The organism is Pseudomonas sivasensis (genome assembly GCF_021391435.1).
GTDB classification, from domain to species: domain Bacteria; phylum Pseudomonadota; class Gammaproteobacteria; order Pseudomonadales; family Pseudomonadaceae; genus Aquipseudomonas; species Aquipseudomonas sivasensis.
Genome location: NZ_CP090029.1, coordinates 2,733,082 through 2,790,449, shown reverse-complemented (window position 1 = coordinate 2,790,449; position 57,368 = coordinate 2,733,082). Strand labels below are relative to the sequence as shown.

The 57,368-nt window shown below is 60.6% G+C and carries 50 protein-coding genes and 2 riboswitches (2 of these 52 only partly in view); of the genes, 26 read left to right on the top strand and 24 right to left on the bottom strand.

Annotation, left to right across the window (positions count from 1 at the left end):
* Positions 1-112, top strand: the final stretch of a protein-coding gene (locus LRO94_RS12445; RefSeq protein ID WP_179179149.1) for a LysR family transcriptional regulator. Its footprint begins 809 nt before the window's first position; only the last 112 of its 921 coding nucleotides appear in the window; its start codon lies off the left edge, out of view; it ends in the stop codon at positions 110-112.
* Here LRO94_RS12445 and LRO94_RS12440 read toward each other — a convergent pair.
* Positions 84-338 (bottom strand): hypothetical protein, encoded by a 255-nt coding sequence (locus LRO94_RS12440; protein ID WP_003190904.1) that lies wholly within the window; start codon positions 336-338, stop codon positions 84-86. The two genes, LRO94_RS12445 and LRO94_RS12440, sit on opposite strands and share 29 nt — an antisense overlap.
* A gap of 163 nt (positions 339-501) precedes the next feature.
* Between LRO94_RS12440 and LRO94_RS12435 the strand changes: the two genes are divergently transcribed.
* Positions 502-822 (top strand): DUF883 family protein, encoded by a 321-nt coding sequence (locus tag LRO94_RS12435; RefSeq protein ID WP_032887039.1) that lies wholly within the window; start codon positions 502-504, stop codon positions 820-822.
* 151 nt (positions 823-973) lie between these two features.
* On the opposite strand, the gene LRO94_RS12430 is transcribed toward LRO94_RS12435, so the two are convergent.
* Positions 974-2,011, bottom strand: a complete 1,038-nt coding sequence (locus LRO94_RS12430; protein WP_179179150.1) for an Ldh family oxidoreductase — start codon at positions 2,009-2,011, stop codon at positions 974-976.
* Positions 2,012-2,191: 180 nt separating this feature from the next.
* Between LRO94_RS12430 and LRO94_RS12425 the strand changes: the two genes are divergently transcribed.
* Entirely contained in the window at positions 2,192-7,357 is a 5,166-nt protein-coding gene (locus LRO94_RS12425; RefSeq protein WP_179179151.1) for a dermonecrotic toxin domain-containing protein, read from the top strand.
* 21 nt (positions 7,358-7,378) lie between these two features.
* Here LRO94_RS12425 and LRO94_RS12420 read toward each other — a convergent pair whose 3' ends face one another.
* A complete protein-coding gene (locus tag LRO94_RS12420; protein WP_016979404.1) occupies positions 7,379-7,648 on the bottom strand; it encodes a PepSY domain-containing protein in 270 nt (89 codons plus the stop codon).
* Between the two features lie 141 nt (positions 7,649-7,789).
* Here LRO94_RS12420 and LRO94_RS12415 point away from each other — a divergent pair, with 141 nt between their 5' ends.
* The 7 genes from LRO94_RS12415 to LRO94_RS12385 all read left to right on the top strand — a co-directional run bounded on the left by LRO94_RS12415 (position 7,790) and on the right by LRO94_RS12385 (position 13,802).
* Positions 7,790-8,785: a FecR family protein gene (locus LRO94_RS12415; protein WP_095185903.1), complete on the top strand. Its 996-nt coding sequence runs from the start codon at positions 7,790-7,792 to the stop codon at positions 8,783-8,785.
* A 327-nt stretch (positions 8,786-9,112) separates the two neighbouring features.
* Positions 9,113-9,562: a hypothetical protein gene (locus tag LRO94_RS12410; protein WP_032887045.1), complete on the top strand. Its 450-nt coding sequence runs from the start codon at positions 9,113-9,115 to the stop codon at positions 9,560-9,562.
* Entirely contained in the window at positions 9,562-10,110 is a 549-nt protein-coding gene (locus tag LRO94_RS12405) for a hypothetical protein (protein WP_032887046.1), read from the top strand. Before LRO94_RS12410 ends, LRO94_RS12405 begins: the two co-directional genes overlap by 1 nt.
* A 67-nt stretch (positions 10,111-10,177) precedes the next feature.
* Complete coding sequence (locus LRO94_RS12400) at positions 10,178-10,921, top strand: hypothetical protein (RefSeq protein ID WP_099602902.1); 744 nt, start codon at positions 10,178-10,180, stop codon at positions 10,919-10,921.
* 61 nt (positions 10,922-10,982) lie between these two features.
* Positions 10,983-11,663 (top strand): C39 family peptidase, encoded by a 681-nt coding sequence (locus tag LRO94_RS12395; protein WP_122764295.1) that lies wholly within the window; start codon positions 10,983-10,985, stop codon positions 11,661-11,663.
* Between the two features lie 38 nt (positions 11,664-11,701).
* Positions 11,702-12,445: a hypothetical protein gene (locus LRO94_RS12390; RefSeq protein WP_095185906.1), complete on the top strand. Its 744-nt coding sequence runs from the start codon at positions 11,702-11,704 to the stop codon at positions 12,443-12,445.
* A 49-nt stretch (positions 12,446-12,494) separates the two neighbouring features.
* The gene (locus tag LRO94_RS12385) at positions 12,495-13,802 is read left to right on the top strand and encodes an autotransporter outer membrane beta-barrel domain-containing protein (protein ID WP_032887051.1); all 1,308 of its coding nucleotides are present in this window, start codon (positions 12,495-12,497) and stop codon (positions 13,800-13,802) included.
* A gap of 109 nt (positions 13,803-13,911) precedes the next feature.
* Here the strand turns inward: LRO94_RS12385 and LRO94_RS12380 are convergent, their stop codons facing one another.
* The gene (locus LRO94_RS12380) at positions 13,912-15,237 is read right to left on the bottom strand and encodes a sigma-54 dependent transcriptional regulator (RefSeq protein ID WP_095185907.1); all 1,326 of its coding nucleotides are present in this window, start codon (positions 15,235-15,237) and stop codon (positions 13,912-13,914) included.
* A 357-nt stretch (positions 15,238-15,594) separates the two neighbouring features.
* Between LRO94_RS12380 and LRO94_RS12375 the strand changes: the two genes are divergently transcribed.
* Positions 15,595-15,855 carry a hypothetical protein gene (locus tag LRO94_RS12375; protein WP_032887053.1) on the top strand — a complete coding sequence of 87 codons (261 nt, stop codon included), beginning with the start codon at positions 15,595-15,597 and terminating at the stop codon, positions 15,853-15,855.
* A 67-nt stretch (positions 15,856-15,922) separates the two neighbouring features.
* Here LRO94_RS12375 and LRO94_RS12370 read toward each other — a convergent pair whose 3' ends face one another.
* From LRO94_RS12370 to gnd, 3 genes are read right to left on the bottom strand one after another with little or no spacing between them, the layout of a single operon-like run.
* Positions 15,923-16,747, bottom strand: coding sequence for an HAD family hydrolase (locus tag LRO94_RS12370; protein ID WP_095185908.1), 825 nt, complete (start codon positions 16,745-16,747; stop codon positions 15,923-15,925).
* On the bottom strand, positions 16,744-18,267 hold the full coding sequence (gene zwf, locus LRO94_RS12365) for a glucose-6-phosphate dehydrogenase (protein ID WP_179179152.1): 1,524 nt from the start codon (positions 18,265-18,267) through the stop codon (positions 16,744-16,746). Before zwf ends, LRO94_RS12370 begins: the two co-directional genes overlap by 4 nt.
* Entirely contained in the window at positions 18,264-19,247 is a 984-nt protein-coding gene (gnd, locus tag LRO94_RS12360; protein WP_122753569.1) for a phosphogluconate dehydrogenase (NAD(+)-dependent, decarboxylating), read from the bottom strand. The genes zwf and gnd overlap by 4 nt, the downstream gene beginning before the upstream one ends.
* Before the next feature lie 272 nt (positions 19,248-19,519).
* Here gnd and LRO94_RS12355 point away from each other — a divergent pair, with 272 nt between their 5' ends.
* From LRO94_RS12355 to LRO94_RS12340, 4 genes are all read left to right on the top strand, one after another.
* Entirely contained in the window at positions 19,520-19,699 is a 180-nt protein-coding gene (locus tag LRO94_RS12355; RefSeq protein WP_256226376.1) for a DUF6026 family protein, read from the top strand.
* Between the two features lie 161 nt (positions 19,700-19,860).
* Entirely contained in the window at positions 19,861-21,618 is a 1,758-nt protein-coding gene (locus tag LRO94_RS12350; protein WP_032887059.1) for a phosphoethanolamine transferase CptA, read from the top strand.
* A gap of 114 nt (positions 21,619-21,732) precedes the next feature.
* Positions 21,733-23,961: a TonB-dependent siderophore receptor gene (locus LRO94_RS12345; RefSeq protein WP_179179153.1), complete on the top strand. Its 2,229-nt coding sequence runs from the start codon at positions 21,733-21,735 to the stop codon at positions 23,959-23,961.
* Between the two features lie 144 nt (positions 23,962-24,105).
* Positions 24,106-24,315 carry a hypothetical protein gene (locus LRO94_RS12340; RefSeq protein WP_095185911.1) on the top strand — a complete coding sequence of 70 codons (210 nt, stop codon included), beginning with the start codon at positions 24,106-24,108 and terminating at the stop codon, positions 24,313-24,315.
* 99 nt (positions 24,316-24,414) lie between these two features.
* Here the strand turns inward: LRO94_RS12340 and LRO94_RS12335 are convergent, their stop codons facing one another.
* From LRO94_RS12335 to LRO94_RS12300, 8 genes are all read right to left on the bottom strand, one after another.
* Complete coding sequence (locus tag LRO94_RS12335; protein ID WP_095185912.1) at positions 24,415-24,906, bottom strand: GNAT family N-acetyltransferase; 492 nt, start codon at positions 24,904-24,906, stop codon at positions 24,415-24,417.
* Between the two features lie 172 nt (positions 24,907-25,078).
* The gene (zapE, locus tag LRO94_RS12330; protein WP_179179154.1) at positions 25,079-26,182 is read right to left on the bottom strand and encodes a cell division protein ZapE; all 1,104 of its coding nucleotides are present in this window, start codon (positions 26,180-26,182) and stop codon (positions 25,079-25,081) included.
* Positions 26,183-26,221: 39 nt separating this feature from the next.
* Positions 26,222-28,879 carry an aminopeptidase N gene (gene pepN / locus LRO94_RS12325; protein ID WP_122681385.1) on the bottom strand — a complete coding sequence of 886 codons (2,658 nt, stop codon included), beginning with the start codon at positions 28,877-28,879 and terminating at the stop codon, positions 26,222-26,224.
* 13 nt (positions 28,880-28,892) lie between these two features.
* Positions 28,893-29,723, bottom strand: coding sequence for a DUF2797 domain-containing protein (locus LRO94_RS12320; protein ID WP_179179155.1), 831 nt, complete (start codon positions 29,721-29,723; stop codon positions 28,893-28,895).
* On the bottom strand, positions 29,720-29,980 hold the full coding sequence (locus LRO94_RS12315; protein ID WP_032887070.1) for a YeaC family protein: 261 nt from the start codon (positions 29,978-29,980) through the stop codon (positions 29,720-29,722). The genes LRO94_RS12320 and LRO94_RS12315 overlap by 4 nt, the downstream gene beginning before the upstream one ends.
* 14 nt (positions 29,981-29,994) lie before the next feature.
* The gene (locus LRO94_RS12310) at positions 29,995-30,864 is read right to left on the bottom strand and encodes a rhomboid family intramembrane serine protease (RefSeq protein WP_122753564.1); all 870 of its coding nucleotides are present in this window, start codon (positions 30,862-30,864) and stop codon (positions 29,995-29,997) included.
* Positions 30,861-31,835 carry a metallophosphoesterase gene (locus LRO94_RS12305; RefSeq protein WP_371854021.1) on the bottom strand — a complete coding sequence of 325 codons (975 nt, stop codon included), beginning with the start codon at positions 31,833-31,835 and terminating at the stop codon, positions 30,861-30,863. Before LRO94_RS12305 ends, LRO94_RS12310 begins: the two co-directional genes overlap by 4 nt.
* Positions 31,832-32,722, bottom strand: coding sequence for an NAD(+) kinase (locus tag LRO94_RS12300; RefSeq protein WP_032887076.1), 891 nt, complete (start codon positions 32,720-32,722; stop codon positions 31,832-31,834). Before LRO94_RS12300 ends, LRO94_RS12305 begins: the two co-directional genes overlap by 4 nt.
* A 156-nt stretch (positions 32,723-32,878) precedes the next feature.
* On the opposite strand from LRO94_RS12300, the gene LRO94_RS12295 reads away from it, so the two are divergent.
* Entirely contained in the window at positions 32,879-33,826 is a 948-nt protein-coding gene (locus tag LRO94_RS12295; protein WP_032887077.1) for a DUF1853 family protein, read from the top strand.
* A 127-nt stretch (positions 33,827-33,953) separates the two neighbouring features.
* On the opposite strand, the gene LRO94_RS12290 is transcribed toward LRO94_RS12295, so the two are convergent.
* From LRO94_RS12290 to cobW, 4 genes are all read right to left on the bottom strand, one after another.
* Positions 33,954-34,556 carry a vWA domain-containing protein gene (locus LRO94_RS12290; RefSeq protein WP_032887080.1) on the bottom strand — a complete coding sequence of 201 codons (603 nt, stop codon included), beginning with the start codon at positions 34,554-34,556 and terminating at the stop codon, positions 33,954-33,956.
* Between the two features lie 53 nt (positions 34,557-34,609).
* Complete coding sequence (locus LRO94_RS12285) at positions 34,610-35,608, bottom strand: ATP-binding protein (RefSeq protein ID WP_032887081.1); 999 nt, start codon at positions 35,606-35,608, stop codon at positions 34,610-34,612.
* A 96-nt stretch (positions 35,609-35,704) separates the two neighbouring features.
* On the bottom strand, positions 35,705-39,466 hold the full coding sequence (gene cobN / locus LRO94_RS12280) for a cobaltochelatase subunit CobN (protein WP_233897027.1): 3,762 nt from the start codon (positions 39,464-39,466) through the stop codon (positions 35,705-35,707).
* A gap of 3 nt (positions 39,467-39,469) precedes the next feature.
* Positions 39,470-40,531 (bottom strand): cobalamin biosynthesis protein CobW, encoded by a 1,062-nt coding sequence (gene cobW, locus LRO94_RS12275; protein ID WP_099602913.1) that lies wholly within the window; start codon positions 40,529-40,531, stop codon positions 39,470-39,472.
* 93 nt (positions 40,532-40,624) lie between these two features.
* Positions 40,625-40,825: riboswitch (cobalamin riboswitch) on the bottom strand.
* A 41-nt stretch (positions 40,826-40,866) separates the two neighbouring features.
* Positions 40,867-41,072: riboswitch (cobalamin riboswitch) on the top strand.
* Positions 41,073-41,168: 96 nt separating this feature from the next.
* On the opposite strand from cobW, the gene LRO94_RS12270 reads away from it, so the two are divergent.
* From LRO94_RS12270 to cobM, 4 genes are all read left to right on the top strand, one after another.
* Positions 41,169-41,357, top strand: a complete 189-nt coding sequence (locus LRO94_RS12270) for a CbtB domain-containing protein (RefSeq protein ID WP_012723860.1) — start codon at positions 41,169-41,171, stop codon at positions 41,355-41,357.
* Between the two features lie 11 nt (positions 41,358-41,368).
* Positions 41,369-42,073 carry a CbtA family protein gene (locus LRO94_RS12265; protein WP_179179156.1) on the top strand — a complete coding sequence of 235 codons (705 nt, stop codon included), beginning with the start codon at positions 41,369-41,371 and terminating at the stop codon, positions 42,071-42,073.
* Positions 42,070-42,462, top strand: a complete 393-nt coding sequence (locus tag LRO94_RS12260; protein ID WP_032887089.1) for a cobalamin biosynthesis protein — start codon at positions 42,070-42,072, stop codon at positions 42,460-42,462. The genes LRO94_RS12265 and LRO94_RS12260 overlap by 4 nt, the downstream gene beginning before the upstream one ends.
* 70 nt (positions 42,463-42,532) lie before the next feature.
* Entirely contained in the window at positions 42,533-43,279 is a 747-nt protein-coding gene (cobM, locus tag LRO94_RS12255; protein ID WP_032887091.1) for a precorrin-4 C(11)-methyltransferase, read from the top strand.
* Positions 43,280-43,527: 248 nt separating this feature from the next.
* Here the strand turns inward: cobM and nfuA are convergent, their stop codons facing one another.
* The 3 genes from nfuA to LRO94_RS12240 all read right to left on the bottom strand — a co-directional run bounded on the left by nfuA (position 43,528) and on the right by LRO94_RS12240 (position 47,351).
* Positions 43,528-44,112, bottom strand: a complete 585-nt coding sequence (nfuA, locus tag LRO94_RS12250; protein ID WP_032887092.1) for a Fe-S biogenesis protein NfuA — start codon at positions 44,110-44,112, stop codon at positions 43,528-43,530.
* A gap of 399 nt (positions 44,113-44,511) precedes the next feature.
* Positions 44,512-44,802, bottom strand: coding sequence for a hypothetical protein (locus LRO94_RS12245; RefSeq protein ID WP_233897026.1), 291 nt, complete (start codon positions 44,800-44,802; stop codon positions 44,512-44,514).
* Between the two features lie 257 nt (positions 44,803-45,059).
* Positions 45,060-47,351 carry a fatty acid cis/trans isomerase gene (locus tag LRO94_RS12240; protein WP_122754396.1) on the bottom strand — a complete coding sequence of 764 codons (2,292 nt, stop codon included), beginning with the start codon at positions 47,349-47,351 and terminating at the stop codon, positions 45,060-45,062.
* Positions 47,352-47,517: 166 nt separating this feature from the next.
* Between LRO94_RS12240 and metH the strand changes: the two genes are divergently transcribed.
* Together metH and LRO94_RS12230 are read left to right on the top strand one after the other, a co-directional pair.
* Positions 47,518-51,228 (top strand): methionine synthase, encoded by a 3,711-nt coding sequence (metH, locus tag LRO94_RS12235; RefSeq protein ID WP_095185926.1) that lies wholly within the window; start codon positions 47,518-47,520, stop codon positions 51,226-51,228.
* Between the two features lie 127 nt (positions 51,229-51,355).
* Positions 51,356-51,574 carry a DUF2970 domain-containing protein gene (locus LRO94_RS12230; protein WP_032885836.1) on the top strand — a complete coding sequence of 73 codons (219 nt, stop codon included), beginning with the start codon at positions 51,356-51,358 and terminating at the stop codon, positions 51,572-51,574.
* On the opposite strand, the gene LRO94_RS12225 is transcribed toward LRO94_RS12230, so the two are convergent.
* Positions 51,571-52,638 (bottom strand): ABC transporter substrate-binding protein, encoded by a 1,068-nt coding sequence (locus LRO94_RS12225; RefSeq protein ID WP_122764308.1) that lies wholly within the window; start codon positions 52,636-52,638, stop codon positions 51,571-51,573. The two genes, LRO94_RS12230 and LRO94_RS12225, sit on opposite strands and share 4 nt — an antisense overlap.
* Before the next feature lie 422 nt (positions 52,639-53,060).
* Between LRO94_RS12225 and LRO94_RS12220 the strand changes: the two genes are divergently transcribed.
* Both LRO94_RS12220 and LRO94_RS12215 read left to right on the top strand, forming a co-directional pair.
* On the top strand, positions 53,061-54,719 hold the full coding sequence (locus LRO94_RS12220) for a nitrite/sulfite reductase (protein WP_032885834.1): 1,659 nt from the start codon (positions 53,061-53,063) through the stop codon (positions 54,717-54,719).
* Positions 54,703-55,197 carry a DUF934 domain-containing protein gene (locus tag LRO94_RS12215; RefSeq protein ID WP_032885833.1) on the top strand — a complete coding sequence of 165 codons (495 nt, stop codon included), beginning with the start codon at positions 54,703-54,705 and terminating at the stop codon, positions 55,195-55,197. The genes LRO94_RS12220 and LRO94_RS12215 overlap by 17 nt, the downstream gene beginning before the upstream one ends.
* Before the next feature lie 41 nt (positions 55,198-55,238).
* Here the strand turns inward: LRO94_RS12215 and LRO94_RS12210 are convergent, their stop codons facing one another.
* On the bottom strand, positions 55,239-55,643 hold the full coding sequence (locus LRO94_RS12210) for a MerR family transcriptional regulator (RefSeq protein ID WP_032885832.1): 405 nt from the start codon (positions 55,641-55,643) through the stop codon (positions 55,239-55,241).
* Between the two features lie 71 nt (positions 55,644-55,714).
* On the opposite strand from LRO94_RS12210, the gene LRO94_RS12205 reads away from it, so the two are divergent.
* Positions 55,715-56,947, top strand: coding sequence for an NADH:flavin oxidoreductase/NADH oxidase family protein (locus tag LRO94_RS12205; protein ID WP_179179157.1), 1,233 nt, complete (start codon positions 55,715-55,717; stop codon positions 56,945-56,947).
* A 78-nt stretch (positions 56,948-57,025) separates the two neighbouring features.
* On the top strand, positions 57,026-57,368 hold the 5' end (the start) of the coding sequence (gene poxB / locus LRO94_RS12200; RefSeq protein ID WP_032885830.1) for a ubiquinone-dependent pyruvate dehydrogenase. It continues 1,382 nt past the right edge of the window; the window shows 343 of its 1,725 coding nt (coding positions 1-343); it begins with the start codon at positions 57,026-57,028; its stop codon lies beyond the right edge, outside the window.

The following is a 57,368-nucleotide window of genomic DNA, read 5'->3' as shown; positions in this document are numbered from 1 at the left end:
CTACCCCGTGGAACTCGGCTGGCGGACACAGGCCCAGTTGGACCCTATGTTGCTCAAAGTACGTGAGGCGATTGCCGCCAGCTTTACTTCGCCGCTGCCATCAGCTTGTTGACTTCGCTGCGCACCATATTGGAAAACTCTGGCGGTGACATGCCATCAAGCTCTGCGCGGACCCACTCGGCCCACTTGCCCTTGCGCTTGGCACGCTCACCGAACAACCGCGCCGCTTCGCCCTTGGCCTTGCCCAGATTGGTTTGCCACAGGTCATAGAGGCGGGACTTTTCATCTTCCAGCTCGGCACGTTCGGCGAGGGTCTTGTTGGCGAGATTGAAGCTCATGTTGAATTACCTGCTGCACAAATAGGCGACATCTTACACTGTAGGTCGAAATTTCCTGATTCGGATTTTGGCTGGAACTGCGCTCAAGCAAAAAAACTGCAACTTTTGCCATCGCGCGATACTCCATTGTTCACTGTCACATTCACTCGCAAGGAGTCACACAATGGCCCGCAAAACTGCTGCCCAAGCTGTCGAAGACCAGATCAAGGATCAAGCCTTCAGCGAACTCACCGCGCTGATCGAAGAGTCGGACAAACTGCTCAAAAGCAGCGCCGCCCTGGTAGGCGAAGAAGGCGAAACCCTGCGTGAGCAGGTCGCGATCAAACTCAAGCAAGCCCTGGACTCAGTGTCCAACGTGCGCGAGCGTAGCAAGCCGGTGGTGGATGCCACCGAAACCTACATCGGTGGCCACCCGTGGCAAACCGTGGCCATTTCCGCAGGTTTTGGCCTGGTAGTGGGTTTGTTGCTGGGTCGTCGTAACTGATCAAGCAAGCGGCGCAATAGCAACCACACCGCTGATGCTATTGCGCCGTTGCCCTGGCTCTTGATCTGTCTGTGATCTTGATCTAATGCCCCCCGGCAAACGGCTATCGCTGACAAACCAGCGCTTACACTCAAGCTGCGCCAAACCCTTCTCAGTCAGTCACCAGCGCCTGTAATCGCGCCAGATCCTCAGCCTCCAGCTCAATCCCCACCTCCAACGACTTCGCCCGCGTGCGATGACGTCGATCCCCCGGCAACCTGCGCAACCCTGCCGCATGCATCTGCCGCACCAGTTCCTGGCTGCGCTCGGCAAAGCTTTGCCCAGCGGTTTTGCTCGGGTCGATCACGATCAACAACTGCCCAGTCCACGGCGTGCGGGCGCCTGGGTGATCTGCCCAATCAAACTCAAAGGAGAAGTTGCCTCCGGTCAAAGCCGCCGCCAACAGTTCGACCATCATCGACAACGCCGACCCCTTGTGCCCGCCAAACGGCAGCAACGCGCCGCCTTCGAGCACGGCTTTAGGGTCAGTGGTGGGTTGGCCGAGGCTGTCGACGCCCATGCCCGGCGGCAATCGCTCGCCCTTGCGCGCGGCTATTTGCACGTCGCCATGGGCAATGGCGCTGGTGGCCAGGTCGAAGACAATGGGCGCGCCATCGGCACGCGGTGCGGCGAAAGCGATGGGGTTGGTGCCGAACAACGGGCGGTCGGCGCCATGGGGCACCACGCAGGTCATGCTGTTGACTACGCTCAGCGCCACCAGGCCTTCTTCGGCGAAGGGTTCGACGTCGGGCCAAAGCGCCGCAAAGTGATGGGAGTTGTGAATCGCCAGCAACGCAATACCGGCGCTGCGGGCCTTGTCCTCCAGCAACCCACGCGCTGCCGCCAGAGCCGGCTGAGCGAACCCGTTGCCGGCATCGACCCGCACGAAGCCGGACGCCACGTCGGTGACCACCGGCACCGCCTGGCCGTTGACCCAGCCGCTGGCCAGGGTGCTGAGGTAACCAGGGATGCGGAAGATGCCGTGGCTGTGAGCGCCATCGCGCTCGGCGCTGGCGCAGTTGTGCGCAAGGATCGCCGCGACGTCGGGCGAGGTGCCGTGCTTGACGAAGATCGCCTGCAGCAACGCCTTCAGCTCGTTGAAACCCATGAATGCTGTAGCACTGTCGATGATCGGGGACTGGGCAGACATCTGTAGCTCCGATTTTATAATTGGAAGAGACAACAACAATCCAGACCCGTCGATTAAACAACGCCTCCTGTGCTTGCTGTCAACGTCCGCTTGCCGCCGAAGCAGTTATCTACCGCCCCGCCCCTGGCGCAAGCGCCTACCGTGGAGCCTCGTAACTGCCAGTTTGATGGAGCGAGCACCATGGCGACGCTTTCCCCGCCGTACTTTTTCGACGAATTCCTGCTGCCTGCCGGGCGTAAACAGCCGACGCCACGGGAGCGGGCGTTGGGATTTACCGTCAAGGATCTGGAGTGGCTGCATACGCTTTACTACGCCACGGATGCAGCCCGCCAGGATGCGGCCCTGCAAACGCACCCCATGCAGGTGGAGCGACTGCTGATCAACCGTCCTGGAAAACCCGCGCTGACCCTGACTGGCGCGTTCCTGATGAGTCCGACACCGGACGACAATAAAGCCGTGCTCTATACCCCCTACGGCGGGCTGGAGCTGTTCGACAGCCGCGCCGTGCTGCTTGCTGCGGTGCACGAGCGCATGCAGTCACCAACGCAGCGAGACGACCTGCTGTGCTTTATATCAATCGCTGAACGTGACGCGCTGCCGGTAGACGCGCCGGTAACAATCACCACCGCCATCATCCAGGGCGCGGTGATGCAGGATCAGGAGGACGCCATTATGGCCAGCCAGCAGCAGAACGTAGCTGCCCTACTCAATGAGCTGCGCAAGCTGCCGAGCCTGCACGGGATGCTTGATAGCCTGCTCGGCATCATGGCCCGTTCCTTCTTTCCTAAGTTGAAACAGGCCGACACGCGGGTGGATTTTTTCAGCCGCGCCTCGCAGCAAAAAGACCGTCGTTGGCTGGCCTCACTACCGTTGCGCGATGCACTGCTGCAGTTTTATGCCAAACAAGCCTGGCCCCAGGATCAAACTCATTCGTTCGTCAATATCGGCTACGACAGCAGCGCCTTGACCGCGGACCAACGCGCCCTCGACCAGCAGCGCTGGGACAGTGTGATCGAACAAACCAGCGGCGTTCTTTCCTCGTTACTGAAAAGCCTGCTACAGACCTACTGGAACGAAGACGTCAGCGCGGGCCAGTCGCGCCTGACGTTTTGTGCCCGGGTAATGCGCGAAAAGTTTCGCGCCGATCTGTTGCTCAAACGCCAAAACGCGATTATCTCCACCCCAGAGAGCCAGCAACTGCGCGCCGCGTTCCTGCTGGACTCGGCCGCGAGCACAGCGCCCGCAGATGATTTGCGCATAGAAAAGGTGCGTATTCACGCGCCCTATCAACATTACGTCGACCTCGCCAGCACGTTGATGATCAGCAAGGCCCACACCTACCTCTACACCCAGTCCCGCGGTCTGCAAGTGCTCAAGGATCTGAACGACCTCAACGACACGCTGCTGGCGATGCTCAAGGCCGCCGGCCATCAGGATGAGCTGCTCAACTTTCTCTCGCTGGATGAACGCAGCGTGTATATCGGCATGGATCACGTTCAGGTCAGCGGACAACCGATGCAGGGCGATGTCTTCCAGGACATGCTCGAAGACATCGTCGCCAAGCAGTTCGACAACCTTGAGCATGCCCTCGGCGTGTACCACCGCAGCGCCAGCGACATCGACCTCGCCGCGCTGCTCGACCATGCGCTGGACGTGCGCACCCTGCTCGATAGCCGTCTGCTGGTGCAGGACGCCGGCGGGCGCTGGTCGGTTCACCCCGTGTCCAGCGGCAATGGGCACCCCAGCACCGTGCTGGCGGAAACCGCCAAACGTCATCTGCAGCCCCTGCAGGCCGTTGAAACCGCCATGGCTATGGGGCGCAGCAAACATCCGACCTTGGGCGTGCTGGCGGCCCATGCGTTGGACCTGGAGCTGGCGAAAAGACAGCTGGCGCTCGACGCCGACGATGTCTGCATCAATACCTATGCCACCCCGGGCCAGGAACGTGAGGAGCGCTTGCCCGTGGAGTCTTCGAGCATGGTCGCGCACTTTATCGCGCGGGTGACCGGTCAGGCCGAAGCACTTACGCCCTCGGCCCTGACCTGGTTCTACGGCCTTCGCAGTGAAGGCGTCGCCCGGCAACTGCACAACCTGAGCGTCGATAGCTTCAATGCCATCATCGAGCAGGTGATGAGCACCTTCGCCCAGCACGAGCTGCGCGAACTGCCGCACCTGCTGCTGGACAACAACCAGGCCCATCTAAGCCACGGCCTGTTGCAGGGGTTGAGCGGCGAGGCCGAGATGAGCCGGTTATACAAAAGTTTGTCGCCGCAGCAACTGGCGCTGCTCGACTGCGTGCTCAACGCCGACAGCCTGCGCAGCCGCGCCAGCCGTCACGGGCTCAACGGCTTCCTGCCGGACGCATACGCCCTGAGTCTCTGCAGTGACGCAGCCGCCCTGCCCCAGCCCCTGGCCAACTGTTTTGTACTGACCGAACGCGGAGGTCTGGACCCCGATCACTCCGGCGCGGCCCTGCTGTGGACCCCGCGCTCTGGGTTTGAGGCGTTTGCATCCATCCAGGCGCTGGGTGAGGTGCTGGGGCAACGCTTGCAAGATCCGCTGGTCTGCTGGCCCTTGCTCGAAAACCTGCCGGTATCCAGCCGCATGCCCCACCAGACCTACCGCTTGGGCCCGCTGCAACGCATTGACGATCATCTGCTGGATAACCGCCAACGCTCCTACAGCGCCTGGCTGCGCGACGAGATTGACCATCTACTGGCAATGAAACCCGGCGTGCAGCGCTTCCAGGACTGCATGGACGCATTGATCCGCCGCGCGCCACCGTCCAACCTGCCCAGGGCGATTGCCATGGCGCACGCGATGATCCACCAGCAGTCACTGCCGGTCTGGCTGGGCATGGCGTCGCCGGATGAACAGATACTGCACGCCGAACTGCTTGAGCAGTACCGCCTCAGCGCGCCGCAGGAGCGTGACTATCTGCACAGCATTACGCCCCTGCGCGAGCAGGTCGTTAACACGTTGACGAGCCTGCTCGATGCTCGCTTTGCCCAACAAGCGCTCAACCCCGATAACATCCTGATTCCCTGCCGTATTGACCTGGACGGCCACACGCAGACCCTCACCGATTTCGCCCTGCGGCACTTGCCGGACCTGCATGCCGAGCGCATCCGGCCAAGCTCGCGCACCGCCACGCCGTTACCGGCGGCGCTGGACGGCGATGCCGTCGTGCAACTGGTGCGCCAACTGGACTTGAAAGGCATCTACCAGCAACGGCTTATCACCCACCTCAAGCAACCAAGCGAAGACGCGCGCGCGCGGCGAACTCTGTTTTGCCGGCAGTTACCCTGGCAACTCCTGCAATACGCCCATGAGCAGATGCTCAATGAGCGACTGTCTGCCAACGCCTGGAGCCTCATCCAGCAAGTGTTTGACATGCCCGATGCAGTGGCGCGTGCCAGCGTGAGTGGCAGCTCGGCCACCGTCCGCCACTTGGAGTTGATCGCCACCGAAGGCGCAGCAAGCGCCAGGGCGCTGGGTTGCTACCTGATAGGTCCGCAGGCCGGCGCGTCCGGGCCGCTGGTGCTGTACGCGCCCTTCAGCCCCCAGCATTTGCTGAAGGAATTCGCCAGCGAAGCGGCGCTGCTCAGTGAGTTCACCAACCCCGGCGCACTGCAGGACTGGATCGTGGGGCAACTGGAGGGGGCGCAGCGCGCCACCTATCGCAACCTGCTGGACAAGGGCTGGCACGTCGGACTGGCAGAAATCACCCTCGGCGCAACGCCCATGGGCGGCAACCTGCTCAAGCAACTGTTTGAGGACAACGTGCAGATGCTGCTGCAGATGCTAGGCGCGCAGTTTGCCCCGTCGGGCAAGACCCATTGGGATGCGATCACTTGCCTGCTCACTCAGGAAATCCCCAACGGCCTCCAGTTCCTGGCCGGCAAACTGGCCTATCCGCTGGTGGTGTGGCGCAGCTATCAACTGTTCAAAGACTCCGCCGAAAACCTGCAGGCGCACCGCTGGAGGCACGCACTGAAAACCTTCGCCCTCGGCGTGGCTGAACTGGCCTCGTTGCGCAAAGCGCTGGACAGGCCCCTGCAACAGACGCCGCCACCTGCAGAGCAGCCGTCAGTGGAGCGGTGGCTGCAAGCGCCTGCCCCCGCAGCCGCCAACCTGGACGAGTTGGCAATAACCGCGCCCGAACGCACACAGTTGCGCGGTTTTGAACACCACGATGACGCCCTCGGCGACTTGTCATTCAGCTCAGCCAACCAGGTGTATCGGGATGACACCACCTCGCGCAATTTCCTGCCGCTGGCGGGAAAAGTCTATCCGGTAAAACGCGCCGGCGAACGCTGGCGCCTGAGCAAGGGCGATCGGCTGGGCCCCTATGTACAGCGCAACGCCCACGGCCAGTGGACGCTGGACCTCGACCGCCATCACCCACGCTACGGCAAAACCTTGAGCCGCTACGCCGGCAAAATGAGCACACGCCTGGCCGAACGGAACGCCATCAACATTGAAGCCGTGGGCATGCGCGAGATCGCCGCGCTATCCAGTTGGAAGGCCCAGTGCATTGATGAAGCGCTGAATGTGGCGACTTACTATGCGGTGACCTGCAAGCGCAACTTGCTGCACTTCGCCACGCTTCGTGAACCGAGCAGCCGCCTGGGGCGTTTTTTCAGTGAATTTTTCGGCGTTGTCTCGCTGGCGCCCGAACAAGTGCGAAGGGTCGAGCGGCGCATTGACGAGGTGCTTGATGAACTGATCAATCACACCCTGATCGGGCCCGACTCGATGCGGTTTGTCAGCGGCACCCATCGGTACAGCCCCCACGATTCCTTTGCTTTCGTCGTGCCCGACGATGCCGACCACAAGATCTACTTGCTGGACCGCTTCTTCGACCCGCCCATGGACATCTATCAGAACCGCCTGACCACGCCGTTCAACATCTGCGCCCATGCGCGCGCCACGGTGCTGATACACGAGATCACCCACATCAAATCTCTGACCGAGGACCTGGCTTACCTGGACAGCATGCGGCCCTTCCCGGACCTCATCAACGTTGCCATCAACGGCGCCACGCTGATGAAAACCGACCTGGATAACCTGCGGGATAACGCACTGTCGATCTCCACACCTGCCAGCATGCTGTTCAGAACCTGGGATGCGTTTTCCCAGCAATGGGAGGATTTCGGCAGCCGCCGCTTGACCGCGCCGTTGCGCGATAAAGTCCTGAGCACCACCGGCGCCCGCACACTGGAGGAGGCGCGATCGGTGTTCATGAGCAACAGCGACAAGCGTATCGACACGATTCTGGCCAACGCCGACTCGGTGACCTGCATGATCAGCGAGCTGGGGCGCAGTCTGGATGCGGGAGCCTGAGCAGGCTCCCGGCGGGGTAGATCAATCTTTCTGGTCGCGCAGGATATTGCCCGAAGCGCCGTCGATACGTGCTTCATAAACGGTGCCGTCGGACTTGCGCCCTTTGACTTCCCAATAACCGTTGTCGTCGGCTTCAGCGGCGTAGACCTCGACATAGCCTGCCTTGGTCTTGGCCACTTCGATGGCCTTCTCGATGGTGATCCAGCCCGCACCCGGTTTATCGGCCAGCGCGGCGCCGGCGCTGAGCAGCGCAGTGGTTGCACACAGGGCGACTAAGGTTTTCTTCAGCATTTTCGTTCTCCATTGTAGGAATGTCCTGAATTTTTTAGGCGCCTCCAAACGAGAATAAGTTCCAATTGATGTGCAATCGCCATGATGGATGTTCTCGCGATGCACCCTGGGGGTTAGAATGTGGGAAATCAGGATGAGTTAATGAGCGAAAAGTCCCTTTCAGAAGCCGAATATGACGCCATCACCGACGCCGCTGCGCATTGGTGCATGCGTATGCATGCAAGTGATTGCACCCCCGGTGAACGTCAGGCTTTTGCCCAATGGCACGATTGCGACCCGCTGCACGCCTTCGAATACGCCGCGATGCTGGAAATCTGGGACGTCGCCGACCATCTGCCCCGCCACGAACCCACCGCCTTGGTGGTGCCGTTCAAACCGCGCAGTCGGCTACGTACCTACGCCGCCGCGGCAGCCATATGCCTGGCAGCCTTACCGGTGGCGGCCTTTACCGGTTGGGAAGCGGGCTGGCTGCCCAATGCCTACGAGCGCTTTGAAGCCGCCGATGGTTTGCGCCAGGTGACGTTGGGGGATGGCAGTCAAGTGGAGCTGAACCTCGGCACTGAACTGGTCTACAGCAACTACAAAGACCAACGTCGGGTCACGCTGAAAAAGGGCGAAGCGTTTTTCAAAGTCAGCCACGACCGTGAGCATCCTTTCGTCGTGCGTGCCGGCGAAGGTCAGGTGCAGGTGACGGGCACGCAATTCAATGTGTGGAAATACGGCGATCAGGTGCGGGTCATGCTGCTTGAAGGCGCAGTCCAGATTTCCAGCGACCGGATCCACGGCAGCGTGCCGCTTACCCCCGGGATGCAGGCCAGCTATCAATTGGGCGACGCCACACCGCGCGTCGCCACGATCAGCCCCAACGACAGCGCGCTGGCCTGGCGCCAGGGCAAGCTGATCCTCGACAACCTGGCCCTGGTCGACGCGTTGCCGCTGATCAACCGCTACCTGAACAAACCGGTGATGCTCGCGGATGCCAGCACCGGGGCGATTCGCATTGGCGGGATCTACAACATCAATGAAGTCAACAACCTCATCCCCTCCCTGCCCAAGGTGCTGCCGGTCTACCTGACCCAGAACCAGGATGGCAACCCCGTGCTCAACTCCATTCCGCGTCAATCCCCTAAAGGCTGAGCCTGATCCACATCCCCGGGATTCTTTGCGCCCGCAGTGTCCATTTTTGAAACACACGGCGCCTCTGAAGCGCCCGTACTGTGCGGATTCATCGATTTGTCATGGGCGGTGTTACAGCGGTGATACAACAGGGTGAATCGTTTGTGGTACGGCCGGGTGCGCGTGCCGTAACCGCAGGTGTATCAGCCATGAAACAGCACTGACATCACTTTGCCCTCGATTAACTCCAACCTATTGAAAATAAACACTAAATAAAAAGCGGCACGGCTTCTGCTCTATCCCTAACAGCGCTGTTTAGGGTCAGCGCGAAGAATAGGGAATGCCGCCGTGATCACACTCACTCAAGGTCCGATGAACGTACTGCTGATCAGCTGTGTACTCAGCGTCGGCATCAGTGTTCCAAGCTTTGCAGGCGATGGCGTGATCGTGACAGGGCGCAACGTACAGGCTCACATGTACGGTCGCGCCGCCTTCGGTAAAGACCCCTACCCCACCACCGCCAACGCCAATCCCAGCCGCGACATCATCGGTGCAACCGGCGAGCTCAGTGATATGGATATCGGCGGCATCAGCAGCGGCTCCAGCATCGTCGGCGCGATTCCGACGAACAACACCTTGACCGGCCTGCATGCCACGCAAAACAGCATGTCCACCCTGGGGGCCGGCTCTGCCGCCGGCCACGGTGCGGGCAGCAGCATGGGTGGACAGATCAGCGACTCGATCCAGCGCGGCATGGCGCCGCTGAACAACATCGGCAGCATGATGGGGGGCAAGTAATGAACCGCTCCCTGCTCGTTCTCGCCCTGCTGGCCGCCGCTCCGGTCTTCGCCGACAACACCGCGGTGATCAACAACAGCGGCCAACAATACGAAGGTGTCGTGTCGATCAACCAGGCGGCCGGCAACCAGCAACAAATGTCCAACAGCCGTGCCATTGCGCTCGGTGGCCAGGCCACCAACGTCAACATCCAGCGCCAGAACGGCAGCGTCGACCCGTCCCTGAACGCCAAAGCGGCGATTCATGGCACCTCTTTTACCAACGGCAACGGTGTGCTGGGTATCAACCAGTCGGCCGGGGCCAATAACCAATCAGTCAATGCCGTGCGGATCAGCATTAACCCTGGCCCGCAAAGCATTGATGACAGCGTCCTGTTGCAACAGAACTCGACGCAGTTGACCGACTCAGGGCTCACCCCCACCACTGGCAGCCGCCAGGTCGCTACCAGCGACCAGGCCTTCACAGGCAGCCGAGGAGTGATTCAGGTGAACCAGAGTGCCGGGGTGGGGAACCGAGTGGCTAACACCCTAGGCATCACTATCAAGTAAACGCTTGGTAGTACTCGTTAGACCGTACCAACACTTAACCAACTAATTAGAAGCAAGGAGAAACACCATGAAACCTCAAATGGCTCTGAAACCAATGGTTTTCGCTCTCGCCGCACTCATGGCTGCTGCTGCTCAGGCAGGTGGTGGTTGGCACCCTGCGCCTCAACCAACCGGCGTTGTTGCCTCTGTCGTTACAGACGTACAAAACAGCGGCGGCAACAAGTTTGACGACACCAAAACCGAAAACAATGCCTCTGCCGACAACTCGGTAAACGGCAACAGCGGCAACACCGGTGTTAACGTTCAGTCGGGCAGCGGTAACCAGGCAGACAACTCCGGCGCCATCTCCAGCGCCAAGGGTGACTTTGCAACAGTATTCGCTGTCGTCGATGTCAATCAAAACAGCGCGCTGAACAACTTCGTCAACAAAGGCACCCAGAACAACGCCTCTGCGGATAACTCCCTTAACGGTAACTCCGGCAACCTGGGTTACAACGGCCAGGCCGGTCAAGGCAACCAGGGTAAAAACAACCTGGCAATCACCACTGCTGATGGCAAAAACATCGCAGCGGCCGCCAACACCGAGCAAAACTCCCTCGCCAACAGCTACCTGAACACTGCCGCTACCAGCTACGGGTATGGCCATGGCAAGGCTCAATACGTGTCCAACAACTCCAGCCTCGACAACTCGGTTAACCGCAACTCCGGCAACGTGGGTGTGAACCTGCAATCCGGCTCGGGCAACCAAGGCAGCAACAGCCTGTCGATCGGTCAAGGTTGCACCGTCTGCGCCAGCGGCGTGCGCTTCTGATCCAACGGGGCCTTGGCAACAAGGCCCTTTTTTATTCCAGTGTCCAGCAGGTCACACGATCATGCGCGTCGCGACCCTCACCCTCCTGATGTTACTCACCGGCCCAACGTGGGCAGGCAACATGGCGATCTCCGCCCTGCCTGGCGGTGCAGTGATCTACAAGAAGGTCGAGAGTATCCGTGAGCGCCGGTTCGCCAACCTGGTGGAACAGAAAACCGATTTCAGCTGCGGTGCTGCGGCACTCGCCACCATTCTGCGCCAGGGTTACTGGCTGGACGTGGACGAAGATCACGTCATCAAAGGCATGTTGGTCAATGCAGACCAGGACCTGGTACGTACCCAGGGCTTTTCCATGCTGGACATGAAGCGCTACCTCGAAAGCATCGGCATGCGTGCCCGGGGCTACAAGATCGGACCAGAGACCCTGGTCACCGTGAAGATCCCTGTGGTGGTGCTGCTGGAAATTCGTGGCTACAAGCACTTCGTGGTGATGCAGCGCGCGGACAAGGACTGGGTCTATATCGGCGACCCGGTATTGGGCCACAAGCGCTATTCGCGTGACGACTTCCTCAAGGGCTGGAATGGCATCGTCTTCGCTGTGCTGGGTGAAGGTTACGACAAGGCCAATGCCTTGCTCGACCCGCCTACTCCGCTGACCGCCAAGAACCAGTTGAATGAGTTCAGGCCCGTAGGCGATGCCGAGCTGATGGACTTCGGTTTTATCCAGAGCGACTTCTTCTAAGAAGCGCAATAAGGGGCAGGACGCTCCAGGAGCAGAAGATGAACACTTCCCGTTGGCTGACGGTCATGTGTCTGGCAGCCTCAATGCCCGCTTATGCTTCATCGGGGTTCAAACCGATCGAACTCAAGGATTCGGAAATGGCCGACCTGCGCGGCCGTTACGTCATGCCGGGGCGCATCATTAGCTTCGGCATTGTCATGAGCAGCACGTGGACCAACGCCGTGGGTGACACCATCACCGGCAAGGCCAGCATGCAGGTCGACTCGTCGACCATCACCCCACAATTCTACGTACAGACCACCGGCTCGACCGGCAACGGGACCAACCCGAACACCGGTACCGGCACAGTCACAGGCGGCGCCGGGCTGGGCAGTGGCCAAGGCGTGACCCAGAGCGTGCGAACCGCTGGCGATGGCAACACCGCCTATAACAACGTAGGCATTACCGTCGAGAACGGCTTCGCGCCTTCCAACGCGGTGCAATCGGGGCAAGTACTGGTCGCCGGCGGTACCGTTACCGGGGACAGCGCAGCAGGCCGGGTGAGTGTGTCGGCCAACAATGGGGGCTTGCAGATGGCGATCCAGGCCAACCATAACCAGGGCAACAGTTTGCAGCAGATCGGCGGCGGTACTGTGCTGCAAGGTACGGTTTTGACCGGCAACACCAACTTCGTCAACAACATGACCCAGCTCAACGTCGTGATGAATAACAACGGTTTGAACAACGGTGCGCTGAACTGCAACTTGGACCAACTCAAAGGCCTACGCACCCTCGGTTATTGAACTACGCTGACCCTCGACACTTACGCATTAGAAAAGGACGGCTTATTTCATGCATCGATCGTTATCGCTTCATGCGGTGGTCTGTTTAAGTACGCTCTTGCCTGCATCCGTTCTGTATGCCGCGCCAGACGCCGATATAGAAACGCTCAAACAGGAACTTCTAGAACTCAAGCAGCGGTATGACGTTCAGCAAAAAGCTTTGGCGGTACTGGAACAACGGGTACGACAGGTCGAAGATCAACCGTCGGCACCGGCGCCCAAGCGCCTGGCCAAATCGCCGGCAGACTTTCAGAAAGCCAGTGGCGCGACGGTCGCAGGCACGGGCGCCGCAGCAGCATCCGGCGGCGCCGGTGGTGGTGGCGGCAGTTCCTACGGCCAGTCCCTCAAGGACGACTCGGCCCCTGCGCAAAGTGTGAGTAACCTCTATAACGAAGCCAGCGGCTTTTTCGGGAATGGCAAGTTCAGCTTTGAAACCGGCATTACCTATGCCCGTTACGATGCTCGCCAGTTGACCCTCAACGGCTTTCTGGCGCTGGACTCGATTTTCCTCGGCAATATCAACCTGGACCGGATCAAGTCCGATAACTGGACCCTGGACCTGACCGGGCGCTACAACTTCGATAATCGCTGGCAGTTCGACGTGAACGTGCCCGTGGTGTACCGCGACTCCACCTACCAGTCCGCCGGCGCCGGCAACAACGGCACGGCGACGTCGGAAGCCTCGGTCACGCGCGACCCGACCATCGGCGACGTCAACTTTGGTGTGGCGTACAAATTCCTCGACGAAACTCCCAATCTGCCGGACGCCGTGGTGTCGGTGCGGGTCAAGGCGCCTACGGGTAAAGAACCGTTTGGTATCAAGCTGGTCAACACACCCGGCAACGACAACCTGTTCGTGCCGGAAAGCCTGCCTACGGGTAACGGGGTCTGGTCGGTCACGCCGGGGATTTCCCTGGTCAAGACCTTCGACCCGGCGGTGTTGTTTGGCTCGCTCTCCTACACCCACAACTTCGAGGGTTCGTTCGACGACATCAGCAGTGACGTCAACCAGAAGGTCGGCGGCAAGGTCAGCCTGGGTGACAGCTTCCAGTTTGGCGTTGGTGTGGCCTTTGCCCTCAACGAGAAGATGAGTATGTCGTTCTCGGTGTCGGACCTGGTGCAGCGCAAGAGTCGGCTCAAGCCTAATGGCGGCGACTGGCAGTCGGTGGTGTCCAGTGATGCGAACGCCGGGTACTTCAACGTGGGGATGACGATCGCGGCATCGGATAATTTGACGATCGTGCCGAACCTGGCGATTGGGATGACGGATGATGCGCCGGACTTTACGTTTAGCCTGAAGTTTCCGTATTACTTTTAACTGATCCGACGGTGTATTCCTGAGGCGAAGGAGCTTGCTCCGATAACGTAATAAAAGGAAAAGCCCCGCAACGATAAGGGTCGTTGCGGGGCTTTTCGGTTTACCCGCCCTAGCGGATCTGGTGTTTGTGCAGCAACCGATAGAACGTTGGCCGGGAAATTCCCAGGACGCGGGCAGCGACACTCAAGTTATCGCTGTGCCGGTTGAGCACATCGCACAGCGCCTGGCGTTCGGCGCGGTGTTTGTAGTCTTCCAGTGTAGACAGGGGTGGCGAAATTGCCTGTTCGCTGATCAATCCCAGATCAATAGCCTCGATCTGCCGCCCTTCGGCGAGTACCAGGCCACGACGCACGCGGTTGGCCAACTCGCGCACATTGCCCGGCCACGGATGTTGCCCCATCGCCACCAGCGCGTCTTCGCTGAAACTGCGCGGACGGCGGCCGGTTTCCTGGCTGTAGAAGCGTGAGAAGTGGTTAGCCAGCATCGCTACGTCGCCATGGCGCTCGCGCAGCGGCGCAGTGACCACTTGCAGCACATTGAGTCGGTAGTACAAGTCCTCACGAAAAGCCCCCTTGGCCACAGCGGCTTCGAGGTCGACGTGAGTTGCCGCCAGTACCCGCACATCCACGGGGATAGGCTGGCTACCGCCGACGCGCTCAACCTGTTTCTCCTGGAGAAACCGCAGCAGATTGGCTTGCAGTTCCATGGGTAAATCGCCGATTTCATCAAGGAACAGCGTGCCGCCATGGGCCGCTTCGATGCGCCCGACCTTGCGCTGATGGGCGCCGGTGAAGGCGCCCTTCTCATGGCCGAACAGTTCGGATTGGATGAGGTGTTCAGGAATCGCGCCGCAGTTGATCGCGACAAAGGGCTTGGCGTGGCGTTGGGATTGGCGATGCAGGGTCTTGGCCACCAGTTCTTTACCGGTGCCACTGTCACCACGGATCAAAACCGGGGACTCGGTGGGTGCGAGCTTGGCCAATAGCTTGCGAAGTTCGCGAATCGGCCGACTGTCGCCGAGCAGTTCGTGCTCCGGCTCATTTACCGGGGCATTGCCCTTGCCGCGCAAGCGCGCCATGCCAAAGGCCCGGCCGAGGGTGACCTGCACGCGCGCGACGTCAAACGGCAGGGTATGGAAGTCGAAGAACCACTCGCAGACAAAATCACCGACATTCTGCAAACGCAGCACATCCTGGCTGAGCACAGCGATCCACTCGGTGCCGCTGCGGCCGATCAATTCCTTGACCGCTTCGGGGCGCTCCAGGTGATAGGGCTGCAACCGCAGCAAACCCAAGTCACACGACCGGTCGCCCACCGCCTCCAAAGCACAGCTGTCCACCTCCCAACCTGCCGTGCGCAAACCGGGCAATAGCCCATGGCAGTCATCGCAGGGATCGACCACGAGCAAGCGGCGTTGCGCAGGTGTAACAACCATGACTATTCCTTGGCGCCAAAATTGTTGATTGCTGGAGGTAAAGTTATTTAGAAACAACGGTTTGTGGCGCTCAGCGCTAACACTAGCAAAATCTTGACGCGGGCCTTGTACCGTTTCGCTATAAGTGCGGGCAAAAAGCCACCCACTGTCGCGTCCATCAAAAAAAGTTGGGCACGGCTAAAACTTTCATTCAGCTTTCAAAACAGCCGCTTACATGACAGTCATCAGGAAAAGTTAAAATTTGTTGCTCTAACATGTGACCCGTACCCCGTCATCGTGCATCAGTACAAGTAACCCGCCGCACGGTCAGCCCAACCGCCGGTACTCACTTGAATGGGCATTTAGAGAGAGACCCACATGAACGCCCCGCTCCGCATCAACGAAGCTCTTTTGATCGCAGACCGTGCTTTTCAGCCCTTTCAGTGCGTGGCCTGGCACGATGGCAACGGCGCCTTGAGCCTGAGCGTCATCGACCGCACCAATACCCGTATTGGCAGCAAACAACTGTCATCGAACACCTACAGCGACCCGGCGCAATTGGAAGACCTGCTGTTGCAGGCCCGTGCCGAACTCGACAAAGATGGCTACCAGTTGCAGTCCTGGGCGATGCCTAAGTAAGTTGCTGCACCAACTTCCGATCACTGCAAGACACTGATCGGAAGTTGGGCAACTGAACTTAAGACGTTTATCGCGCGGCGAGAATAAACCGCTCGATTGCCTCTGCAGCACCGTCATCAATATTACTACCGGTGACCACATTGGCCTGGCGCTTGACGGTTTCTTCCGCCTGCCCCATGGCAATCGATAATCCGGCTACCTGAAACATCGCCGGGTCATTTCCCCCATCGCCGATGGCCGCCGTCTGCTCCAGCGGGACCCCAAGGTGCGCCGCCAGGGTCTTCAAGGCCTCGCCTTTATTGGCCAGCATGGCCGTCACATCCAGATAAATCGGTTGCGAACGCGATACCTGCGCCAGGCCTTGCACCTTGGGCTGTAAACGCGCCTCCAGTTCCACCAACAACTGCGCGTTGTTGCTGGCGGCGACGATCTTGTCGATCCGATCCAGGTACGGCTCAAAACTCTCCACCACCACTGGCCCATACCCCAGGCCATGGGCTTCGCGCGGTTCCATCGGGCCTGGCGGGCCACGGCGCAGCCAATCGCCGTCGGCAAATACCCATGGTTCCACGTCCGGCTCGGCCGAGAACATCGCCAGTGCGACCAGCGCCGCCTCCGCCGGCAGATGGTGGGCAACAAGGATGCTGCCATCCGGGTTGATCAAGGTGCCGCCGTTAAAACCGGCTACCGGCACATCGATCCCGAAGGTCTCGATCAGGTGCAGCATGGCTTTGGGCGGTCGCCCGCTGGCGAGGCTGAAAAACACCCCCGCCTCGCGCAACGCACTGACCGCATCGACCGTGCGCTGGCTCAGACGGTGATCTGGGTGCAGCAACGTGCCGTCCACGTCGCTGAGGATGAAACGGATGGGATGAATCGCGGCATCACTCATCCCAGGGTGTGCCAAGTGCGACCATCGCGGGACAGCAACGCATCTGCAGCAGCAGGACCGTCTTCACCGGCCTTGTAAGCCTGGATTCCATCGTCTTCCTTCCACGCATCGAGAAATGGCTGCACGGCACGCCAGCCGTTCTCGATATTGTCGGCCCGCTGGAACAAGGTCTGATCGCCGGTCATGCAGTCGTAGATCAGGGTTTCGTACCCGGTCGACGGTTGCATCTCGAAGAAGTCCTTGTAGGCAAAGCCCAACTGAATGTTGGCCATATCGAGGGTCGGCCCTGGCTTTTTAGCGAGCAGGTCAAACCACATGCCTTCGTTGGGCTGAATCTGGATCTTCAGGTAGGTGGGCTTGAGCTCATCAACCTCGGTATCGCGGAACTGCGCATAAGGCGCCGGTTTAAAGCAGATCACGATTTCGGTGTCGCGCACGCTCATGCGCTTACCGGTACGCAGGTAGAACGGCACACCGACCCAGCGCCAGTTGTCGATCATCACCTTGAGGGCAACGAACGTCTCGGTGCTGCTGTCGGGCGCGACGTTGGCTTCTTCCCGGTAGCCCGGCAACGACTTGCCGCCGATTTCGCCAGCGGTGTACTGCCCACGCACCGAGTTGGCCCGCGCATCTTCCAGGGACCACGGCCGTACCGCGCCAATCACCTTGGCCTTTTCACCGCGCACAGCGTCGGCACCAAATGCGGCGGGCGGCTCCATAGCCACCATCGCCAACAACTGGAACAGGTGGTTCGGCACCATGTCCCGCAGGGTGCCGGTTTTTTCGAAGAAATTACCCCGTGTTTCCACACCAACGGTTTCGGCGGCGGTGATTTGCACATGATCAATGTAATGGTTGTTCCAGAACGCCTCGAACAGCACGTTGGAGAAACGGCTGATCAGGATGTTCTGTACGGTTTCCTTACCCAGATAATGGTCAATGCGGTAGATCTGCTTCTCGCTCATCACCTTGAGCAAGCTGGCGTTCAGCGCTTCGGCGGTGGCGAGGTCGGAGCCGAACGGCTTTTCGATCACCACACGCCGGAAGCTGTCATCAGTCTCCGTCAACAATCCGGCACTGCCCAGGCGCTGCACCACTTCACTGAAGAAGCGGGGCGCAGTGGCCAGGTAGAACACAGCGTTGCCGGTGCCGCTGTCGGCGATTTTCTTGCCGATGTCGGCGTAGGTGCTGTCGTCGAGGAAATCACCCTCGACGTAGCTGATGCCTTTGGCCAACTGCGCCCACAAGTCCGGGTCCAAAGCGTTCTCGCCATTACCCTTGACCTTGCTCGCAGCCTCGGTGCGAATGAAATCCTCGAGTTTCTTGGCGAAGTCGGCATCGCTGATGGCGTTGTGATCAACGCCTACAATGCGCAGCCCATCGCCCAACAGGCCATCACGACTGAGGTTGTACAGCGCCGGCATGAGCAGGCGCTTGACCAGATCGCCATGGGCGCCAAACAGAAACAGCGTGGTTGGAGGTGCGGGTTCGGCCTTGGGTTTCTTGCCGTTAGCGGTCATTTTTTGGAAGTCTCCACATGACCACCAAAGCCGAAGCGCATGGCAGACAGCATTTTGTCACCGTAGGTGCTCTGCTGGCGCGAGCGGAACCGCGCGAACAACGAGGTGGACAGTACCGGTACCGGCACGGCTTGTTCCATGGCGGCTTCGATGGTCCAGCGGCCTTCGCCACTGTCGGCGACGGAACCTGAGTAGTTTTCGAGTTTCGGGTCGCTGGCCAGGGCGTCGGCGGTCAGGTCCAGCAACCAGGACGAAACCACACTGCCACGGCGCCAGACTTCGGCGATATCGGCAACGTTGAGGTCGAAACGCTGGTCTTCCGGCAGGTTGTCCGAGTTCTTGGTCTTGAGGATGTCAAAACCTTCGGCGAACGCCTGCATCATTCCGTACTCGATGCCGTTGTGGATCATCTTGACGAAATGCCCGGAACCCGCAGGACCGGCGTGGATATAACCCTGCTCGGCGCGCGGGTCTGCGGAGGCGGAACGGTCCTTGGTGCGCGGGATATTGCCCAGGCCCGGTGCCAGCGCGGCGAAGATAGGGTCAAGGCGTTGCACAGTCTCTGTATCGCCACCGATCATCATGCAATAGCCGCGTTCCAGGCCCCAGACGCCGCCAGAGGTGCCGACATCAACGTAGTGCAGGCCCTTTTGCGCCAACGCCTTGCCGCGACGAACGTCATCCTTATAGTTGGTGTTGCCGCCGTCGATGATCACGTCACCGTCTTCGAGCAGCTCACTGAGTTCATTGATGGTGTTTTCAGTGGGGTCGCCTGCTGGCAACATCACCCACACGGCGCGAGGCTTTTGCAGCCCGGCAACCAGGGCTTTCAAGTCGGCAACGCCAGTGGCGCCCTCCTCGCTCAAGCCTTTGACAAATGCTTCGTTACGGTCGAAAACAACGGTGGTATGCCCATTGAGCATCAGGCGCCGTGCAATATTCCCGCCCATGCGGCCTAGTCCGATAATCCCCAGTTGCATGTGCTGATGCTCCTAACTACTAAATAAATGTGTGACATAGTTTATAGCGCAATGAGGCTAATGAGGGTTAGTCAGGGGCAGATCCATGTAGTTTCATGACAAAAAAGTTGCCATCGTTTCAACATCACAGCAGCAAAAGTCACACGACCACCAAAAATAAAAAAGTTCCATTGCGTTGAAAAAGAATTCAGAATTGCTTCCGACTGTTGCCGAGAACCTCGACTCAAGCGTTCTGGCACACCGCGACACACCGGCTATTTGCGAGGTAAGCAATGAGCACTGCACAGATGACCCGTCCTCCCCAGACCCTCTACGTCACGCTCCGTCGCGATGAACTGCGCCAGTTGAAAGACGAACGCGAGCAGTTGCAGCAGGAGGTCATGCGCCTGCGTGCTCATATCATTCAAGCCCAGCTGGATCAGCCTTACGGCGCGCAACCTGCGCTCTGCTGAGCCCTGTCATGACTTTGTAAGATAACGGCTACACAAATCTCACAAAGTTTTCACACGCACTTCCCGATACTCCCGCCCACAAGGGCCACCCCAATGCAAGGGTGGCCTCTATTGCGCGCAGCCCTGCGCGTGATTGAAAAACTACCGGGTTGGAGCGCTGGATGGCGATGTTCGAACGCAGCACTAAGTCTGCGAAAGGCTTTGATTGGGCCGGTCTTGGCTGGCTATTCCTGTTTTTCTGGTACTTCTCCGGCATCACACAACTGCTGATCCAGCTCAGCGGCACGTCCGGCTTCAGTGGTTTTCGCCAAGCGTTCTTCATGAGCGCACTGTGGCTCGCCCCCCTGCTCGTTTTCCCACGCCGTACGCGCTTGCTCGCCGCCCTGATTGGCGTGGTGCTGTGGGCCTGCTCCATGGCAAGCCTGGGTTACTTCTTCATTTACCAGCAGGAGTTTTCCCAAAGCGTCATCTTCATCATGTTCGAGTCGAACATCTCTGAAGCCGGTGAATACGCCACCCAATACTTCGCTTGGTGGATCGTGCTGGCCTTTATTGCCCACACCGCCGTCGCGGTTTTCCTGTGGACCCGCGTGCGACCGGTGTACCTGCCGCGCGGCCAAGCCCTGGTGGCGGCAACGGCGATCCTGGTGGCCATTGTCGGATACCCGCTGGTCAAGCAAATTGCCCGCAGCGACACCCTGGACGACGCCATCGACCGCTTTGAATCGCGCATCGAGCCTGCCGTGCCTTGGCAGATGATCGTCGCCTATCGCCGCTACACCGAACAACTCGACAACATGCAAGGCATGCTCGACAGCGCCAGCCAGATTGCGCCCTTGACCAATCTCAAGGACACCATGGCCGGCCAGCCCTCGACCCTGGTGCTGGTCATCGGCGAATCCACCAACCGCCAGCGCATGAGCCTCTACGGTTACCCGCGCAACACCACGCCGGAACTGGACAAACTGCGCGACCAACTGGCGGTGTTCGACAACGTCATCACCCCGCGCCCCTATACCATCGAAGCGCTGCAACAGGTGCTGACGTTCGCCGATGAAGAGAACCCGGACCTGTACCTGAAAACCCCGTCGATTGTCAGCGTGATGAAACAGGCCGGCTACAAGACTTACTGGATCACCAACCAGCAGACCATGACCAAGCGCAACACCATGCTCACGACCTTTTCCGAACAGGCCGACGAACAGGTGTACCTGAACAACAACCGCAACCAGAACGCACGCCAATACGACGGCGACGTCCTCGCGCCATTCTCCAAGGCCCTGGCCGATCCAGCGGAGCGCAAGTTCATTGTGGTGCACCTGCTCGGCACTCACATGAGCTACCAGTACCGTTACCCGCCGACGTTCGACAAATTCACCGATCGCCAAGGCGTACCGGCAGGCATCAGCGATGATCAATTGCCCACCTACAACAGCTACGACAATGCCGTGCTGTATAACGACTTCGTGGTGTCGAGCCTGATCAAGGATTACGCCAAGACCGATCCAAACGGCTTCCTGCTATACCTGTCCGACCACGGTGAAGACGTATTCGACTCCGCCGGCCACGCCACACTGGGACGTAACGAAGGCAAACCGACTGCGCCGATGTACACCATTCCCTTCATGGCCTACGCCTCGCCGAAATGGCGTGAGAGCCATGACTGGAGTTTCGCCGGCGATCTGCAACGCCCATACACCAGCTCGCAATTGATCCACACCTGGGCCGACCTGGCCGGGTTGAGCTCCGATGAAATCGACCGCAGCAAAAGCCTGGTCAGCGACAGTTTCAAAGCACGTCCGCAACTGATCGGCAACCCGTACTTGCGCCAGCAGAAGGCCCTGATCGACTTCAGCCTGATCAAGCCGAAGAAGGTTGGCCCGACCGATGTGGTGCTTCAGGAAGCGCCAGGTTCGTAACAGAAAGATAACAATCATTCTCGTTTATCCCTAAAGTTCCGCTCCTCCTTTCGTCTTTGAGCCAAGGCCTTCCCTTTCCGGGACGGCCGCAAAGACGACAAGGAGTCTCACGCGATGTTCGCGCCAATTACCCGTTCCATGACCCTCACGCTCGGCCTGTGCAGCGCCGCGCTGAGCCCGGACCTGCTGGCTGAAACCGACCCCGAACAGACCCAACTCGAACTCGGCGCCACCCGCATCACCGCCGAAGGCCTGGGCGCGACCACTGAGCACACCGGTGCCTACACCACCGGTTCGATGAGCACCGCCACCCGCCTCAACCTGTCCGTGAAAGAAACCCCGCAGTCAATTTCGGTGATCACGCGCCAGCAGATGGACGATTTCAATCTCAATACCTTGACCGACGTGCTGCGCCAGACCACCGGTATCAACGTGCAGCACAACGACTCAGACCGCGTGTCCTACTCCTCTCGCGGCTATGGCATCACCAATTTCCAGATTGACGGGATGCTCAACACCTTCGGCTACATGAAGTCCGACGCTGACACCATCATCTACGACCACATCGAAGTGGTGCGCGGCGCCACGGGCCTGACCACCGGAGCGGGCGACCCTTCAGCCACTATCAACATGGTACGCAAGCGCCCCACCGCCCAGTGGCAGGCGAAAACCGGCGTAAGCGCGGGCAGCCATGACAACTATTACAGCTACGTGGACGTGGGCGGCCCGCTGGCGTTCGACGGCAAGTTGCGCGGGCGTACCGTGCTGGCCTATCGCGACAGCCAATCCTTCCGTGACAACTATGAGCTACAGCGGGAGGTCGGCTACGGCATTCTCGAAGGCGAGCTGTCAGACGACACCGTGCTGGCCGTAGGTTTTGATTACCAGAACAAACAAGTCCAGGGCACTTCCTGGGGCACCGTGCCGTACTGGAACAGCCAGGGCGGCAAGGCCGGGCTGTCGCGCTCCACCAACATGGCCGCGCACTGGAGTTCCTGGCCGCTGACGGACAAGACCACTTTCGCGACCCTCGAACATCGACTGGGTGGCGATTGGCATATCAAAGCCGCCTACACCCATCGCCAGAGCGACACAGATGGCAAGGTCTACTACGGCGGCTCGGGTTTCCCCAACGACGACCGCAGCGGCATGACCGCCTGGGCGAGCCACATGCGCGGCACCTCGCGGATGGAAGCCATCGACCTCAACCTGGCCGGCAGCTATCAGTTGCTGGGCCGCGAACACGCCTTGATGATGGGCTACGGCGAGGCCGCGCAACGGGACAGTTCGCCGTTTATGCGCGAGAACATCCCAGCCGGCTACTACAGCATTGAAGACTGGAAATACATGGGCGGGATCGCTAAGTTCGGCGACACCGTCACCGGCCTCAAAGGCGAACACAGCAGCAAGGAACAGAAGGCCGGCTACCTGGCTACGCGACTGAGTCTCACCGACCGCCTGCATGCGGTACTGGGCAGCCGCTATGGCAGTTGGGAACTGAAAAGCGCAGCCCCCCGATACGACGACAACGACCAACTGACCGCCGCCGGCAAAACCAGCCAGACCCACAACGACATGTGGACGCCCTATGCCGGGCTGCTTTACGACATAACACCGGAGTACACCGTCTACGCCAGCTACACCGATATTTTCAAACCCCAAAGCCTCAAGGATGCCAACAAGAAATTCCTTGAGCCGGTGGTGGGCAGCAACTACGAAGTGGGCATCAAGGGGAGTGTGCTGCAAGAGCGCCTGAACCTGGCGGCGGCGTATTTCTGGAGTACTCAGGACAACGTTGCCGAGCGCGATTACTCGGTGCCACGCAACCCAAGGACCGGCGAGGAATATTACAAGTCAGGCGGCAAAGGCAACAAAGTGAACGGCTTCGAACTGGAAGCGTCCGGGGAAGTGATGCCCGACTGGAACCTCACGGCAGGCTACACCTACACCCATTCGGTCAACGGTTCGGGCAACCGCAATAACACGGGTCAGCCGCTGAACCTGCTGAAAGTATCCAGCGCTTACCGCCTGCCGGGCACATGGCGCAACCTCACCGTCGGCGGCGCCGTGAACTGGCAAAGCGATTTCTATGATTTCAGCAATCGACCGACCGGTGCGCGCGATACCGATGGCGACCCGATCACCACCCGGGCAAAAATCACGCAGCAGGCCTACACCGTGGTTAACCTCATGTCCCGCTATCAATTCGACGACCATGTTTCAGCGTCGCTTAACGTCAACAACCTGTTTGATAAAAAATATTACGAGCGTGTCGGCTTCTATAACGGCGTGTACTGGGGTGACCCGCGCGCCATTACGTTGGCCTTGGACTGGAGACTTTAAAGCGCACAACCCGAAGTTAACGAAATTGTTAACTTCGGACGTTTCTTGAGTTAATTCCCACTTAATAAGATCGCTGCAAAATCGCCCCATGAATCTGCTCAAGGACAGAACGGATAACCGATCACACTTAATGAGAATACCCCGATGAAACTCTCGACTTTGATGCTTGCCAGCCTGATGACCCTAGCCTCCGCCGCCGCTTTTGCAGAAGATGGCTCGGAGCGCGCGAAGGAGTACTACAACAACTTCACTTTCATGCAGCAGAAGGTTCACGGCACTAACGAGCAAACAGCATCCGCCGACGACACGTCTTCCAAGACCAGCACCACCAATCAGGAACAACCGAAGAGTTAATTAATGTTTAGTTAACCCGCAACACCCTGGGCCATTCCGCTCCGTTGGCAAAGGTTTATTGGGCGCCATTTAATGGCGCCCTTTTTTGCCTGTTATTTATTAAAGCGGCTTGTTCCAGAACAGCATACGGCCATGAGCCGGATCAAACTTTGAATCATCAAAACCAAACTTTCGATACGCCGACTGAGCGATAGCATTACCCTCAAGCACCTCCAAGGTGATCTTGCAGCAACCGCGCTGACGGGCAATTTCCTCGACCTTTTGCAGCATTTTCTGACTCAGGCCCAGGCCGCGGAACTCATTCATCACCACCACGTCATGAATGTTGACCAGTGGACGGCAGGCAAAGGTGGAGAACCCCTCAAAACAATTCACCAGCCCCGCCGGCACGCCACCGACGAACGCCAGCACACTGAAGGCATGGGGGCGCTTGGCCAATTCGGCTGGCAGTTGTTCTAGAAGGTCAGCGGGCAGGCTATGGCTTCCGCCCATGGGGTCTTGTGCGTAGTGGTTGAGCACGCGGCCTATGGCTTCAGCGTGCACGGGGTTGGTGTAGCTGGCTTGCAGCACCAGGATATCTGGGGTTTCCATTGCCTTCCTCGATCACGACAACAAGGGAATCGGCTCCCTTTGAGGGGCTCGATTGTAAGCGTGGAGTTGGCGGTAGATGAAGGAGAAAAACTACAAATATCTGCCAGAAAGCGCGAGGTTCATGCCGACGAAAAAGCGCTGGCGGCAGATTTAGGAGGTTGCCCTGCACGCCTTAGCCGAAACGCTGCAATTGCATCTCCTGCAGCCGGCTCAGGGTGCGGCGGAAGGGAAACTCCAGGTAGCCCTGGGTATAGAGGCGCTCCAGCGGCACTCGGGCCTCGATGAACAGGGGCACCTTGCGGTCGTAGCACTCATCCACCAGGGCGATGAACCGACGCACGCTGTCGTCGTGCACCGACAACTGCGGCAATTCGCGATCACCCGCCACCACCCGCTGGGCGCCGTCTTCGGTGCCTCGGGCAATCCGGCCCGGGCGCTGCTGCGCACTCAGGTCAGGCACCTCGCCGAGTAAAATCGCCTTGAAGCGATCACACAGCAGCATGAAGTCCATAGCGGCCAAGGGTTGTTCGCACAGGTCGGCATAACGACACCAAAGCACGCTGTCACTGGACCGCACCGTCACGATGCTACGGTGACCGACAACGACCGGCTCGTGGCTCACCACCTGCCCTTCTGCCAATTGCGTGAAGACAGCCGCAAGCGCCTCGGGCTGATTCACCCAATAACGCTGCATGCCGACACCTGGATGCAAACGATGGTCTTCACCGCCGTCCACCGCCACCACCCGCATATGCTGCTTGATCGCTGCGATACCCGGCAAAAACCGTTCGCGGTTGAAGCCATCGGCATATAGTTGGTCGGGAGGCTGGTTGGAGGTGCAGACCATCACCACACCTTCCTCGAACATCACCTGGAACAACCGACCCAGGATAATCGCGTCCCCGATGTCATTGACGAACAACTCGTCAAAGCAGAGTACGCGCACTGCCTGGCTCAGCTCTCGCGCCAGGGCCTGCAACGGGTTGGCGGTGCCAGTAAGCTCGAATGAACGCTGATGCACCCACCCCATGAAGTGATGAAAGTGCTGACGCCGCGCCGGCACTCGCAGGCTCTGGTAGAACTGGTCCATCAACCAGGTTTTGCCCCGACCCACCGGCCCCCACAGGTAGACACCGGTGACCGGTGCACGCCCTTGGTGCAGAGCCTCATGACAGGCTTGAAGGGCATCCACCGCCCGGCGCTGGGCATCGTCAGAGACGAAGCCCTGTTGGGCGATGGCGTGTTGATAGGCAGCGAGAGGCGAGTCGAAAGTCATGCACGCACTCCTGACAGGCCGTTTTCTTAAACTTCGAACTTACGCAAGGCTCTTACTGACCACCTCGAACACATCGCTCGACAGCTCGCCCGAACCACGAATGCGCTCCAGCTCGGCCTTCATCAGCGCCTGTCGCGCGCTGTCGTATTTACGCCAGCGGGTCAACGGCGCCAACTGGCGCGACGCAATCTGCGGGTTGAAGCCATTCAACTGGATCACCAGATCCGCCAGGAAACGGTAGCCGGAGCCATCCGCCGCATGGAAGTTGATTAGGTTCTGCCCGGCAAAGGCGCCGATCAGTGCACGCACTTTGTTCGGGTTTTTGAGCGTGAACGCCGGGTGTTCCATCAACGCCTGGACCCGCGCCAGCCCGCCCGGCAAGGTGCTGCCGGCCTGCACACTGAACCACTGGTCCATTACCAACGGGTTGTCCTTGAAGTTCTCGGCAAACACCGCCAACGCCTGGGCTTTTTCCGCCTCGAACGGCGAGTTCACCAGCACCGCCAACGCGGTCAGACGCTCGGTCATGTTGTCACTGGTATCGAACTGCTCCAGGGTGGCCGCCAACACCTCAGGCTTGCCGCTGAGCATCAGGTACGACAGGGCGATGTTCTGCAAGGCGCGACGGGCAAAGTGCTCGGCCGCTGCCACATATGGGGTTTGCTTGGACAGGTCGCGATTGGCCTGATAACGCAGCCACAGCCCTTCGAACAGGTTGTCGGCCAGTTGCTTGCGTGCAAATTCGCGTGCGGCGTGGATCGCATCCACATCCGCCACTTCGCTGATTTCTGTCAGGTAGGCTTCGCCCGGCAACGAGAGCATTTCCGCGACCATCGCCTGGTCCAGGCTTTCGTCGCTCAGTACCGTACGCAGCGCGTCGATCAGGCGTTGATCCATTTTCAGCGCCTGGCCCGCCTGATGCTGGCCAATCAGTTCCTGCAACACCTGCACCGACAGTTGCTGGCCGGCATCCCAGCGGTTGAAGCCGTCGCTGTCGTGCTGCATCAGGAACATCAACTGATCGCGGTTGTACGGGAAGCTCAGTTTCACCGGCGCAGAGAAGCCACGCAGCAGCGACGGCAACGGCTGTTCAGCGATGTCGACAAACGTGAACGTCTGCTCGGCCTCAGTCACCGAAATCACGCGGGACGTACCACCCGCCGCTGCTTCACCGGCCAGGCGCAAGGCGATACCGGCGCCCTTCCCGTCCAGCAAGCCCAGCTCAACTGGAATCACGAACGGCAGTTTCTCGACCTTGTCCGGGGTTGCCGGGCAGCTCTGGCGGAAGGTCAGGCTGTAGGTCTTCGCCGCGGCATCGTACGACTCGCTCACCGCCAGACGCGGTGTACCGGCCTGGCTGTACCAGCGCTTGAACTGGCTCAGGTCGGCGCCGTTGGCGTCTTCCATGGCCTTGATGAAATCGTCGCAGGTCACGGCCTGGCCGTCGTGGCGCTCGAAGTACAGGTCGCTGCCTTTACGGAAGCCTTCGGCGCCCAGCAAGGTGTGGATCATGCCGACCACTTCCGAACCCTTTTCGTAAACAGTCAGGGTGTAGAAGTTGGAGATCTCGATAAAGCTGTCCGGGCGCACCGCATGGGCCATCGGGCCAGCGTCTTCGGCGAACTGGTGGGTCCGCAGGTATGCCACGTCCTGGATACGCTTGACCGTGGCCGAGTTCATGTCAGCCGAGAAGCCGGAGTCGCGGAACACGGTGAAGCCTTCCTTGAGCGACAGCTGGAACCAGTCGCGGCAGGTCACGCGGTTGCCCGACCAGTTGTGGAAGTATTCGTGGGCGACGATGGCCTCGACGCGCTGGTGCGCGGCATCGGTGGCGGTTTCGGCGCGGGCCAGCACGGCGCTGGAGTTGAAGATATTGAGACCCTTGTTCTCCATGGCGCCCATATTGAAGTCGTTCACCGCGACGATCATGAAGATGTCGAGGTCGTACTCACGGCCATAGGTTTCTTCGTCCCAGCGCATGGACTTCTTCAGGCTGGTCATGGCGTGCTGGCACTTGTCGATGTTTTCTGGCTCGACGTAGATGCGCAGCGCCACTTCGCGCTGGGTCATGGTGGTGAAGCTGTCTTCGACGCACCACAAATCTCCGGCCACCAGGGCAAACAGATAGGCGGGCTTCTTGAACGGGTCTTCCCAGGTCGCCCAGTGGCGGCCGTCTTCACCGGGGCCGCTGGCAATCGGGTTGCCGTTGGACAGCAGCACCGGGTAGCTGTGCTGCTCGGCGATCACCGTGGTGGTGAAGGTGCTCATCACATCCGGGCGGTCGAGGTAATAGGTGATTTTGCGGAAGCCTTCGGCCTCGCATTGGGTGCAAAACATGCTGCCGGATTTGTACAGGCCTTCCAGAGCGGTATTGGTTTCCGGGTGGATCTTGACCGTGGTATCGAGGGTAAAGGTCGCCGCCGTCGGGTGCACGGTCAGGTGGCTATCAGTCAGTTGGTAGTCAGCGTCCGTCAGTTCCTGGTCGGCCAGGTTCACGCTCACCAGCTCCAGCTGCTGGCCATCGAGCACCAACGGCGGCAGGCCCGCGCCACGCTCGGGGTTACGGCGCATCACCAGCTGCGCGTGGACCAGGCTGTGGTCCTCGAACAACTCGAAGGTCAGGTGCGTCTCATCGATCAGGTAGTCCGGCGCCTGATAATCCTTCAGGTAAATCATCTTCGGTTGTTCGGTGCGCATGGGTGGCATCCTTCTACTGGTACACGGCGAGCTGGTAGGCCGTGTACTTACGAATATTGATAACGCCGGTGTCGAAGATCAGGTATTGGCCCTTGATCCCCAGCAGCGTGCCTTCGGCAATCGGGTTCTTGTCCAGGTTGAAGCTGACGATCTTGGCCGGATACTGCTCCACCGGGTAGCGAATCTCAATCGGCTCGATGTCGGTCACCGGTTGGATGGCTTGCAGGCCAAAGCGTTCCTGCAGGTTTTCCAAGCCTTCGGCGCAGGAGGCGAACAGTTCGTCACGCACCTGCTTGAGGTCTACGGGTTGTGCGTCGCCCTTGAGCAATGCACGCCAGTTGGTCTTGTCGGCCACCTGGCTGCGCAGCACGTCTTCGACGAAGCCGGACTGCTGGCGCGTGGCAACTCGCAGGATCGGCAACGCCTGGCTCGCGCCCTGGTCCAGCCAGCGCGTCGGCAGTTGGGTGGCGCGCGTGATGCCGACCTTGATCCCCGATGAATTGGCCAGGTAAACCACGTGGTCGGTCATGCAAAATTTCTCGCCCCAGCCTGGATCACGGCAGGTGCCAGCGTCGTAATGGCAACGCTCGGGGCTCATGATGCACAGGTCGCACTGGGCCAGCTTGGTCATGCACGGGTAGCAATAACCCTGGCTGAAGCTGGTCTTGGTCTTGCGGCCGCAATGGCTGCAATGGATGGCGCCGAGGTACTCCAGGCGGATGTGGGTACCGATCAATGGATTGACCGGCACCTCGGTCTCGCCCAGGCGAAACGCGTATTGAACGGTCGGCTCACCGAGTTGCGCCGACATTTTGCTGACTGCACCGCGACCAATTTCAATCAATGGATCGCATCCGACTTGAACAGGATGTTCGCCACCGGCTCGGATTTGGACGCGCATTCCTGCGGGCCCATGTAGCCGGTGCGCTGGTCTTCCGGCAGGTTCTGGATTTCCCAGGCGATCATCGCTTGCAGGGACAGTTCACGCTGTTCGGCGGTGAGCTTGCGGCCATCGGACCACTTGCCGATTTCCACGGCGAGCTTGAGGCTCTCGTAGATGTCCGGGGTGATGTTTTCGATCATTTCAGCAAAAGAGGACATTAGGCTCTTCCTTATCAAATAGACGATTTGCGGCGGCTGTACAGCCCACCCAGCAAACCGGTGAGGCAACCGATAACCAGGCCGCCCACGTGGGCTGCGTTGGCGATTTCGCCGAAGCCGATCATAGAGACCAGCCCCGACATGCAGAGCACCAACCAAATCAGCATCATCGCCAGCACGCCACGGGGCAGGCGATAAGCAGGATTCGGCGAGAGTAAATGAAAGATCCAGCAATGCCCGAGCAGGCCATACAGCACGCCCGACAACCCGCCGAACAAACCGGGGCCACCGTAAGCGTATTGAGCGTAGTTGGAGACCAGGCTGAACAGCAGGGTCAAACCGAGCAAGTTGATACTGCCCTGGCGTGCTTCGATACGCCGTCCCAGTTCCCAGTACCACATGCCGTTCATGGCCAGGTGCAGGATGCCGAAGTGGATCAACATCGGCGTAACCAACCGCCACCACTGCCCCGATGCCAAACTGTCGGCCAGCGGCGTGAATTGGATGTACTCGCCCAGGATGCGGAACGGCAAAAACGTCAGCCAGGCGACGGCTTGCAGGTTGTCCCCCAGCAAGGTCAGTGCGCCGACGATAATGCTCGCCAGCAGCACAGACGCCGTAACCGGGCTGTGACGCACTTGCTGGGCAAAACTCGGACGCGTCATCGGCGCCTGTTCAGGGATATCCAGTTGCTGGTCGGGGTCACCGGCGGGAAACCGCTGGTACAGCACGCGCACGTCGTCGCTGATGGTCTCGGGCACCCACAACACCTGCTCGCCCGCCTCTTCGCTGACGCGATGGGGCACTTGCATGCGTTGCAGCAGTTTGACGAAGCCGCCCAGATCGACACTCAGGGGCAGGCGCAATGCAGCCACGGTACTCATGTGATGACCTCGGGCCGCTCAACATCGACCCATACGAATTTACGTGGATCGAGGCGGGTTTCCTGATCCAGGCGATACGCCACCAGCTTGCCGTACAGCACTGCGCTGTAGTCCAGGCAAGCCAGGTTGTCGCGGATCGGCGCCGGTTTGCCGCTGCGCCAGTAGTGGCCGACGAACAGCAACGGCTCGTCGACGCCATAGCGCAGCAGTGAATTTTTTTCAGTGGAGGACAGCGGCGTGCGCGCCACCGGCTCGGGCAGTGCGTCGGGCTGGAACACGATGTCGCCGTAAGTCTTCGGGTCGTCTTCCCAGAACTTGGTGCGGAAGAACGAACGCGTCAGACCGTCGCCACCGGTGAGCGTCAGGCCATCGGGCAGGCGCATGTCGGTGCCGCGCAGCAGGCGGTCAAAGGCGTTGCAGGCAAAACTGCCAGGGACGGCAGCGGCCTGCAGGAAGTGCTGGTCGATGCAGCCATCCGGGAAGGTCGCACGCAGCGGCGTGATAAAGCCGTCGTCCCAGCACGCATGCACCACGCGGAAACGCCCGGCATCGACAAACAGCGGCATGTCGTAGAACCAGCCGAGGAAGTCGTGCCAGTCGGCCGGGTGGTGTTCGAACTGGGTCAGGGTCTCTTGGATCAACCGCGCATGTCGTGGGTTGTGCTCACGCACGAACTGCTTGCCACTGCCCGGTGGCGCCGGCGTGGTCCAGCCCAGAGCGTTGAACTCGTGGTTGCCCATGATGCACAGCGCCTGGCCGGCCTCGGCCATGTCGTGGACGATATGCAGCGCCTCGCGGATGCGTGGGCCACGGTCGATGATATCGCCGAGGAACACCGCCATGCGCGACGGATGGCGCCAGGTGCCGCCCTGCTTGTGGTAACCCATTTGGTCGAGCAAGTGCTCAAGGGTATGAGCGCAACCGTGCACGTCACCAATCAGGTCGTAGCTACGCGCGGGATCGAGCATCAGTCGCCTCCACCCCCCAAGCGGCTGCCCCAGCCCAACTTGGTGCGGCACACTTCGTAATAGTTGTGGTCCAGCGGGTGGATCAACCGCAGCTTCTGCGCCTTTTTGCTCACGGTGATGGTGTCACCGGGGGCGCAGGTGAAGTGGTTCTGCCCGTCACAGGAAACCTGCGGGTAGATTTGCATGTCTTTGGACACCACGATTTTCAGCTCACTGTTGCCATCGACCACAATCGGTCGGCTCGACAACATATGGGGATACATCGGCACGATCACAATGGCATCCAGCTTGGGATGCATGATCGGCCCGCCGGCCGACAGCGCGTAGGCCGTGGAACCGGTGGGCGTGGCGACGATCAGGCCGTCAGCCTTCTGGCTGCACACGAACTGGCCGTCGATGTACAACTCGAACTCGATCATCCGCGTGGATTTACCGGGGTGCAGCACCACATCGTTGAGAGCATCGCCCTGGCCGATGGCTTCGCCGTGACGGCGCACTTCGGCTTGCAACAGGAACCGGTTTTCCACCAGGTAGTGGCCGTCGAGCACCTTGGCCACTTCGACTTCCAGTTCATCGGGGCGGATATCGGTGAGAAAACCCAGGCTGCCCCGGTTGATCCCCAGCACCGGCACGTTATGCCGCGCCAACGCCCGCGCGGCACCGAGCAGGCTACCGTCGCCGCCCACCACGATGACCATGTCGCACACTTCGCCGAGCATTTTGCGCGACGAGGTTTGCAGGCCGTGGCCAGGAAGAATCTCGGCGATGGTGTCTTCGAGGATCACGTGCAGGTGGCGATCCAGCAGGAATTTTTTCAGCCGGCGGACGGTGTCCAGCACCTGGGTACTGCCCAGGCGACCGATAATGCCGATATTGCGAAAGTGCTCCATGGGGCTCCTGCGGGATATGGGGTGTGGCAAAAAAGAAACGATTATGGGCGAAAGGCCGCCTCAGACAAAATCCTTTGTCATCGCCAAGCCTTGATGACAATGGTTCTCAGGGCCTCTGCTCATCCTGCGCCCGCATTAAAAGGCTATGCTCGGACCATGACCGTATTCCCCGACCTGCACAGCTTACCCCGCCAATTGCGTCACCCTGAGGTGCGCGACCTGGCGTGGGTGGTGCTCGCCCCGCCGATGCTCGCGCAGACGCCTTGGCCGCAGCGCCATCCACTGGCCGGCAGCGACTGGGTGCAGGCGCCCGAGCGTCTGGAACGCTGGCTGCGGCAACTGGACCAGGACAGCCGTGACTTGCAGCACTGGTTAAGCCTGGCCCGCACCCGCCGCCTGGGCCTGTACTACGAGCGACTTTGGCAATTCGCCGTGCAGCATGCGCCGGGCGTGGAGTTGCTCGCCGCCAACCTGCCGATCCGCCGCGCCGGGCATACCCTGGGTGAGTTGGACATGTTGCTGCGCGACCGCGATGGCGTGCATCACCTGGAACTGGCAATCAAGCTCTATCTCGGGCCGCAGGCGGGTAATGGCGAGAACCCGGCGCAGTGGCTGGGGCCGGGCTGCCATGACCGACTGGACCGCAAGTTGGCGCATCTTGCCCAGCATCAATTGCCTATTTCGGCGCGTCCGGAAAGCCGCGAAGCACTGGCGGCGCTGGATATCCAGCAGTTCGATGCGCATTTGTGGCTCGGCGGGTATTTGCTCTATCCCTGGCCTGGACTGGCCGAAGCGCCCCACGGCGCCCATCCGCAGCATTTACGGGGGCGCTGGTTGCATCAGCGTGATTGGCAGGATTTTGTCAGCGCCAGCGCGCCAGGTCGCTGGCAACCATTGCCCCGGCATGCGTGGCTGGCGCCGGCGCACTACTCGGCGGATGAAGTGTGGAGTGAAGAACAGATGCAGCATTGGCTGAGGGAGCTCGATCCGATGGCGCCCGCGCAGTTGCTCGTGCGCATGGTGCAGAGCGGCGAGGATTGGGAGGAAGCCGAGCGGTTGTTCCTGGTGGCGGATCTTTGGCCGAATGTGCCAGGGGCTGGCTGATGGAGTGTGTGGTGTCTGTGAGTGCCTCATCGGGGGCAAGCCCCCTCTCACCACTGACCGCACTCCAAAAGGGTGTACTCGGTCAAATGTGGGAGGCGGCTTGCCCCCGATAGCGGCGACACCGCCACTACAAATTATCGATATGCCGATAATCCAACTGCAACCCGGCCGCCAGCGCCTCGGCCCGGCCCAGCCTGATTGGCCCGCGCTCGATATCCACCAGCAACCCTGAACACTCCAACGACGGCAACGCGGCGATGTCCTTGAGGCGTCCATCGGTGATCACCAATAAACGCTGCTCCTCAGCCGGATAACGCCTGCGCCGAGCCGTCAGCCACTGCCCGGCCTCGGTCAATGCGGCCAGCAATGGGGTGCCACCGCCCGCGCCGAGCTGATCCAGCCAGCCTGCCAAGCCTTTCGCCGCCTTCAAGCCCTGCACCTGCCATTTGGGCGCCTGCCCGCTGGCGGTCAGCAATGCCATGCGCGCCCGTTGTCGGTACGCGTCATCAAACAGCTGGGCCAGCAAGCCCTTGGCATCGGTCAACGCGTGATGGCGCCGAGTAGAGGCCGATGCGTCGACAATCACCAGCCACAATTGCTGGGCAGAACGGCTGCGCAGGTGAAACAGCAAATCCTCACGGGAGTGCGGTCGGCCGCCAAGCAAGGTGCCCGGCCAGTTGATCGAACCCTGTTGCGCGCTGCGCGCCTTGCCCTGCCTGCCTCTGTCCAGTCGCCCTGCCTTGGGCCGGGCATCCGCCCCCGCGTCAGGTCGGGGGCGAATGCCTAGGGCTTTTTTGGCCAGCTGGGCACTTCGCGACGTGCGCCGGTGGGCAGCGGCGGCGCGGGCATGTCACCCCATTGGCCTTGACCCGGCGAAACCTCGCTGGACTTGGGCGACTGGCCTTCAGGCGGCGGACTGGCAGGCGGCGACTGTTCCTGGCGACGGTGGCGCAGGGCAAACTCAGCCACGGCTTCAATATCCTCCTCGGCAATTTCATCAGCGCCGCGCCACGCCGCATGGGCCCTGGCGCCGCGCAGCCAGACCAAGTCCGCGCGCAAGCCGTCGACGCCCGCAGCAAAGCAACGCTCGGTAATCTGCGCCAGGGCCTGGTCATCCAGCGCGATACTGTCGAGCCGTGCCCGAGCCTGGGTGCAACGCTCGCGCAAGGCCGCCTGGGGCTCGGCCCACTGGGCGCAGAACGCGACAGGATCGCTGTCGAAATCCAGGCGACGGCGAATGATCTGGCCACGCTCGGCTGGCAAGGTCTGCCCACTCAAGGCCACGTTAAAACCGAAACGGTCGAGTAACTGCGGACGCAACTCACCCTCTTCCGGGTTCATCGTGCCGATCAGCACAAAACGCGCGCTATGGCGATGGGAGATGCCGTCACGCTCGATCAGATTGGTGCCGCTGGCCGCCACGTCCAGCAACAGGTCCACTAAGTGGTCGGCCAGCAAGTTGACTTCATCGACATACAACACGCCGCCATCGGCCTTGGCCAATACACCGGGGGAAAACTGCGCGCGGCCCTCGCCCAGCGCAGCGTCGAGGTCCAGGGTACCGACCAGTCGCTCCTCGGTCGCACCCAACGGCAAGGTGACGAATTGACCGCTCGCAAGCAGGTCCGCCAGGCCACGGGCCAGTGTGGACTTGGCCATGCCACGCGGGCCTTCGATCAGCACACCGCCGATCTTCGGGTCGATGGCGGTCAGGCACAGCGCCAGTTTCAGGTCGTCGGCGCCGACCACGGCGGACAGCGGGAAATGGGGAATATCGGTCATCCGGTCTCTCTTTAAATTCTGCTGTACACGTAATCACCCTGTCACGAGCCCGCTCACCACAACAGCACCGCCCGCCACAACGGCCAATCTCGCGCTCTAACTGCCTTCTTCTATATCCAGCAACAAGTTTTCCAACGCTTCACGGTACGCCCCCGGCTCCTGCCACAGGCCACGCTGTTGCGCCTCCAGCATACGCTCGGTCATGTCCCGCAACGCCGCTGGGTTGTGCTGCTGCACAAACGCGCGGGTGTCGGGGTCGAGCAGGTAGGCGTCAGCGAGCAAGGCGTATTGATGATCGTCGATCAGCGCGGTGGTGGCGTCGAAGGCGAACAGATTGTCCACGGTCGCGGCCATCTCAAACGCACCTTTATAGCCATGACGCTTCACCCCATCGATCCACTTGGGGTTGGCAGCGCGGGCACGGATCACCCGGTTCAGCTCTTCCTTCAAGGTGCGGATCTTCGGCAAGTCCGGCTGGCTGTGATCACCGTGATAGCTGGCAGCCTTATCGCCGCTCAGGGTTTCCACGGCGGCGAGCATGCCGCCCTGGAATTGGTAGTAATCGTTGGAGTCGAGCAGGTCGTGCTCGCGGTTGTCCTGGTTTTGCAGCACGGCCTGCACCTGGCTCAGGCGCTGGGCGAACTGCTCGCGGGCGGCGGTGCCTTCGTCGGCGCCGCCATAGGCGTAGCCGCCCCAGTTCAAGTAGACCTCGGCCAAGTCCTCGCGGCTTTGCCACAGGCGGCCATCGATCGCGCCCTGCACGCCTGCGCCATAGGCACCGGGCTTGGCGCCAAAAATGCGCCAGCCGGCCTGTTTCGCCGCGGCCTCTTCATCCAGGCCAGACGCCAGCAACGCCGCGCGTTCGCTGCGCACCTTGGCGGCCAGTGGGTTCATGTCGTCCGGCTCATCCAGCGCCGCCACCGCCTGCACCGCCGCGTCAAACAGGCGGATCAAGTTGGCGAAGGCATCGCGGAAAAACCCGGACACCCGCAGCGTCACATCCACACGCGGGCGGTCCAGCAGGCTGACCGGCAGGATTTCAAAGTCGTCCACCCGCTGGCTGCCGGTGGCCCACACCGGGCGCACGCCCATCAGCGCCATGGCCTGAGCGATATCATCGCCGCCGGTGCGCATGGTCGCGGTGCCCCAGACCGACAGGCCCAACTGGCGCAAATGATCGCCGTGGTCCTGCAAATGCCGCTCAAGAAGCAAGCTGGCCGACTGGAAGCCGATGCGCCAAGCCGTAGTGGTGGGCAGGTTGCGCACATCGACGGTGAAGAAATTGCGCCCGGTGGGCAGTACATCCAAGCGCCCACGACTCGGCGCGCCGCTCGGACCTGCCGGCACGAAACGGCCGTCGAGGGCATCCAGCAAACCGCGCATTTCCGCCGGGCCGCAGGCATCCAGGCGTGGTGCCACGACGATGCGCAGGCTTTCGATAACCGCTTTCACGTCTTCCCAGCCGGGTTCTTCCAACTGTTCAAGGGGACCTTCCAACGCCTGCTCGATCAGCCGCGCCGCGTACAACTCCAGACGCTCGCGGGTGTCGCCGGCGGTGCGCCACACCTGCGCATCGATGCTCTGCAACACGGCCGGGCGGCGCCCGGTCCACGGTTCGGCCAGGGCGCAGTCCAGCGGGTCGAAGCCCAGCCCAAAGGCCTTTGCCAACACGCGCAGCAAGCTCGATTGCGGGCCACGGCCATCGCCTCGGGGGATGCGCAGCAAGGCCAGCAACGTATCAATGCGCAAACGGCCTTGCGGCGATTCACCGAAGATATGCAGGCCGTCGCGGATCTGCGATTCCTTCAAATCACACAGGTAGGTGTCCAGGCGCGGCAGCCAAATCGCCGCATCGGCGTCGCCATCCAGTTCAAGCTCCTGGTCGATACGGGTTTCGCGCACCAGCTTAAGGATGTCTTTTTGCAGCTCACGGGCACGGCGTGGGTCGAGCAGTTGGGCCTCGTAATACTCGTCCGCCAACAGCTCCAGGTCACGCAGCGGGCCGTAGGTTTCGGCGCGGGTCAGCGGCGGCATCAGGTGATCGATGATCACTGCCTGGGTGCGCCGCTTGGCCTGGGCGCCCTCGCCCGGGTCGTTGACGATAAAAGGGTAGATATTCGGCAGCGGCCCCAGTATCGCGTCAGGCCAGCAGTGTTCCGACAGGCCCACGCCCTTGCCTGGCAGCCATTCCAGATTACCGTGCTTGCCCACATGGATGACGCCATGGGCGCCATAGGTGTGGCGTAACCAGAAATAGAACGCCAGATAGCCGTGGGGCGGCACCAGGTCCGGGTCGTGGTACACCGCACTGGCGTCCACCTGGTAACCCCGCGCCGGCTGGATGCCGACGAACGTCAGGCCCAGGCGTAGGCCGGCGACCATCAGGCGGCCATCGCGGAACATCGGATCGTTATGGGGCGTGCCCCAGCGCTCCAGCACGGCGCGCTGGTTGGCTTCAGGCAGGCGCTTGAACATCGCTTCGTACTCATCCAGGCCCAGGCTTTGATGGCACGGGCGCAGGTCGAGGCTGTCCAGATCGTTGGTGACGCCACCCAGCAAGTCGTGGATCAAGGCGGTGCCGCTTTCCGGCAGTACCGCTGGCACCGGGTAACCTTCAGCTTGCAACGCACACAGGATATTCAGCGCCGCCGCCGGGGTGTCCAGGCCCACACCGTTGCCGATGCGGCCATCGCGGGTCGGGTAGTTGGCAAGGATCAGCGCGATGCGTTTATCCGCATTCGGCACACGCGCCAGTTCGACCCAACGGCGCGCCAGCTCGGCGACAAAATCCATACGCTCGGGTGCTGCGCGGTAGCACACCACGTCCGACTGGCTGCGTTCGCTGCGCCAGGCCAGGTCTTTGAAGCTGATCGGCCGGCTGATAATGCGGCCGTCCAGCTCCGGCAAGGCAATGTGCATCGCCAGGTCGCGCGGGCCCAGGCCTTGTTCACTGGCCTCCCAGCCGGGCTGGTTGTCCTGGGCGCAAATCGCCTGGATCACCGGAATATTGCGGCGAAATGGGCGCAAATGCGGGGCTTCGGGGCTGGATTGGGCAAAACCGGTGGTATTCAGAATCACCGATGCCTGCACGTCATCCAGCAAATCCTCGACCACCGCGAGGCAGCCGGGCTCTTTCAAACTGGCCACCGCCATCGGCAACGGGTTGAGGCCCGCCGCCTGCAAGCGCTGGCAGAACACATCGATAAAACCGGTATTGGCCGCCTGCAAATGGGAGCGATAGAACAGCACCGCCGCCACGGGATGGTCGGCGTGCCAATCTGCCTGCCAGTCGCTCAGGCGAGCGTTGGCTTTGCCGGGATGATAAATCGCCGTACGCGGCAGGGCTTGCGGCTCGGCCCACGGGTAGTCGCGGCCCATATAGCCGCTGGCCAGGCAGCGATAAAAGTCCAGCGCGTTGCCCAGCCCGCCCTGGCGCAGAAACTGCCACAAGCGATCCCGTGCCTCGACGCCGACGGTACTGAGACCGCTGAGTTCCGGGTCCGGGCGATCATCCCCCGGCACCAGGATCAGCTGCACACCGCGCTCGGCCAACTCCACCAAGCGTTCGATGCCGTAGCGCCAATAACCGATGCCACCGTGCAGGGAAATCAGGATGACCTTCGCGTGGCGCAGCACCTCATCGACATACAGGTCGACCGAAGCGTGGTTCTGCACCTGCATCGGGTTGGCCAGGCGCAGGCTCGGGTAGTCATCCGGCAACTGCTGGGCCGCTTCGGCCAGCAGCGCCAGGCTGGAATCACCGCTGCACAGGATCACCAGCTCGGCGGGGGTTTGTCCAAGGTCGGCAATATTGTCGTCCGCGACAAAACCACCGGGCTGAGTCCTGAGCAGGTGCATGGATTAAACGCTGAGCGCGGCGCGCAGTTGCGCTTCGAGGCCGACCGCATCCAGGTCCTGGCCGATCAGTACCAGGCGCGTGATGCGTGCTTCGTCAGCACCCCAGGCGCGGTCGAAGTGTTTGTCAAAGCGGGTGCCCACGCCCTGGATCAACAGGCGCATCGGCTTGTTCGGGATCGCGGCGAAGCCTTTGACACGCAAGATGCCGTGTTGCACGACCAGTTGAGTCAATGCGTCGAGCAGCAGCGCTTCGTCGGCCTGGGGCAAGTCGATGGAGATGGAATCAAACGCATCGTGGTCGTGATCGTCTTCACCTTCGTGGTGATGATCGTGATGACTATGACGACCGTCGATATGCTCTTCGGAGCCGGCGCCCAGGCCAATCAACACGTCCAGGGGCACGCGACCGCTGCTGGCTTCGATGATTTTGACGGCTGGCGGCAGCTCTTCGGCGACTTCCAGGCGCACACGGGCCAGGTCTTCCGAGCTGATCAGATCGGCCTTGTTAAGGATGACCAGGTCCGCGCTGGCCAGTTGGTCGGCGAACAGCTCGTGCAGTGGCGACTCATGGTCCAGGTTCGGGTCGAGTTTGCGCTGGGCGTCCACTTGATCGGGGAACGCAGCAAAGGTACCGGCGGCCACGGCCGGGCTGTCGACCACGGTGATCACCGCGTCAACCGTGCAGGCGCTGCGGATTTCCGGCCACTGGAAGGCTTGCACCAGCGGTTTTGGCAGGGCCAGGCCCGAGGTTTCGATGAGGATGTGGTCGAGGTCACCGCGACGGGCGACCAGTTCGCGCATCACCGGGAAGAATTCTTCCTGCACGGTGCAGCACAGGCAGCCGTTGGCCAGTTCGTACACGCGGCCATTGGCTTCTTCTTCGGTGCAACCGATGGAGCACTGCTTGAGGATTTCACCATCAATGCCCAACTCGCCGAACTCATTGACGATGACGGCGATGCGACGGCCCTGGGCGTTGTCGAGCATATGGCGCAGCAGGGTGGTTTTGCCCGAGCCGAGGAAGCCGGTAACGATGGTGACGGGGAGTTTGGCCAGTGTTTTCATCGGATGCCCTTGGGGGCGGGCATACGGGACGATAGGCCCTGCGGCGCGGCGCAGAAGCGGATTTCGTCACCGGATCACCCCGCCCGGTTGAATTAGAAAATCGGTTGCGAGGCAGGTCTCCTGGCTTAGGGCTTGCGGGTCGTTAGACCGGCGCCGGCTGCGCCTTCCCGCCGTTGATGGCAGTGGCGTGGCAGTCGGATGAACCCTTCACAGTTGCGGGGGCAGCCGCGGATTGAACCGCGTTCCCTTCTTAGCTTCGGCCTGGGCCGAAGAACCTCGAAGGTGCAAGGCTACAGGGGCTCGGTGAATTTGACTACCGTCGCTCTGCATGCTTTCCTACATGCCTTGTTTCGGGTGCCCTTCACAGGGTGAAACGGGAAACCGGTAAATCATGCCTGCCATGACCAGTCCGGTGCTGCCCCCGCAACGGTAAGCGAGTGAAGCGTCAGATCCACTGTGCCTGTAAGGCATGGGAAGGCGATGCTTTATAGACCCAGTGTCCCTCGCAAGCCCGGAGACCGGCCCGAAAAATCAGATAACAAACCCGCGGTGGGCGGGCGCTGTTCGGAACTCTGCGTGCCTGGCTCGCGGGGTTTTCATGCGCTCGTTTCATCCAGACACCTGAAAGGGACGCGCCATGTCGATCATCAGCAGCACTTCGCACTCCGCCAGCAGCACCTCTACCTTGAGCCAACGCCTGACCGCCGCCATCGGTGCGTCGATCCTCGGCGCGTGTCTGGTGTATTTCGCCGGTTTCTCGCATATCGAGGCGGTGCACAACGCTGCCCACGATACCCGCCACAGCGCCGCGTTCCCGTGCCACTGAGACCTGCCGACATGATCAAGCGTATTGCGCAAACCGCAGGTTTCACCGGCCTGTTGGCCGCGCTGCTGCTGACCCTGCTGCAAAGCTTTTGGGTCGCCCCGCTGATTCTTCAGGCGGAAACCTTTGAAAAAGCCCCGGCGGCAACCGAAGTGGTGCATGAGCACGCTGCCGGCGCTGCTGCCCACACCCACGATGCCGAAGCCTGGGAGCCTGAAGATGGCTGGCAGCGCGTGCTGTCGACCACCGGTGGCAACTTGGTGGTGGCGGTTGGTTTTGCACTGATGCTGGCCGGCCTCTACACATTGCGCGCCCCCACCCGCACGGCGCAGGGCCTGCTGTGGGGCCTGGCCGGTTACGCAACCTTCGTGCTGGCGCCGACGATGGGCCTGCCACCCGAGTTGCCGGGCACCGCCGCCGCTGATCTGGCACTGCGCCAGACGTGGTGGATCGGCACTGCGGCCTCCACCGCTGCCGGGATTGCGCTGATCGTGTTCGGGCGCAACTGGCTGCTGAAAGTGCTGGGCGCTGCCATCCTCGCGGTACCGCACATCATTGGCGCGCCGCAACCGGAAGTGCACGCAATGCTCGCGCCGCAAGCCCTGGAAACGCAGTTCAAAATCGCTTCGCAACTGACCAACGTGGCGTTCTGGCTGGCCCTGGGCCTGATCAGCGCCTGGCTGTTCCGCCGCAAACGCGACGATCAATACTCCGCATGACCTACGTGGTCGGCCTGGGTTGCCAGCGGGGTTGTGAGGTTCATACCCTGCTGGCGCTGTTTGATACCGCTCTCGCCGAGGCAGGGATTGATCCCCAATGCATCACCGCGCTGGCCAGTATCGACCGCAAACACGACGAGCCAGGCTTACTGGCTCTGGCACGGCACTTGAACCTGCCGCTGGAGTGCTTCAACGCCGAGCAACTGGCGATTTATGAACACCGGCTAAGCCACAAGTCCGACGTCGCGTTCGCCCACACGGGGTGTTACGGCATCGCCGAAAGTGCCGCCCTGGCCCTTGTTGAACAGCTCGGCGGCGCGCCTGCCCAGTTGCTCATCACCCGCAAAAAAACCGCCCAAGCCACCTTTGCGTTGGCCTGCGCCGGTTAAAACCCCGATAATCGCCCTCCCCGATCATGAGCAATCTTCATGCTCGCCCGTTTTTTGACAGGAATTCTCCATGACCGTCTACTTCATCGGCGCCGGCCCCGGCGACCCGGAATTGATTACCGTCAAAGGCCAGCGGCTGATCCGTAGTTGCCCGGTGATCATTTATGCCGGTTCGCTGGTGCCTGCGGCGGTATTGGAAGGTCATCAGGCAGAACACGTGGTCAACAGCGCCGAACTGCACCTTGAACAGATCATCGACTTGATCAAGACCGCACACGCCAAAGGCCAGGACGTGGCGCGCGTGCACTCCGGGGATCCGAGCCTTTACGGAGCGATCGGCGAGCAGATCCGCCTTTTGCGGGAATTGGGCATTCCATTCCAGATCATTCCTGGCGTCACCGCCGTAGCCGCCTGCGCAGCGTTACTGGAGACGGAGCTGACCCTGCCAAACATCGCCCAAAGCGTGATCCTGACCCGTTATGCCGATAAAACCAGCATGCCCGCCGGTGAGGGTTTCGACAGCCTGGCGCAGCACGGTACGACCATGGCGATTCATCTGGGGGTGAATCATCTGGAGAAAATCGTCGCCGAACTGCTGCCGCACTATGGCGCGGATTGCCCGATCGCCGTGGTGCATCGGGCGACTTGGCCGGACCAGGATTGGGTAGTGGGCACCCTTAGTGATATCGCCGAGAAAGTCGCGTCCAAAGGTTTTCGGCGTACGGCGTTGATTGTGGTGGGCCGGGTGCTGGCGAGTGACAGTTTCAGTGAGTCGTCGCTGTATCGGGCGGGGCATGCGCACCTTTATCGACCTTGATTTTTCACCTCACAAAAACCCTATAAGCTACTGATAAATATCAATAAATACAGATAAATATGGGAGGATTTTGCTCCTGATAGCGGTGGGTCAGCTTCCAATGGGGCAACTGAGCTACCGCTATCGGGAGCAAGCCCCCTCCCACAGTTAATGTTAGTTGTTAGGTTTATTGCGTAAGACCATGAATTTAAAGCAAAAAAAACGGCGCTCACGGGGCGCCGTTTTTCTGTTCGCAGTGAACGCCTTACTCAGTAGTAGGCGTTTTCTTTCTGCGTGTGGTCCGTCACGTCACGGACGCCCTTGAGCTCCGGAACGCGCTCCAGCAGGGTGCGCTCGATGCCTTCACGCAGGGTCACGTCCGCCTGGCCGCAGCCCTGGCAGCCGCCGCCGAACTTCAGCACGGCGATACCGTCATCGACCACGTCGATCAGGCTGACCTGGCCGCCGTGGCTGGCCAGCCCTGGGTTGATCTCGGTTTGCAGGTAGTAGTTGATGCGCTCGTTGACCGGGCTGTCGGCGTTGACGCTCGGCACCTTGGCGTTCGGCGCCTTGATGGTCAACTGGCCGCCCATACGGTCGGTGGCATAGTCCACCACCGCGTCGTCCAGGAAGGCTTCGCTGAAGTGGTCGATGTACGCGGTGAAGCTTTTGAGCCCCAGGGCGGTGTCTTCAGGTTTCTCTTCACCGGGTTTGCAGTAAGCAATACAGGTCTCGGCGTACTGGGTGCCGGGCTGGGTGATAAAGACGCGGATGCCGATGCCTGGGGTGTTCTGCTTGGACAGCAGGTCAGCCAGGTAATCGTGGGCGGCGTCGGTAATGGTTATGGCAGTCATGGAAACTCCTCACAGGCTTGCCCGGAGTTTACGCCAAATTATTACGGAGGTACAAAGTCCTAGTGTTTTTGTCGGGTTAGGCTTTGGTTTCGGGGTGGTGGTGTGGATGTGGGGTGTATATCCGTTATTTAGGTGGCGGCTACTATTGGTTCCGCCCTGACGGCGAGTCACTTTTGAAAAGAGCCAGAATGCCGGCCCAGCCAAAAGCAGCCAAAAGGCTCTTGCCCCACCACTCGGTGCCTCGCCTAGGCGCGGCATGGCCGTAATCCGAGATTGATTTTGGGGGGCGTTTTCAGATCAAAAGCTAGAGCGCGACGGCTTTAGAGCCGACTGGATTTTTGTCTGGTGTACTCGGGTAAAAATGTGGGAGGGGGCTTGCTCCCGATGGCAGTGGGTCAGTTACAGATCTTTTCGCTGACACACCGCCATCGGGAGCAAGCCCCCTCCCACATTTTGATCTCCATGTATCAGATAGGTATCAGCCTGCTTTTGCTCTGCTTTTGCTCTGCTTTTGCTCTGCTTTTGCTCTGCTTTTGCTCTGCTTTTGCTCTGCTTTTGCTCTGCTTTTGCTCTGCTTTTGCTCTGCTTTTGCTCTGCTTTTGATTTGGCCCTTACATCCTTTTCGCTGACGAAGTCCGCGGTCTTTTGATCTGCGCTTTTGATTGTGATCTTGGGCGCCCCGTCAAACACGCTGGCCGAACGCAGGCTTGAATCCGTGGGTAACCCGGCAGGACGCCGGGTTAGCCGCGCTGGGCCATGGATGGCCCATCGCGGCGGCCCACGGATTCAAGCCGGAGTGAGGGCACACCGAGCCTAGGCGAGGTGCCGAGTGTTGGGGCGAAGCGTTTTTGGTTACTTTTTGCGCTCTTCAAAAAGTGACCCGCTGTAAGAGCGGAACCCATAGCCGCCGTTACCCAAATAACGGATATGCCCGCCCCCCCAACCACTCACAAATTCTCATACCGATTCATATCCAGGACCCCCGCCTCAACCGGCGTAGTCTCCCGAACATACTCCGACAAGTCGTGGAAATACCGCCAAAACAGCGGATGACTACGCCTCACCCCCCAACGATCCACAATCTTCTCAAACTGCGCGGCATCCTTGACCTGCTCCATCTGCGCCACAAAAACAGGCACTTCCTGCGCCGGAATATTGAACATGAAGTTCGGATAACTACTGAGCACCCCAGGGTAAACAGTCACCGTATCCAGCCCCGGCTGATAGCGGTACGCCTCACCCAGCAAAAACGCCACATTACTGTGAGCCCTATTACGCAGCAGGCTGTAAACCACACGCGTCCCACTGGCAGTCTCAACACGCAACATCGTCGCCTCAGGCAACTGATCTATCACCTTAAGACCAGCCGCCGGACGCAAGGTCAGCCGGCTAAGCGCCTGCTCAGCATCCCGCAAGGCAGGCTCAATACCGTCACGCGAACAATAAGCACCAGAACAGCGATTGATCGGGTCCGGGCTCGCATTCAGATCGCCGTAACGGGCAATCAACTGGTTGGCAAAGTCCCGCTTGGGATCCTGTTCATTGAGGTGCAAACCTGTCGGCTTATCGTCATCAATGGCTTCGTAATCCAGCCACAGCTTGATCTTGCCGCTGTTCTGGTACCAGTCGTCCATAAAGTCTTCACGAGAGTCCGCCGGCATCAGGCGCAGGAAGTTCTGCTCGGCACCGTTACGGATCAAGTCGAAGTAAAGGCGAGTCTGGGCCTGGTGCGAGACGTTGCCAAACACATCGAAATTCACCGCCAACTGGTAATAGGTCCGTTCCAGCAACGGATAGTCGAACAGCCACATCGTCTGAGGCACTTCGCCGATCAGGCCTTTGTTGACCGATGCACTGTCAAAGTGGCGGAAGATACTCAGCAAGGCGTTGTCATTGCCCGCCCACAGGCTCGACCAACTGGGTGGCGGCAAATCGGCATAACTGTCCCGGCGCAGCGCTTCGTACTGGTTGCGCTTGTCGCGATAGGCCAGCCATAGGCTCAACACGCTGCCTACATCATCGTTCTGCCCCGGCATGGCGAGCAACGGCGTGGCCTGTCCGCGATAACGTGCATCGGTGATGTACAGGTCGTGGTCCGGGTCCTGGAACAGGGCCCAGAAGTTGTCGCGGATCACATCCGTGGCGATCTGCCCACGGCACACCGGCCCACGAATAAAGGTGCGTACAAAGTACTCGGCGTTATCCAGCATGAACTGGTAGCGCGCCTTGGCGGGGATTGCCTCGAAGGTGTCGAACGGATTGGCGCGACGTCCAGGCCCGTAACCCGGCAAGGCGCTGACCTGCCAATCACCGGTGTAAAACAGCGCTTTGATCCGCGCCATTTTGGCAGCGCTGAACGGATAGGTAATGTGAGTCTTGTGCACGATCACACCCTGCACCGGCCACAGACGGTAGTACACCCGCGTGCCCGGATCGTCATTGGGGCGACGGGTGCTGATCAGGTCGATGGGCTGCCCACTCGGCGTGCGCGAGCGCACCCACTGGAAGAAATGCCCCGGCTCGCCGTTCTCGAAATAGATGTGGGCCAGGAACAAGTGCTCGAACAACCAGCGGGCCACCAGGCTTTCTCGGGCGCCGGGCTGGTTGAGCAGGTTTTCCCACTGCTGCACCTGCAAGGCTTCCTTGGCACTCGGTGCCAGGCCCTGCTCATCGATCGGCGCGCCGGACGCCAGCCAGCGCTGCAGCGTCTGGTATTGCTGGTCGGTCAGGCCGGTGACCGCCAGTGGCATGCCTTCCTTAGGATGACTGCCTGCGTAGGCATTGAATTCGCCGGGGGTGGCGCACATGTTTTCGCGGTTCAGGCCCAGCACAATGTCGTCGGGCAGCTTGGCGTTGGGCTGCAGCGGCGCGTTATGCCCCAGTTCCAGCATGCGTGCCATCAACGCGGCCTGGCTGCCCTGGGCGTCCAGCACCGAATAGAAGCCCTTCTGCTGCCAGGCTTGCTTGCCGAATGCGTCATAGAACAAGCGCGTAGTCGGCGCAGCCTGGCTGCGCTCGCCGTCGTACACCGGCACTTTGCTCGCGCCTCGGGCGGCGCCCTCGGCACTGCCCAGGTTGAGCTGGCAGGCGGAGTCATAGCAGGCATGGCAGGCCACGCACTTCTCGGTGAAAATCGGTTGGATGTCGCGGGTGTAGGAGATCGCCGGGGCGGGACCTTCTGCCTGGGCAGTACTGGCAATCAATGCCAGGACGGCGCTGACGATAAGACGAAGTGACATGTATCCGGTCCCGATTCAATGCGTGCGCTGAAAAATTGCCGGTGATTCTACCGGGCCATCGCACCTCACAACGTGAGCGATATTCATGCAAAAGCCGGACATGCCGCAAATCCGCACAGGTTTGCTATGATCCACGCCCTCCGTAATGCCTGACCAGAGTAGTCCCATGTCCGATCGTAGCGCTCGTCTGCAAGCCCTCCACCACGCCCTCAAGGAACGCATCCTGATCCTCGACGGCGGCATGGGCACGATGATCCAGAGCTATAAACTGGAAGAGCACGACTACCGTGGCAAACGCTTTGCCGACTGGCCGAGCGACGTCAAGGGTAACAACGACCTGTTGGTGATTACCCGCCCGGACGTGATCGGCGGCATCGAGAAGGCCTACCTGGATGCCGGCGCCGACATCCTCGAAACCAACACCTTCAACGCCACGCGCATTTCCATGGCCGATTACGGCATGGAAGAGCTGGCCTATGAACTGAACGTCGAAGGCGCACGCCTGGCGCGCAAGATCGCCGACGCCAAGACCGCCGAGAACCCGGACAAGCCACGCTTCGTTGCCGGCGTCCTGGGCCCGACCAGCCGTACCTGCTCGCTGTCGCCCGACGTGAACAACCCCGGCTACCGCAACGTGACTTTCGATGAACTGGTGGAAAACTACACCGAGGCCACCAAAGGCCTGATCGAAGGCGGTGCGGACCTGATCCTGATCGAAACCATCTTTGACACCCTCAACGCCAAGGCCGCGATCTTCGCCGTGCAGGGTGTGTTCGAAGAGCTCGGCATCGAATTGCCGATCATGATCTCCGGCACCATCACCGACGCCTCCGGCCGTACCCTCTCGGGCCAGACCACCGAAGCATTCTGGAACTCGGTCGCCCACGCCAAGCCGATTTCCGTGGGCCTGAACTGCGCCCTGGGTGCCAGCGAGCTGCGCCCGTACCTGGAAGAGTTGTCCAACAAGGCCAACACCCATGTGTCGGCGCACCCGAACGCCGGCCTGCCCAACGAATTCGGCGAGTACGACGAACTGCCTTCGGAAACCGCCAAGGTCATCGAAGAGTTTGCCCAGAGCGGCTTCCTCAATATCGTCGGCGGCTGCTGCGGCACTACGCCTGGTCATATTGAAGCCATCGCCAAGGCCGTGGCCGGTTATGCGCCGCGCCCGATCCCGGATATTCCCAAGGCCTGCCGCTTGTCGGGCCTGGAGCCGTTCACCATTGATCGCAGCTCGCTGTTCGTCAACGTCGGCGAACGCACCAACATCACCGGCTCCGCACGCTTTGCCCGCTTGATCCGCGAAGACAACTACACCGAAGCCCTGGAAGTCGCCCTGCAGCAGGTGGAAGCCGGCGCCCAGGTGATCGACATCAACATGGACGAAGGCATGCTGGATTCGAAGAAGGCCATGGTGACCTTCCTCAACCTGATCGCCGGCGAGCCGGACATCTCCCGCGTACCGATCATGATCGACTCCTCCAAGTGGGAAGTGATCGAAGCCGGCCTCAAGTGCATCCAGGGCAAGGGCATCGTCAACTCCATCAGCATGAAGGAAGGCGTCGAGCAGTTCATTCACCACGCCAAGCTGTGCAAGCGCTACGGCGCCGCCGTGGTGGTGATGGCGTTCGACGAAGCCGGCCAGGCCGACACCGAAGCGCGCAAGAAAGAAATCTGCAAACGCTCCTACGACATCCTGGTGAATGAGGTCGGCTTCCCGCCGGAAGACATCATCTTCGACCCGAACATTTTTGCGGTCGCCACCGGTATCGAAGAACACAACAACTATGCCGTCGATTTCATCAACGCCTGTGCCTACATCCGCGACGAGCTGCCGTATGCGCTGACCTCCGGCGGCGTGTCCAACGTGTCGTTCTCGTTCCGTGGCAACAACCCGGTGCGCGAAGCGATTCACTCGGTGTTCCTGCTGTATGCGATCCGCAACGGCCTGACCATGGGTATCGTCAACGCCGGCCAGCTGGAGATCTACGACCAGATCCCGGCCGAGCTGCGCGAAGCCGTTGAAGATGTAGTCCTCAACCGCACCCCGGAAGGCACCGACGCCCTCCTCGCCATCGCCGACAAATACAAGGGCGACGGCAGCGTAAAAGAGGCCGAGACCGAGGAATGGCGCGGTTGGCCGGTGAACAAGCGCCTGGAACACGCGCTGGTCAAGGGCATCACCACCCACATTGTTGAAGACACCGAGGAATCCCGGCAGTCGTTCGCGCGCCCGATCGAAGTGATCGAAGGCCCGCTGATGTCCGGCATGAACATCGTCGGCGACCTGTTCGGCGCGGGCAAAATGTTCCTGCCCCAGGTGGTGAAATCCGCCCGTGTGATGAAGCAGGCCGTGGCTCACTTGATCCCGTTCATCGAACTGGAGAAAGGTGACAAGCCGGAAGCCAAGGGCAAGATCCTGATGGCCACGGTGAAGGGCGACGTGCATGACATCGGCAAGAACATCGTCGGCGTAGTGCTCGGTTGCAACGGTTATGACATCGTCGACCTGGGTGTGATGGTGCCGGCGGAGAAAATCCTGCAGGTGGCCAAGGAGCAGAAGTGCGACATTATCGGGCTGTCCGGCCTGATCACGCCGTCCCTGGACGAGATGGTGCATGTGGCCCGCGAGATGCAGCGTCAGGACTTTCACCTGCCCCTGATGATCGGCGGCGCGACCACCTCCAAGGCGCACACGGCGGTGAAGATCGAGCCTAAGTACAGCAACGACGCGGTGATCTACGTCACCGACGCCTCACGCGCGGTGGGCGTGGCCACGCAGTTGCTGTCCAAGGAGTTGAAAGCGGGCTTCGTCGAGAAGACCCGCCTGGAATACATCGATGTGCGTGAGCGCACCTCCAACCGCAGTGCGCGCACCGAACGCCTGAGCTACCCGGCGGCCATCGCCAAGAAGCCGCAGTTCGACTGGAGCAACTACACACCGGTGGTGCCGACGTTTACCGGTGCCAAGGTGCTGGACAATATCGACCTCAACGTCCTGGCCGAGTACATCGACTGGACTCCGTTCTTTATCTCCTGGGACCTGGCCGGCAAATTCCCACGCATCCTCACCGATGAAGTGGTGGGCGAAGCCGCCACCGCGCTGTACGCGGATGCCCAGGAAATGCTCAAGAAGCTGATTGATGAAAAGCTGATCAGCGCCCGTGCGGTGTTTGGTTTCTGGCCGACCAACCAGGTGCAGGACGATGACCTTGAAGTGTACGGCGACGACGGCCAGCCAATTGCCAAACTGCACCACCTGCGCCAACAGATCATCAAGACCGACGGCAAGCCGAACTTCTCCCTGGCCGACTTCGTCGCGCCTAAGGACAGCGGCGTGACCGACTACATCGGTGGCTTTATCACCACCGCCGGCATCGGCGCCGAAGAAGTGGCCAAGGCCTACCAGGATGCCGGCGACGATTACAACTCGATCATGGTCAAGGCCCTGGCCGACCGTCTGGCCGAAGCCTGCGCCGAGTGGCTGCACCAGCAAGTGCGTAAAGAGCACTGGGGCTACGCCAAGGACGAGCAACTGGACAACGAGGCGCTGATCAAAGAGCAATACAGCGGTATCCGCCCTGCTCCCGGCTACCCGGCGTGCCCGGATCACACCGAGAAAGCCCAGTTGTTCCAACTGCTCGACCCCGAGGCCCGCGAAATGCACGCCGGGCGCAGCGGTGTGTTCCTTACCGAACACTACGCGATGTTCCCGGCGGCGGCGGTCAGCGGCTGGTACTTCGCCCACCCGCAAGCGCAGTACTTTGCCGTGGGCAAGGTCGACAAGGATCAGGTCGCCAGTTACACCGCCCGCAAGGGCCAGGACCTGGCCGTGACCGAGCGCTGGCTGGCGCCGAACCTGGGTTATGACAACTAAGCCCTGACGGAGAAACGTGCCCACGCTCAACGCGGGCATGCAGCCCGTGACACTGCGCGTCGCCTCCCCGAACCCGCCTCGGGCAATCGTCTATGCTATCCCTCACACACCTTGTGTCGAGGGACGTATGGACGATCCAGCCAACTACAAGCCCCCTACCTTCTGGCAGATGCTCCACAGTGTGGTGGCCGCTGCGTTTGGCGTTCAGAGCGGCAAGAATCGGGCCCGCGACTTCACCCATGGCAAGCCCAGCCACTTTGTGATCCTGGGCATCCTGTTTACAGCGGTGTTTGCCTTGACCTTGTTTGGAATCGTCAAGCTGGTGCTGCACCTGGCCGGCGTCTAGCGCAGCAACAGACGTAGGCTGAATGGGTAGCGATAGGACTCGGGCTTGCCCTGGGCCGACAGCACGCGAAAATTCACCGACGGTGTCGGCCCCAACAAACGCCGCGCCTGGCCGGCATCGATCAATTGGAACAACGTCAACTGCCGGTCGCGCCCGCCGTATGCGCCAATGTCCAATCCCTTGGCATCATCATGAACCAACACCATGGCCCAGCCGCCGACAGTGAAATGCCCGGCGACCAGGGACGACAAGCGTCCGTCCAGTCGAGCCTGCAAAATCTCCGGCGAGCTGTTGATCGCGCTGAACAGCACGTCCTTACCCGGTAACCGCCCGCTGGCCTGCAGCGCCTGCATGGCGCCCAGCGCCATCTGATCGTTGGCCGACCACACCAGCGCCGTCTGCGGGTAGCGCTTGAACAGTTGCGTCGCTTGCTCGAAGGCGCGCTCGCGGCTCCATTCACCGTAGACCAACTGACGCAGGCGCACCTCGGGATGTTCGGCCAGCGCCCGACGCATGCCCCGCTCACGCAATTGCGCGCCCGGCGTGGTCTTGACGCCGGAAAAGGCCAACAGGTCGAGGGATTGACCGGGCGCAACCGGTCCGTGCTGGCGCAGCAAGTCGCGAAGCATCAGGTAGCCAGCCTCTTCATCGTCAGCGACCAGGCTGCCGATCAAACGGATGCCACTGCGGGTTCCCAGCAAATGCATTTGGTCGGGGGTCAGCGCGCTGTTCACCAACAGCAGCTTGACGCCACTGCCCTCGGCCATGCGCAGGATCTGCGGTGCAACGTATTGCTCATTCACCAGCACCAGGTAATCAGGTCGCTGGCTGCCTTGCAGCACCTCACGCGCCTGAAGCAGCGTATTGTCGGGATTACGCTCGCCATAACGCACACGCAATTCCAGGCCGAGGTCCTTGGCGGCGGCCTGCATGAATTGCGTGTAGCTGACCCAGAAGGTTTCCGTCGACACGCCCGGATTGAGAAAGACCACCGACGTTGCATGAGCCATCACTCCATACGTCGATCCCAGCAACCAGACACACGTAATCAACACCTTCAACATAGATGCCTGAGCCTCGAAAATAGGCCGCCATGATAGTAGCAATGCCCAAACCAATCGAGGTTCGATCAACCACCTTTATTGGTGGCTTACCCAAAACACGGCAGTTCCCACCACCAAAATGATCAAGAACAGAATGGCCCACGCATCCACGGTACTGTCGGGTTTACGGGCTTTTGTCGGATTGCTCATCGCATCGCCTCTTGTCGGTTTTATAGGTGATTGCACTAAGACTCGCTCACAGTAAAGTTGATGATTGCCCGCATGACAAATGTGGATATCGCGATAACTGTTCTCATTAGTCATTTTGGTTATTTGCATATACTCAAACATCACTTTTGCGCATAAACGCAAACTGGTATCGTGCGCCGGCTCCGTTGGGAGTGCGCGGCCGTGCGCGCAGATTTGCCGAGAACAGGACCTATATGTACGTATACGACGAATACGATCAGCGCATCATCGAGGACCGCGTCAAGCAGTTCCGTGATCAGACCCGACGCTACTTAGCAGGTGAACTGAGCGAAGAAGAGTTCCGCCCTCTGCGCCTGCAAAATGGCCTTTATGTTCAGCGCTTTGCGCCGATGCTGCGGGTGGCCGTGCCCTATGGCCAACTGACTTCGCGCCAGATGCGCATGATGGCCAAGATTGCCCGCGACTTCGACAAAGGCTATGCCCACATCAGTACCCGCCAGAACGTACAGTTCAACTGGCCGGCGCTGGAAGATGTGCCGGACATCCTCGCCGAGCTGGCCACCGTGCAGATGCACGCCATTCAGACCAGCGGTAACTGCCTGCGCAACGTGACCACCGACCAATTCGCCGGTGTTGCCGCCGATGAGTTGATTGACCCACGCCCATGGTGCGAAATCGTCCGTCAATGGACTACCTTCCACCCCGAGTTCGCCTACCTGCCGCGCAAGTTCAAGATCGCCGTCAACGGCTCGACCTCGGACCGCGCCGCCATCGAAGTCCACGACATCGGCCTGGAGCCGGTCTACAACGCCGCTGGCGAGCTGGGCTTCCGTGTGCTGGTGGGTGGCGGCCTGGGCCGTACCCCGGTAGTTGGCGCGTTTATCAACGAGTTCCTGCCGTGGCAAGACTTGTTGAGCTACCTCGACGCCATCCTGCGTGTCTACAACCGCTATGGCCGTCGTGACAACAAGTACAAGGCCCGGATCAAGATCCTGGTCAAGGCGCTGACCCCTGAGGTATTCGCCCAGAAAGTCGATGCCGAGATGGAACACCTGCGCGGCGGCCAGACCACCCTGACCGAAGCCGAAGTACACCGCGTCGCCAAGCACTTCGTCGACCCCGAGTACAAGGCCCTGAGCAATCAGGACGCCGAACTCGCCGCACTCGACCAGCAGCACCCGGGCTTCGCCCGCTGGCGTACGCGCAACACCCTGGCGCACAAAAAGCCGGGCTATGTGGCCGTAACCCTGTCGCTCAAGCCTACCGGTGTTGCCCCAGGTGATATCACCGACAAGCAGCTGGACGCCGTTGCCGACCTGGCCGACCGTTACAGCTTCGGTCAACTGCGCACCTCCCACGAGCAGAACATCATTCTCGCGGATGTGGAGCAAAGCCAACTCTTCACCCTGTGGGGCGAACTGCGTGAAGGCGGTTTCGCCACGCCGAACATTGGCCTGCTGACCGACATCATCTGCTGCCCAGGCGGCGATTTCTGCTCCCTGGCCAACGCCAAGTCGATCCCGATTGCCGAATCGATCCAGCGCCGTTTCGACGACCTGGACTACCTGTTCGACATCGGCGAGCTGGACCTGAACATTTCCGGTTGCATGAACGCCTGTGGTCACCACCACGTCGGCCACATCGGCATCCTGGGCGTGGACAAGAAAGGCGAAGAATTCTACCAAGTGTCCCTGGGTGGCAGCGCCAGCCGCGATGCGAGCCTGGGCAAGATCCTCGGCCCGTCCTTCGCCCAGGAAGCCATGCCCGAGGTGATCGGCAAACTGATCGATGTGTACATCGAACAGCGCACCGAAGATGAGCGTTTCATCGACACCTACCAGCGCATCGGCATTGACCTGTTCAAGGAGCGCGTCTATGCAGCGAATCATTAAGAACAACGAAGTCCTCGACGAAACCTGGCACCTGCTGCCCAAGGACGCGAGCTTCGACGGCATTTCCAACTGCGACGACCTGATCGTGCCGCTGGCCCTGTGGCGCGAGCATGGCCACGCGCTCAAAGCCCGCGACGGCGGCCTGGGTGTGTGGCTGGACGCCGATGAAGAAGCCGAAGAGATCGGTCCTGACGTGGAACACTTCCAGGTCATCGCCCTGAATTTCCCGGCCTTCACCGACGGTCGCAACTACTCCAACGCACGCTTGCTGCGTGACCGTTATGGTTACAAAGGTGAGCTGCGGGCGATCGGCGATGTGCTGCGCGACCAGTTGTTCTACCTGCGCCGTTGCGGGTTCGATGCCTTCGCGCTGCGCGCAGACAAAGACCCGTACGAAGCATTGGAAAGCCTCAAGGACTTCTCGGTGACGTACCAGGCTGCAACCGATGAGCCGTTGCCGCTGTTTCGCCGGCGCTAAGTCTGCGGACATGAAAAAGCCCTGGCATGCCAGGGCTTTTTTTATGGTTGAAGTTTTATCGACGCCAGCACCTGCTTCTGCCCCATGGAGCATGGCACGCCTTCCGGCTGCGCCCGCACGGCCTCGATCACGCCCAGCAACTGCGCTTTGCTGTGGGCCAATTGCGCTTGCATCACTTCGATCTGTGCCACTTTGCGCTCCAGGGCCTCGATCAACTCGTCGCGCTTGTGCTCTCCAGGCGCGGGCATCAGCGCCTTGAGTTCCTGCAAGGTAAACCCGGCCTGCTGCGCACTCTGAATCAATTGCAGGGTCTGCAAGGCCTCAGGTGCATAACGCCGGTATCCGTTGGACTGGCGTCCGACCTGACTGATCAACCCTTCGCTCTCGTAAAAACGAATGCGTGAAGCGGCTAGACCGCTCTGTTTTGCCAGCTCACCAATATTCATCACAACGCCTGCTTGACATTAAAGTTAACTTTAAGCTTAGCCTGAGCCCTCCCCCGCTCAGGAGTCAACTCATGTCACCTTTTGAAGCCCTGCAACTGCCCAACGGCCAAATCATCGCCAATCGCATCGCTAAGGCTGCGATGGAAGAGAACATGGCCGATATCAACCAAGCGCCATCCCGCGAATTGAAGCAGTTGTACAAGGCCTGGGCAGATGGCGAACCCGGCCTGCTGCTGACCGGCAATGTGATGATCGACCGCCACGCCATGACCGGCCCCGGCGGCGTGGCCCTGGAAAACGAGGAGCACCTGGACAGCTTTCGCGAATGGGCCGATGTAGCCCGTAACAAGGGCGTGCACTTCTGGATGCAGCTCAGCCATCCAGGGCGCCAGACCATGGCCAATCTCGGCCAACAAGCCTTGGCACCGTCTGCCATTGCGCTGGACCTGGGCAGCTTTTCCAAGATGTTCGCCACACCAAAAGCGATGACCGAAGACGATATTCAGGACGTGATCCGGCGCTTCGCAACCAGCGCACGCCTGGCCGAGAAAGCTGGCTTTACCGGGGTGCAGATCCATGGCGCCCACGGCTATTTGCTGAGTCAATTTCTCTCGCCCTTGAGCAACCACCGCAGCGACCGTTGGGGCGGCTCGCTGGAAAATCGCGCGCGCCTGCTGCTGGAAGTGATTCACGCCGTGCGCGCCGGTGTCCGCCCGTCGTTTTGCGTGGCGGTCAAACTCAACTCGGCGGATTTCCAGCGTGGCGGCTTCGATGAAACCGATGCGCGCGCGGTGGTCGAAATGCTCAACCCGTTGCCCATCGACTTGTTGGAATTGTCCGGTGGCAGCTACGAGGCGCCCGCCATGCAAGGCGAAGCGCGGGATGGTCGCACCCTGGCCCGTGAGGCGTATTTCCTAGAATTTGCCGCAGAAATGGCCAGCGTCGCCACCATGCCCGTGATGGTCACCGGTGGCATTCGCCGACTGCCTATCGTGAAGCAGGTACTGGACAGCGGCGTCGCCATGGCCGGTATCGCCACCGCCCTGACCCTGGAACCACAATTGATCAAGCATTGGCGCGAAGGACGCGACCTCAACCCGCAACTCAAGCCGATCGATTGGAAGCGCAAGCCCCTGGCCTCACTCGCTACGCTCGCCGTGGTGCGCGGCCAGATGCGCCGCCTCAGCCGTGGTCGTTTGCCCAACCCCAAGGTTATCCCCTGGCTGGCCCTGGCGTGTGACCAATGGTTTATCGCTCGGCGCACTCGGCAGTACCGTGCGACCATGACGCAATCTTCACATTAAAGACGGAGCATTCGCCGTGATCGAGCTGTCCCCTATTGATCAGCAGTTTTTTAACCTCACTGACGATTGGAGTGCTTCATGGCGAAAATCAACCTGGCCCAGCAACTGGCGACCACCCTTGAACAGGCGGGCATCAAGCGCATTTGGGGCCTGACCGGCGACAGCCTCAACGGCCTCACCGACGCCTTACGCACCATGGACAGCATTGAGTGGATGCATGTGCGCCACGAAGAAGTCGCCGCGTTTGCCGCCGGTGCCGAAGCAGCAGCCACCGGCGAGTTGACGGTGTGCGCAGGCAGCTGCGGGCCGGGCAATCTGCACTTGATCAATGGTCTGTTCGACTGCCATCGCAACCATGTGCCAGTGCTGGCGATTGCCGCGCAGATTCCGTCTTCGGAAATTGGCTTGAACTACTTCCAGG

Excerpts from the sequence above, each read along its gene's own strand:
- LRO94_RS12440 (WP_003190904.1), bottom strand. The coding sequence starts at position 338 with ATGAGCTTCAATCTCGCCAACAAGACCCTCGCCGAACGTGCCGAGCTG.
- LRO94_RS12435 (WP_032887039.1), top strand. The coding sequence starts at position 502 with ATGGCCCGCAAAACTGCTGCCCAAGCTGTCGAAGACCAGATCAAGGAT.
- LRO94_RS12430 (WP_179179150.1), bottom strand. The coding sequence starts at position 2,011 with ATGTCTGCCCAGTCCCCGATCATCGACAGTGCTACAGCATTCATGGGT.
- LRO94_RS12425 (WP_179179151.1), top strand. The coding sequence starts at position 2,192 with ATGGCGACGCTTTCCCCGCCGTACTTTTTCGACGAATTCCTGCTGCCT.
- LRO94_RS12420 (WP_016979404.1), bottom strand. The coding sequence starts at position 7,648 with ATGCTGAAGAAAACCTTAGTCGCCCTGTGTGCAACCACTGCGCTGCTC.
- LRO94_RS12415 (WP_095185903.1), top strand. The coding sequence starts at position 7,790 with ATGAGCGAAAAGTCCCTTTCAGAAGCCGAATATGACGCCATCACCGAC.
- LRO94_RS12405 (WP_032887046.1), top strand. The coding sequence starts at position 9,562 with ATGAACCGCTCCCTGCTCGTTCTCGCCCTGCTGGCCGCCGCTCCGGTC.
- LRO94_RS12400 (WP_099602902.1), top strand. The coding sequence starts at position 10,178 with ATGAAACCTCAAATGGCTCTGAAACCAATGGTTTTCGCTCTCGCCGCA.
- LRO94_RS12395 (WP_122764295.1), top strand. The coding sequence starts at position 10,983 with ATGCGCGTCGCGACCCTCACCCTCCTGATGTTACTCACCGGCCCAACG.
- LRO94_RS12390 (WP_095185906.1), top strand. The coding sequence starts at position 11,702 with ATGAACACTTCCCGTTGGCTGACGGTCATGTGTCTGGCAGCCTCAATG.
- LRO94_RS12385 (WP_032887051.1), top strand. The coding sequence starts at position 12,495 with ATGCATCGATCGTTATCGCTTCATGCGGTGGTCTGTTTAAGTACGCTC.
- LRO94_RS12380 (WP_095185907.1), bottom strand. The coding sequence starts at position 15,237 with ATGGTTGTTACACCTGCGCAACGCCGCTTGCTCGTGGTCGATCCCTGC.
- LRO94_RS12375 (WP_032887053.1), top strand. The coding sequence starts at position 15,595 with ATGAACGCCCCGCTCCGCATCAACGAAGCTCTTTTGATCGCAGACCGT.
- LRO94_RS12370 (WP_095185908.1), bottom strand. The coding sequence starts at position 16,747 with ATGAGTGATGCCGCGATTCATCCCATCCGTTTCATCCTCAGCGACGTG.
- zwf (WP_179179152.1), bottom strand. The coding sequence starts at position 18,267 with ATGACCGCTAACGGCAAGAAACCCAAGGCCGAACCCGCACCTCCAACC.
- gnd (WP_122753569.1), bottom strand. The coding sequence starts at position 19,247 with ATGCAACTGGGGATTATCGGACTAGGCCGCATGGGCGGGAATATTGCA.
- LRO94_RS12355 (WP_256226376.1), top strand. The coding sequence starts at position 19,520 with ATGAGCACTGCACAGATGACCCGTCCTCCCCAGACCCTCTACGTCACG.
- LRO94_RS12350 (WP_032887059.1), top strand. The coding sequence starts at position 19,861 with ATGGCGATGTTCGAACGCAGCACTAAGTCTGCGAAAGGCTTTGATTGG.
- LRO94_RS12345 (WP_179179153.1), top strand. The coding sequence starts at position 21,733 with ATGTTCGCGCCAATTACCCGTTCCATGACCCTCACGCTCGGCCTGTGC.
- LRO94_RS12340 (WP_095185911.1), top strand. The coding sequence starts at position 24,106 with ATGAAACTCTCGACTTTGATGCTTGCCAGCCTGATGACCCTAGCCTCC.
- LRO94_RS12335 (WP_095185912.1), bottom strand. The coding sequence starts at position 24,906 with ATGGAAACCCCAGATATCCTGGTGCTGCAAGCCAGCTACACCAACCCC.
- zapE (WP_179179154.1), bottom strand. The coding sequence starts at position 26,182 with ATGACTTTCGACTCGCCTCTCGCTGCCTATCAACACGCCATCGCCCAA.
- pepN (WP_122681385.1), bottom strand. The coding sequence starts at position 28,879 with ATGCGCACCGAACAACCGAAGATGATTTACCTGAAGGATTATCAGGCG.
- LRO94_RS12315 (WP_032887070.1), bottom strand. The coding sequence starts at position 29,980 with ATGTCCTCTTTTGCTGAAATGATCGAAAACATCACCCCGGACATCTAC.
- LRO94_RS12310 (WP_122753564.1), bottom strand. The coding sequence starts at position 30,864 with ATGAGTACCGTGGCTGCATTGCGCCTGCCCCTGAGTGTCGATCTGGGC.
- LRO94_RS12300 (WP_032887076.1), bottom strand. The coding sequence starts at position 32,722 with ATGGAGCACTTTCGCAATATCGGCATTATCGGTCGCCTGGGCAGTACC.
- LRO94_RS12295 (WP_032887077.1), top strand. The coding sequence starts at position 32,879 with ATGACCGTATTCCCCGACCTGCACAGCTTACCCCGCCAATTGCGTCAC.
- LRO94_RS12285 (WP_032887081.1), bottom strand. The coding sequence starts at position 35,608 with ATGACCGATATTCCCCATTTCCCGCTGTCCGCCGTGGTCGGCGCCGAC.
- cobN (WP_233897027.1), bottom strand. The coding sequence starts at position 39,466 with ATGCACCTGCTCAGGACTCAGCCCGGTGGTTTTGTCGCGGACGACAAT.
- cobW (WP_099602913.1), bottom strand. The coding sequence starts at position 40,531 with ATGAAAACACTGGCCAAACTCCCCGTCACCATCGTTACCGGCTTCCTC.
- LRO94_RS12270 (WP_012723860.1), top strand. The coding sequence starts at position 41,169 with ATGTCGATCATCAGCAGCACTTCGCACTCCGCCAGCAGCACCTCTACC.
- LRO94_RS12265 (WP_179179156.1), top strand. The coding sequence starts at position 41,369 with ATGATCAAGCGTATTGCGCAAACCGCAGGTTTCACCGGCCTGTTGGCC.
- LRO94_RS12260 (WP_032887089.1), top strand. The coding sequence starts at position 42,070 with ATGACCTACGTGGTCGGCCTGGGTTGCCAGCGGGGTTGTGAGGTTCAT.
- cobM (WP_032887091.1), top strand. The coding sequence starts at position 42,533 with ATGACCGTCTACTTCATCGGCGCCGGCCCCGGCGACCCGGAATTGATT.
- nfuA (WP_032887092.1), bottom strand. The coding sequence starts at position 44,112 with ATGACTGCCATAACCATTACCGACGCCGCCCACGATTACCTGGCTGAC.
- LRO94_RS12240 (WP_122754396.1), bottom strand. The coding sequence starts at position 47,351 with ATGTCACTTCGTCTTATCGTCAGCGCCGTCCTGGCATTGATTGCCAGT.
- metH (WP_095185926.1), top strand. The coding sequence starts at position 47,518 with ATGTCCGATCGTAGCGCTCGTCTGCAAGCCCTCCACCACGCCCTCAAG.
- LRO94_RS12230 (WP_032885836.1), top strand. The coding sequence starts at position 51,356 with ATGGACGATCCAGCCAACTACAAGCCCCCTACCTTCTGGCAGATGCTC.
- LRO94_RS12225 (WP_122764308.1), bottom strand. The coding sequence starts at position 52,638 with ATGTTGAAGGTGTTGATTACGTGTGTCTGGTTGCTGGGATCGACGTAT.
- LRO94_RS12220 (WP_032885834.1), top strand. The coding sequence starts at position 53,061 with ATGTACGTATACGACGAATACGATCAGCGCATCATCGAGGACCGCGTC.
- LRO94_RS12215 (WP_032885833.1), top strand. The coding sequence starts at position 54,703 with ATGCAGCGAATCATTAAGAACAACGAAGTCCTCGACGAAACCTGGCAC.
- LRO94_RS12210 (WP_032885832.1), bottom strand. The coding sequence starts at position 55,643 with ATGAATATTGGTGAGCTGGCAAAACAGAGCGGTCTAGCCGCTTCACGC.
- LRO94_RS12205 (WP_179179157.1), top strand. The coding sequence starts at position 55,715 with ATGTCACCTTTTGAAGCCCTGCAACTGCCCAACGGCCAAATCATCGCC.